This window comes from Streptomyces sp. NBC_01622 (genome assembly GCF_045209635.1).
GTDB lineage: Bacteria > Actinomycetota > Actinomycetes > Streptomycetales > Streptomycetaceae > Streptomyces.
Map to the genome: position 1 here is coordinate 5,482,697 of NZ_CP109293.1, position 57,671 is coordinate 5,540,367.

At 69.6% G+C, this 57,671-nt stretch carries 52 protein-coding genes, 2 tRNA genes and 3 pseudogenes (1 of these 57 cut by a window edge); 35 read left to right on the forward strand and 22 right to left on the reverse strand.

Annotated elements, in window-relative coordinates; translation table 11 throughout:
* From OH768_RS25040 to OH768_RS25070, 7 genes are all read left to right on the forward strand, one after another.
* On the forward strand, nt 1-134 hold the 3' portion of the coding sequence (locus OH768_RS25040) for a hypothetical protein (protein WP_406457128.1). The gene continues 373 nt to the left of window position 1, outside the view; 134 of the gene's 507 nt are visible here — the last part of the coding sequence; its start codon lies off the left edge, out of view; it ends in the stop codon at nt 132-134.
* Nucleotides 131-628: a hypothetical protein gene (locus OH768_RS25045; RefSeq protein ID WP_406457130.1), complete on the forward strand. Its 498-nt coding sequence runs from the start codon at nt 131-133 to the stop codon at nt 626-628. Before OH768_RS25040 ends, OH768_RS25045 begins: the two co-directional genes overlap by 4 nt.
* Nucleotides 629-640: 12 nt before the next feature.
* The gene (locus OH768_RS25050; protein WP_406457132.1) at nt 641-883 is read left to right on the forward strand and encodes a hypothetical protein; all 243 of its coding nucleotides are present in this window, start codon (nt 641-643) and stop codon (nt 881-883) included.
* A gap of 64 nt (nt 884-947) precedes the next feature.
* Nucleotides 948-1,802 carry a peptidoglycan-binding protein gene (locus OH768_RS25055; RefSeq protein ID WP_406457134.1) on the forward strand — a complete coding sequence of 285 codons (855 nt, stop codon included), beginning with the start codon at nt 948-950 and terminating at the stop codon, nt 1,800-1,802.
* A gap of 18 nt (nt 1,803-1,820) precedes the next feature.
* Nucleotides 1,821-2,024 carry a hypothetical protein gene (locus OH768_RS25060; RefSeq protein ID WP_406457136.1) on the forward strand — a complete coding sequence of 68 codons (204 nt, stop codon included), beginning with the start codon at nt 1,821-1,823 and terminating at the stop codon, nt 2,022-2,024.
* Nucleotides 2,025-2,055: 31 nt separating this feature from the next.
* Nucleotides 2,056-2,322, forward strand: a complete 267-nt coding sequence (locus OH768_RS25065; protein ID WP_406457138.1) for a hypothetical protein — start codon at nt 2,056-2,058, stop codon at nt 2,320-2,322.
* Entirely contained in the window at nt 2,319-2,975 is a 657-nt protein-coding gene (locus OH768_RS25070; RefSeq protein ID WP_406457140.1) for a collagen-like protein, read from the forward strand. Before OH768_RS25065 ends, OH768_RS25070 begins: the two co-directional genes overlap by 4 nt.
* Nucleotides 2,976-3,042: 67 nt before the next feature.
* On the opposite strand, the gene OH768_RS25075 is transcribed toward OH768_RS25070, so the two are convergent.
* The gene (locus OH768_RS25075) at nt 3,043-3,807 is read right to left on the reverse strand and encodes a GntR family transcriptional regulator (RefSeq protein ID WP_406457142.1); all 765 of its coding nucleotides are present in this window, start codon (nt 3,805-3,807) and stop codon (nt 3,043-3,045) included.
* 109 nt (nt 3,808-3,916) lie between these two features.
* Between OH768_RS25075 and OH768_RS25080 the strand changes: the two genes are divergently transcribed.
* Genes OH768_RS25080 through OH768_RS25090 form a run of 3 tightly spaced genes read left to right on the forward strand, consistent with a single transcriptional unit; the run spans nt 3,917 to nt 4,544 of the window.
* A complete protein-coding gene (locus OH768_RS25080; RefSeq protein ID WP_406457144.1) occupies nt 3,917-4,165 on the forward strand; it encodes a hypothetical protein in 249 nt (82 codons plus the stop codon).
* The gene (locus OH768_RS25085) at nt 4,162-4,368 is read left to right on the forward strand and encodes a hypothetical protein (protein ID WP_406457146.1); all 207 of its coding nucleotides are present in this window, start codon (nt 4,162-4,164) and stop codon (nt 4,366-4,368) included. Before OH768_RS25080 ends, OH768_RS25085 begins: the two co-directional genes overlap by 4 nt.
* A complete protein-coding gene (locus OH768_RS25090) occupies nt 4,365-4,544 on the forward strand; it encodes a hypothetical protein (protein WP_406457148.1) in 180 nt (59 codons plus the stop codon). Before OH768_RS25085 ends, OH768_RS25090 begins: the two co-directional genes overlap by 4 nt.
* 201 nt (nt 4,545-4,745) lie before the next feature.
* Here OH768_RS25090 and OH768_RS25095 read toward each other — a convergent pair.
* The 4 genes from OH768_RS25095 to OH768_RS25110 all read right to left on the reverse strand — a co-directional run bounded on the left by OH768_RS25095 (nt 4,746) and on the right by OH768_RS25110 (nt 9,544).
* Nucleotides 4,746-4,818: transfer RNA gene (locus OH768_RS25095), tRNA-Lys, on the reverse strand.
* A 109-nt stretch (nt 4,819-4,927) separates the two neighbouring features.
* Nucleotides 4,928-6,487: an amino acid permease gene (locus OH768_RS25100; RefSeq protein WP_406457150.1), complete on the reverse strand. Its 1,560-nt coding sequence runs from the start codon at nt 6,485-6,487 to the stop codon at nt 4,928-4,930.
* A 164-nt stretch (nt 6,488-6,651) separates the two neighbouring features.
* Nucleotides 6,652-8,814, reverse strand: coding sequence for a DEAD/DEAH box helicase (locus OH768_RS25105; RefSeq protein ID WP_406457152.1), 2,163 nt, complete (start codon nt 8,812-8,814; stop codon nt 6,652-6,654).
* Nucleotides 8,815-9,034: 220 nt separating this feature from the next.
* Nucleotides 9,035-9,544 carry a hypothetical protein gene (locus tag OH768_RS25110; protein ID WP_406465429.1) on the reverse strand — a complete coding sequence of 170 codons (510 nt, stop codon included), beginning with the start codon at nt 9,542-9,544 and terminating at the stop codon, nt 9,035-9,037.
* A 176-nt stretch (nt 9,545-9,720) separates the two neighbouring features.
* Here OH768_RS25110 and OH768_RS25115 point away from each other — a divergent pair, with 176 nt between their 5' ends.
* The gene (locus OH768_RS25115; protein ID WP_406457154.1) at nt 9,721-10,146 is read left to right on the forward strand and encodes a hypothetical protein; all 426 of its coding nucleotides are present in this window, start codon (nt 9,721-9,723) and stop codon (nt 10,144-10,146) included.
* Here the strand turns inward: OH768_RS25115 and OH768_RS25120 are convergent.
* A complete protein-coding gene (locus tag OH768_RS25120) occupies nt 10,125-10,883 on the reverse strand; it encodes a helix-turn-helix domain-containing protein (protein ID WP_406457156.1) in 759 nt (252 codons plus the stop codon). The two genes, OH768_RS25115 and OH768_RS25120, sit on opposite strands and share 22 nt — an antisense overlap.
* A gap of 85 nt (nt 10,884-10,968) precedes the next feature.
* Here OH768_RS25120 and OH768_RS25125 point away from each other — a divergent pair, with 85 nt between their 5' ends.
* The 4 genes from OH768_RS25125 (at nt 10,969) to OH768_RS25140 (ending at nt 14,133) form a co-directional block, all read left to right on the forward strand.
* Entirely contained in the window at nt 10,969-11,958 is a 990-nt protein-coding gene (locus OH768_RS25125; RefSeq protein WP_406457158.1) for an LLM class flavin-dependent oxidoreductase, read from the forward strand.
* 4 nt (nt 11,959-11,962) lie between these two features.
* On the forward strand, nt 11,963-12,313 hold the full coding sequence (locus tag OH768_RS25130) for a metallopeptidase family protein (protein ID WP_406457160.1): 351 nt from the start codon (nt 11,963-11,965) through the stop codon (nt 12,311-12,313).
* A 56-nt stretch (nt 12,314-12,369) separates the two neighbouring features.
* Entirely contained in the window at nt 12,370-13,980 is a 1,611-nt protein-coding gene (locus OH768_RS25135) for a metallophosphoesterase (protein ID WP_406457162.1), read from the forward strand.
* Between the two features lie 80 nt (nt 13,981-14,060).
* Nucleotides 14,061-14,133 (forward strand) — tRNA-Glu (locus OH768_RS25140).
* A gap of 423 nt (nt 14,134-14,556) precedes the next feature.
* Here the strand turns inward: OH768_RS25140 and OH768_RS25145 are convergent.
* Complete coding sequence (locus OH768_RS25145) at nt 14,557-15,123, reverse strand: CGNR zinc finger domain-containing protein (protein WP_406457164.1); 567 nt, start codon at nt 15,121-15,123, stop codon at nt 14,557-14,559.
* 229 nt (nt 15,124-15,352) lie between these two features.
* Nucleotides 15,353-16,756 carry a purine-cytosine permease family protein gene (locus OH768_RS25150; protein WP_406457166.1) on the reverse strand — a complete coding sequence of 468 codons (1,404 nt, stop codon included), beginning with the start codon at nt 16,754-16,756 and terminating at the stop codon, nt 15,353-15,355.
* A gap of 518 nt (nt 16,757-17,274) precedes the next feature.
* Here OH768_RS25150 and OH768_RS25155 point away from each other — a divergent pair.
* The 4 genes and pseudogenes from OH768_RS25155 to OH768_RS25170 all read left to right on the forward strand — a co-directional run.
* Nucleotides 17,275-17,739, forward strand: a complete 465-nt coding sequence (locus OH768_RS25155; protein ID WP_406457168.1) for a DinB family protein — start codon at nt 17,275-17,277, stop codon at nt 17,737-17,739.
* On the forward strand, nt 17,736-18,932 hold the full coding sequence (locus OH768_RS25160; protein WP_406457170.1) for a MalY/PatB family protein: 1,197 nt from the start codon (nt 17,736-17,738) through the stop codon (nt 18,930-18,932). Before OH768_RS25155 ends, OH768_RS25160 begins: the two co-directional genes overlap by 4 nt.
* Nucleotides 18,933-19,008: 76 nt before the next feature.
* Nucleotides 19,009-19,416, forward strand: coding sequence for a RidA family protein (locus tag OH768_RS25165; protein ID WP_406457172.1), 408 nt, complete (start codon nt 19,009-19,011; stop codon nt 19,414-19,416).
* Between the two features lie 480 nt (nt 19,417-19,896).
* Nucleotides 19,897-20,250 (forward strand): annotated as a pseudogene (locus tag OH768_RS25170) (ISAs1 family transposase); the annotation flags it as partial.
* Between the two features lie 310 nt (nt 20,251-20,560).
* Here OH768_RS25170 and OH768_RS25175 read toward each other — a convergent pair.
* The 6 genes from OH768_RS25175 to OH768_RS25200 all read right to left on the reverse strand — a co-directional run bounded on the left by OH768_RS25175 (nt 20,561) and on the right by OH768_RS25200 (nt 29,223).
* Complete coding sequence (locus OH768_RS25175) at nt 20,561-21,817, reverse strand: MFS transporter (protein WP_406457174.1); 1,257 nt, start codon at nt 21,815-21,817, stop codon at nt 20,561-20,563.
* Nucleotides 21,814-24,552, reverse strand: a complete 2,739-nt coding sequence (gene lanKC, locus OH768_RS25180; protein ID WP_406457176.1) for a class III lanthionine synthetase LanKC — start codon at nt 24,550-24,552, stop codon at nt 21,814-21,816. Before lanKC ends, OH768_RS25175 begins: the two co-directional genes overlap by 4 nt.
* Before the next feature lie 681 nt (nt 24,553-25,233).
* Nucleotides 25,234-26,115 (reverse strand): BTAD domain-containing putative transcriptional regulator, encoded by an 882-nt coding sequence (locus OH768_RS25185; RefSeq protein WP_406465431.1) that lies wholly within the window; start codon nt 26,113-26,115, stop codon nt 25,234-25,236.
* A gap of 73 nt (nt 26,116-26,188) precedes the next feature.
* Nucleotides 26,189-27,280 (reverse strand): MsnO8 family LLM class oxidoreductase, encoded by a 1,092-nt coding sequence (locus tag OH768_RS25190; RefSeq protein WP_406457178.1) that lies wholly within the window; start codon nt 27,278-27,280, stop codon nt 26,189-26,191.
* A gap of 755 nt (nt 27,281-28,035) precedes the next feature.
* Nucleotides 28,036-28,194: a hypothetical protein gene (locus tag OH768_RS25195; RefSeq protein ID WP_406457180.1), complete on the reverse strand. Its 159-nt coding sequence runs from the start codon at nt 28,192-28,194 to the stop codon at nt 28,036-28,038.
* Between the two features lie 84 nt (nt 28,195-28,278).
* Nucleotides 28,279-29,223 carry a cupin domain-containing protein gene (locus tag OH768_RS25200; RefSeq protein WP_406457182.1) on the reverse strand — a complete coding sequence of 315 codons (945 nt, stop codon included), beginning with the start codon at nt 29,221-29,223 and terminating at the stop codon, nt 28,279-28,281.
* Nucleotides 29,224-29,335: 112 nt separating this feature from the next.
* Here OH768_RS25200 and OH768_RS25205 point away from each other — a divergent pair, with 112 nt between their 5' ends.
* Nucleotides 29,336-30,190 (forward strand): NmrA family NAD(P)-binding protein, encoded by an 855-nt coding sequence (locus OH768_RS25205; protein WP_406457184.1) that lies wholly within the window; start codon nt 29,336-29,338, stop codon nt 30,188-30,190.
* On the forward strand, nt 30,187-30,636 hold the full coding sequence (locus OH768_RS25210) for a nuclear transport factor 2 family protein (RefSeq protein WP_406457186.1): 450 nt from the start codon (nt 30,187-30,189) through the stop codon (nt 30,634-30,636). Before OH768_RS25205 ends, OH768_RS25210 begins: the two co-directional genes overlap by 4 nt.
* Before the next feature lie 277 nt (nt 30,637-30,913).
* On the opposite strand, the gene OH768_RS25215 is transcribed toward OH768_RS25210, so the two are convergent.
* Both OH768_RS25215 and OH768_RS25220 read right to left on the reverse strand, forming a co-directional pair.
* A complete protein-coding gene (locus OH768_RS25215) occupies nt 30,914-31,486 on the reverse strand; it encodes a YceI family protein (RefSeq protein ID WP_406457188.1) in 573 nt (190 codons plus the stop codon).
* A 164-nt stretch (nt 31,487-31,650) separates the two neighbouring features.
* Entirely contained in the window at nt 31,651-31,848 is a 198-nt protein-coding gene (locus OH768_RS25220; protein ID WP_406465833.1) for a hypothetical protein, read from the reverse strand.
* 119 nt (nt 31,849-31,967) lie between these two features.
* Here OH768_RS25220 and OH768_RS25225 point away from each other — a divergent pair.
* The 3 genes and pseudogenes from OH768_RS25225 to OH768_RS25235 form a co-directional block, all read left to right on the forward strand.
* Nucleotides 31,968-32,384: pseudogene (locus OH768_RS25225) on the forward strand (IS5/IS1182 family transposase); the annotation flags it as partial.
* Nucleotides 32,381-32,812 carry a hypothetical protein gene (locus OH768_RS25230; RefSeq protein WP_406457190.1) on the forward strand — a complete coding sequence of 144 codons (432 nt, stop codon included), beginning with the start codon at nt 32,381-32,383 and terminating at the stop codon, nt 32,810-32,812. The pseudogene OH768_RS25225 and the gene OH768_RS25230, both read left to right, overlap by 4 nt.
* 125 nt (nt 32,813-32,937) lie before the next feature.
* Nucleotides 32,938-33,510, forward strand: coding sequence for a GNAT family N-acetyltransferase (locus OH768_RS25235; protein WP_406465433.1), 573 nt, complete (start codon nt 32,938-32,940; stop codon nt 33,508-33,510).
* 321 nt (nt 33,511-33,831) lie between these two features.
* Here OH768_RS25235 and tcmP read toward each other — a convergent pair.
* Together tcmP and OH768_RS25245 are read right to left on the reverse strand one after the other, a co-directional pair.
* A pseudogene (tcmP, locus tag OH768_RS25240) lies at nt 33,832-34,224 on the reverse strand (three-Cys-motif partner protein TcmP); the annotation flags it as partial.
* 342 nt (nt 34,225-34,566) lie between these two features.
* Entirely contained in the window at nt 34,567-35,238 is a 672-nt protein-coding gene (locus tag OH768_RS25245; protein WP_406457192.1) for a dihydroxy-acid dehydratase, read from the reverse strand.
* Nucleotides 35,239-35,310: 72 nt separating this feature from the next.
* Here OH768_RS25245 and OH768_RS25250 point away from each other — a divergent pair, with 72 nt between their 5' ends.
* The 5 genes from OH768_RS25250 to OH768_RS25270 all read left to right on the forward strand — a co-directional run bounded on the left by OH768_RS25250 (nt 35,311) and on the right by OH768_RS25270 (nt 43,316).
* The gene (locus tag OH768_RS25250; RefSeq protein WP_406457194.1) at nt 35,311-36,279 is read left to right on the forward strand and encodes a cyclase family protein; all 969 of its coding nucleotides are present in this window, start codon (nt 35,311-35,313) and stop codon (nt 36,277-36,279) included.
* 129 nt (nt 36,280-36,408) lie between these two features.
* Nucleotides 36,409-39,285: a SpoIIE family protein phosphatase gene (locus OH768_RS25255; RefSeq protein WP_406457196.1), complete on the forward strand. Its 2,877-nt coding sequence runs from the start codon at nt 36,409-36,411 to the stop codon at nt 39,283-39,285.
* A 143-nt stretch (nt 39,286-39,428) separates the two neighbouring features.
* A complete protein-coding gene (locus OH768_RS25260) occupies nt 39,429-40,976 on the forward strand; it encodes a sugar ABC transporter ATP-binding protein (protein WP_406457198.1) in 1,548 nt (515 codons plus the stop codon).
* Entirely contained in the window at nt 40,973-42,082 is a 1,110-nt protein-coding gene (locus OH768_RS25265) for an ABC transporter permease (RefSeq protein ID WP_406457200.1), read from the forward strand. The genes OH768_RS25260 and OH768_RS25265 overlap by 4 nt, the downstream gene beginning before the upstream one ends.
* A 70-nt stretch (nt 42,083-42,152) precedes the next feature.
* Nucleotides 42,153-43,316 (forward strand): substrate-binding domain-containing protein, encoded by a 1,164-nt coding sequence (locus OH768_RS25270; protein WP_406457202.1) that lies wholly within the window; start codon nt 42,153-42,155, stop codon nt 43,314-43,316.
* 46 nt (nt 43,317-43,362) lie between these two features.
* On the opposite strand, the gene OH768_RS25275 is transcribed toward OH768_RS25270, so the two are convergent.
* The 4 genes from OH768_RS25275 to OH768_RS25290 form a co-directional block, all read right to left on the reverse strand.
* A complete protein-coding gene (locus OH768_RS25275; RefSeq protein WP_406457204.1) occupies nt 43,363-45,840 on the reverse strand; it encodes a SpoIIE family protein phosphatase in 2,478 nt (825 codons plus the stop codon).
* 405 nt (nt 45,841-46,245) lie between these two features.
* Nucleotides 46,246-46,665, reverse strand: a complete 420-nt coding sequence (locus OH768_RS25280) for a hypothetical protein (RefSeq protein ID WP_406457206.1) — start codon at nt 46,663-46,665, stop codon at nt 46,246-46,248.
* A 181-nt stretch (nt 46,666-46,846) separates the two neighbouring features.
* Nucleotides 46,847-48,700 carry a protein kinase domain-containing protein gene (locus OH768_RS25285; protein ID WP_406457208.1) on the reverse strand — a complete coding sequence of 618 codons (1,854 nt, stop codon included), beginning with the start codon at nt 48,698-48,700 and terminating at the stop codon, nt 46,847-46,849.
* A gap of 406 nt (nt 48,701-49,106) precedes the next feature.
* The gene (locus OH768_RS25290; protein WP_406457210.1) at nt 49,107-49,853 is read right to left on the reverse strand and encodes a FadR/GntR family transcriptional regulator; all 747 of its coding nucleotides are present in this window, start codon (nt 49,851-49,853) and stop codon (nt 49,107-49,109) included.
* Between the two features lie 208 nt (nt 49,854-50,061).
* Between OH768_RS25290 and OH768_RS25295 the strand changes: the two genes are divergently transcribed.
* The 6 genes from OH768_RS25295 (at nt 50,062) to OH768_RS25320 (ending at nt 57,528) form a co-directional block, all read left to right on the forward strand.
* Entirely contained in the window at nt 50,062-50,994 is a 933-nt protein-coding gene (locus OH768_RS25295; RefSeq protein WP_406457212.1) for an ABC transporter substrate-binding protein, read from the forward strand.
* Nucleotides 50,991-51,929 (forward strand): amino acid ABC transporter permease, encoded by a 939-nt coding sequence (locus OH768_RS25300; protein ID WP_406457214.1) that lies wholly within the window; start codon nt 50,991-50,993, stop codon nt 51,927-51,929. Before OH768_RS25295 ends, OH768_RS25300 begins: the two co-directional genes overlap by 4 nt.
* Entirely contained in the window at nt 51,926-52,708 is a 783-nt protein-coding gene (locus OH768_RS25305) for an amino acid ABC transporter ATP-binding protein (protein ID WP_406457216.1), read from the forward strand. Before OH768_RS25300 ends, OH768_RS25305 begins: the two co-directional genes overlap by 4 nt.
* A complete protein-coding gene (locus tag OH768_RS25310) occupies nt 52,708-53,946 on the forward strand; it encodes an amidohydrolase (protein WP_406457218.1) in 1,239 nt (412 codons plus the stop codon). The genes OH768_RS25305 and OH768_RS25310 overlap by 1 nt, the downstream gene beginning before the upstream one ends.
* Nucleotides 53,947-55,077 (forward strand): trans-sulfuration enzyme family protein, encoded by a 1,131-nt coding sequence (locus OH768_RS25315; RefSeq protein ID WP_406457220.1) that lies wholly within the window; start codon nt 53,947-53,949, stop codon nt 55,075-55,077.
* 159 nt (nt 55,078-55,236) lie between these two features.
* Complete coding sequence (locus OH768_RS25320) at nt 55,237-57,528, forward strand: transketolase-like TK C-terminal-containing protein (RefSeq protein ID WP_406465435.1); 2,292 nt, start codon at nt 55,237-55,239, stop codon at nt 57,526-57,528.
* The last annotated feature ends 143 nt before the right edge of the window (nt 57,529-57,671 follow it).

Genomic DNA, 57,671 nt, shown 5'->3' on the forward strand with positions numbered 1-57,671 from the left:
CATGGGATCAGCCGCCTGCCCCAGCGGAGCCTGTGCCCGAGGGCATGGAACTCGCGAACGCTCTCGCCTCCGCGCTGCTGGCCGGCACCCCGCCGACGTCGCTCACATCCGTAGCCGAGGAGGCATCCCGGTGACATTCGCCCCCCGGACCTGGGTCGTCGGCGAGGTCGTGAGCGCGGCCCTGATGAACCAGGAGATCCGCGACCAGTTCAACTCGATCTTCGCCGCCTGGACGACGTACACCCCGAACTGGACCGCGGCCACCACCGCCCCGGTCCTCGGAAACGGAACCCTCGTCGGCAGGTACATGAAAATCGGCCGAACCGTGATCGTGCACGCCAACCTCACGATGGGGTCGACGACCACCTACGGCGCCGGCGGCTACTCCTTCGACCTGCCCGCCACCGCGTCCAACGCGGGCGCCGCCTACATCGGCAACGCCCACCTCCTGGGCGGCACCCGGTGGGCCGGGCAACTCGTCATCGCCCCCACCGCGACCAACACCTCGCCGTTCTTCCCGACCAACACCACGACGACCAATCTTGCCCAGATGGCCGCGACCGCGCCGGTCACCCTTGCCTCCACCCACCAGGTGCGGATGACGGCGGTCTACGAAGCCGCAGCCTGAGGAGCCCGTCGCATGGACTTCACGACCCCCGTGCCCATCGGCACGGACACAAGCCCGCTCTACCAGGTCACCGTCAACGACAACGGCCAGGACGGCGGCACCACCACCCAGATCATGGCCTCCGGTTTCCCGCCCTCCGTCGACCTCAGCGCCGCCGACACCGCGGTCCACGCGCTGGCCGAGGCCTACACGCAGGCCGCCGGATACCGCATCGTCGGCATCAGCCGCATCACGGTCACCGACACCAGCCTGTAGACCACCCCCCGCACCGCACGCCCCGAGCCAGCCGGCCGGGGCTTTCGTCATTTCTGGAGCACCCATGCCCGACTTGTGGATGCCGGGGGCAACCCGGCTGGACATCGGCGACCACGCCGCGACCGACGGCGGCCCCGCCAAGGCCATCGCCCACATCACGTGGGACAAGAACGCGACGGCCGCCAAGCCCGTCGACCTCGTGCCGTACACCGCGCTGCGCAGCTACTTCGCGGGCGGCGGCGCCGGGGTTGCCCCGCACATCCTGTGGGACCCCTTCGAGGGGCACTTCACCCAGTTCGTGCCCGCCAACTCTCGCAGCAAGTCGCTCGTCGATCAGGCGGGCGGCACCCGCACCAACCGCGCCGGCAGCGTGGTCCTGCAGATCGAGGCCCTGTTCTTCCCCTACTGCCGCATCGGGACGAAGGTGTACCCGCAGCTCGTCGACACCCCGTGCAAGGGATGGGCGGACCTTCAGGCCTGGGTGCACTCGTGGGGTGTGCCCAACTCGTGGCCGATGGGCCGTCCGGTCGACTTCACCTCCCACCGCAGCGAATCCACGTGGGAGAAGACGGCCGGCTGGTACGGGCACTCGCAGATCCCCGAGAACACCCACCAGGACCCGGGCAGTTGGCCCGCGTTCGTCGGCACGACCACGGCCACGCCGCCCGTGTACGAACCGTTCCCGGGCGCCTCGTTCTTCACGGCCGGGAAGAAGTCCCCGGTCATCGCGGCGATGCACAAGCGGCTCGTCGCCGAGGGCTGCGACGCGTACCAGTCCAGCGCCAACTCCAACGTCTGGGGCTCCGGCGACAAGGCCTCCTACGCCAAGTGGCAGCGCAAGCTCGGCTACACCGGCACGGACGCAAACGGCATCCCCGGCGCCACCTCCTGGTCCAAGCTCCACGTTCCCAACGTCTGATCCCGGAAGGACCAGCCCGTGAAGATTTCGAAGATGTGGAAGGCCGTCGTCGGCGGTTTCGCGGCGGGTGCCGCGTCCCTGGTGACTGCGCTCGATGACGGAGTCATCACCACGCAGGAAGGTGTCACCGCCGGGCTCGCGGTCCTGGCCGCGCTCGGCATCACCTGGGCCGTGCCCAACAGGCAGGCCGCACCTGCTGCCGACCCCGCCTCGGGGTCCTGACCCTGCCCCATGAGCGCGTCTTGGAGGTGGCATGGATGGCGCCCTCGTCACGGCCGCAGGCGTGATCGGCAGCGCGGTCGTGGCGGGGGCAGCAGCCATGTACGGCTCCAAGGTCGCGGGGCGAGCCCAGCAGGAGGGCACCGCATTGACCGGCTACGACAACCTGACGGCGCGCCTGGTCGCCGAGCGGGACAAGGCCGAGAAGGACCAGGAGAGAGCAGAGCAACGCGTCGACGTCCTCGAACTGGAAGTCGCACGGCTGCGGCTACTCGTCACCCAGCTCGGGGGGACACCATGACGCGCACTCAGAACGTGCTCGCCAGAAGGTGGAAGCCCATCGCCCTCCTGGCAGTCCTGCTTGCCCTCACCGGCGCCGTACTCCTCGTGTACGTGCGCGTCCAGGCCGAGACCCGCCGCGGCGACCAGCTGGCCGCCGAAGCCGACTTGCGCGGTACGGCTGTGTCCACGCTGGCCGGGGACGTGCGCGTGCTGCGCGCCCAGATCACGGCCAAGGGCGGCACCCCGGCCGCGCCGGATCCGACCAAGGCTGTAAAGGATCTGCCCGACCGCGCTGAGGTCCCTGTGCCCATTCCCGGCCCGCCGGGGCCCAAGGGCGACAAGGGCGATCCGGGGAAACCGGCGCCGACCATCACCCCGTCACCCGGAGCCTCAGGTGCCTCGGGAGAGGCCGGCGCCGTCGGCCCCACGGGGCCCGCAGGTCCCCAGGGCGAGCCAGGTGAATCCATCACTGGACCGCCAGGGCCCCAAGGTGAGCGTGGCGAGCAGGGACCGGCCGGACCTCAATGCCCCAACGGCTACAGCCCGCAAGCCCCGTCCTACGACCCGGACGCCCTCGTCTGCCGGAAGGACGGGGCTCCGGACCCGAGTCCCAGCAGCAACAGTGGGCTGCTCTCCATGGGGCTCGACCCGAGCCGCCGCCAGTACCCGTGACGCAGCGAAAACTTCGAGCGGCCCCGCTCTCCTTCGGGAGGGCGGGGCCGCTTCGTCATGTCCGGGGTCAGTCGTCGGGCTGGTCTATGGGGATCTCGTAGGCGATCTCCCAGCGCACGTCGGCGACGACGACGTCCGCGGTCTCAACCGGGCGGCCGTCGATGTCGTAGTAGGTACGCTCGATCTCCGTGATCAGGTCGCCGACGCTGATGCCCAGCAGGTTCGCCTGCTCCTGGCTGGCCCGGGCGGGACGCGGCACCTCGACAGCCGTCTCGATGACGACGCCGATGGAACGCATTCGCTCGACGACGCCCGCGCCTGCGTGCGGTCCCATCTCCGGGAGCACGATCGGCGTTCCGTCCGTGACGGCCATCGGTTCCCAGGACTCCGACAGCTGCACGGGCAGGCCGTCGGCGAGGAACTCGTAGTTCGTCACCACACAGAGGTCGCCGGGCTGGATCGCGAGGCGCTCGGCGATGTGGTCGGGCGCCGGGGTGCGTGCGGCGGAGCGGGATTCCCACGTGCCGGCGCGGCCCTGTTCCTTCATGTCCGCGCGGAACGGGGATCCTCCGCGGCGCTCGCGGTGGCGGGAGCGCACCATGCGCAGGCGCTCGCGCGGACGGCGCACGTAGGTGCCCGATCCGGCGCGGCCTTCGAGGAGTCCTTCGATGATGAGCCGCTCCATGGCGCGCTGGGCGACGCTCTGCCCGACGCCGTACTCCTCGGCGAAGCGGGCCCGGGACGGCAGCTTGTCGCCCACTGCCCATTCGCCGCCCTTGATGCGGGCGCGCAGGGCGTCGGCGACCTGCAAGTAGGGAGTGTCACGTGGCATTTGGGCCGCTCCGGGGGTCGAGCTTCGACATTGACAAAGCTAACCCATCAGGTCGAAGCTGAGTACTCAGCATCACGAGGCGTGATCAGATGCTCACCAGGGGAGAGCTGTGCGCACTTCGACAGCGCAGGCTGCTGCACTCGCCGGCATGCTCGCCGCGGCCACCGGCAACGAGGCGCGGACCGAGCACACCGCCGCCGGTGCGCTCCGCATCGAGGCCGACCTCCCCGCCGAGCTGACACCCACCGCACGCACGGCGATCCTCGCCGCCCTCGCGATTGCCGACCGGTACGGACACGCCCGCACGGACACCACCGACACCGTCTGGGCCGAGCTCGACGGAGAGGCGCAGCAGTGAGCCAGAACCCGCAGACCCCCGACGCCACCGCCTCGGACACCCCCACCGCCTATGGCTGGTGCCACTGGCATCAGGGCCACGCGCGCGGTGTGCGCCTGGTCCGGGCGGTCGAACAGGGCTCGGGCGTGGGCGCGAACTTCTTCGCCTGCCCCACCTGTCTCACCACCTACGACCTCATCCCGCTCGCCGACCTGCCGCTGTGAGCGCGGACACCGAGGCGGAACTGTCCGCCGAATGCCAGGTCGGCCAGCAGCCCGGGTACGGCGACCTGCACGACATGTGCCGCCAGACCAAGGACATCCCGCTGCCTTACGGCGGCGGCATAGTGCTCCAACCCCGGTGCGGGTGCACCTGCCACACCCCGAAGGCAGACAACTGACTCCCGCCCGCCCCAGTACCCCGCGCTGAACGGGGGCGGGCGGGACCAGGCCCCGGTCGGCATCCCCCGTTGCCGACCGGGGCCGCTCCATGTCTTGATCGTCTGCACTTCGGTTGAGCGTCGGCTGAGCTAACGATCACCGAGGCCCCAGAAAAGGCCTGAGCCCCCGCGTCAAATGCCTCTGACGTGGGGGCTCTTGGGTAGGCCCTGTGGGACTCGAACCCACAACCAATGGATTAAAAGTCCACTGCTCTGCCAATTGAGCTAAGGGCCCAGGCGATGTTGCCTCCCCGAGCATAGCGGGACGTGGCCGTGTCTCCGATCGGGTATCGGGGACACGGCCGTGCCGGATGAGGGGAAGGGTGCCGGGCGGGTCCGGAGTGTTACGGATCTACCGGTTCGGGCGCGCCTGCCCGCGCCACCTCCCGTGCCTTCGTACGCGCGTGTTCCGGGTTCAGGAACCAGTGTCGGGCCGATGCCGCCCACCAGGCCGCCGCGAAGCCCAGTACGACCAGTACCGCGACCGGCGCGTAGTTGAACGACTCCCAGGTGACCGGGGAGACCTGCGGCAGCATGAAGAGGATCGTGATCACGGCCACCCAGATCACCGACACCAACCCGATCGGCCGCGACCAGCGGCCCAGGTGCCACGGTCCGCGCTGGAAGTCGTCGCCCTTCGCGAGCCGCAGCAGCGTCGGGATGACGTACGCGATGTAGAGGCCGATGACGGCGACGGACGTCACCGCCGCGTAGGCCGTGTAGTTGATCAGGTACGGCAGGCCCATGAGCAGTGCGCCCGCCGCCGCGAGCCAGACCGCCGCGACCGGGGTCCGGGTGCGCGGGCTGACCGTGTGCCAGACGCGGGAGAACGGCAGCGCGCCGTCGCGTGAGAAGGCGTAGATCATGCGGCTGTTGGCCGTCACCGACGCCATTCCGCAGAAGAGCTGCGCGCCGATCACCACCAGGAGCAGGAGCTTGCCCGACGTCGCTCCCAGGGCGTCGAGGAGGATCTGGGCCGGGGGCGCCCCCGTCGGCGACTTCCGCTCCGCGTCGTAGGACTGGATCGCGTACGTGAAGCCCAGGAGGAGGACGAAGCCGGCTATCCACGACGTCCAGATGGAGCGGACTATGCCCTTGGGGCCCGCTGTCGACGCGTCGTGCGTCTCCTCCGTCATGTGGGCGGAGGCGTCGTAGCCGGTGAAGGTGTACTGCGCCATCAGGAGACCCAGCAACACCACGTAAACCCCGCTGCCCCAGCCGGTGTTGTTCACGAACTTCGTGAAGACGAAGGTCGTCGACTGGTGGTGGTCGGGGACGAAGGCCAGCGCGCCGACGATCACGCCGACGCCCACCACGTGCCACCACACGCTGATGTCGTTGAGCAGCGCGACGATCTTCACGCCGAATGTGTTCAGCAGGCCGTGCAGGATCAGGATCGCCGCGAACAGGAGCACCGTCCTGCCCGGTGTCACCTTGAAGTCGAACTGGAGGTTCAGGTACGCGCCCAGGAAGGACGCGGCGCCGAAGTCGATGCCCGCGGTCACCGCGACCTGGCCGAGCACGTTGAACCAGCCCGTGAACCACGCCCAGGCGGCCGCACTGCGCGGGGGCGCAAGGCGGTGGGCCCAGAAGTACAGACCCGCCGATGTCGGGTAGGCCGAACAGATCTCGGCCATCGACAGGCCGACGAACAGCGTCATCAGGCCTACGGCCACCCAGCCCCAGGTGATGACCGCCGGGCCGCCCGTGTTCATGCCGAACAGGTACAGCGTCAGGCAGCCCGACAGGACCGAGATGATCGTGAAGGAGACCGCGTAGTTGGAGAACGCCGACATGCGGCGGGCGAGAACCTGCGTATAGCCGAGCTGGGCAAGCCGTTCCTCGTCGGAGAGACCGGGAGCATCTCCCTTTGACAGCCCACTCGCTATGGCGTCATCTGTCATGCCCCCAGCGATTCCCTCACCGGGGGCGTGACATGCGCCACTTAAGGAATCGATAAGGACTCGATGTGGCCAAAAAACGACCCCGCACAGAGTGAAGCGGCCCCCACCCGGTCTCCCGGGCAGGGGCCACTCCACTACGTCAGTTCACGCCAGGTCGCCTGACCTCAGCCGTTGCGCTTCCAGCGCGGCTTGTCGTCGCGGCGGCCGAAGGTGCCGGTGCCGGTACCCGTGCCGGTCGTGCCGCGGTGGCCGGACGGACGGTCGTGGCCGCCGGCGCGGAAGCCGGGGCGGTCGCCCTGGCGGTCACGGTTGAACGGGCGGTCGCTGCCCCGGTGACCGGTCGCGGGACGGTCGTCGCGACGGAAGCCGCCACGGTCGCCGCCCGACGGACGGTCGTCACGCCGGAAACCACCGGACGGACGGTCGTCACGACGCTCGAAGGAACGGCCACCTCGGTCGCCACCGCGGTCGTTGCCGCCACGGTCGTCCCGGCGGAAGCCACCCGAGGGGCGCTCGTCACGACGGTCGAAAGAACGGCCACCACGGTCGCCGCCCGAGGGACGGTCGTCGCGCCGGAAGCCACCCGAGGGACGCTCGTCACGACGGTCGAAAGAACGGCCACCACGGTCACCACCGCGGTCGTTGCCGCCGCGGTCGTCGCGGCGGAAGCCACCGGACGGACGGTCGTCACGACGCTCGAAAGAACGGCCACCACGGTCACCGTCACGACGGTCGTCCCGGCGGAAACCACCCGACGGACGGTCGTCACGACGGTCACGGCGCTCGTAGTTGCCCCGCTCGTCGCGCTGCTGGCGCGGACGGTCGTACGACGACTCCTCGCGCACCGGCGCCTCGGCGACCGGCTCGGCCGCCGCCTCGACAACGGCCGCGGCGGCCTCGGCCACCGCAACCTCCGGGTCCTCGCCCCGCTCGCGCGCGGCACGGGCGACCAACCGGTCGGACTCCTCGCGGAGTTCGGCGGCGCGGCGCGTGGCCCGCTCCAGCTCCTTGGTGAGCTGGACGACCTCGCGCTCGGCCTGCTGCGCGGCGTCGCCCGCCGACTGGGCCTGGACCTCGGTCATCGAACGGGCGCCGGTGATCTCGGCGACCTCGGGCTCGAAGGCCGTACCGGAGTTGATGATGTGACGCCCGGCGTCGACGCCCGCGTCCTCCATCAGCCGGAAGATCTGGCGGCGCTGGTGCGGCAGGGAGAGGGAGACGACGGTTCCGGTACGACCGGCACGGGCCGTACGACCGGCGCGGTGCAGGTAGTCCTTGTGGTCGCCGGCCGGGTCCACGTTCAGGACCAGGTCGATGCCGTCGACGTGGATACCGCGGGCGGCCACGTCGGTCGCGACGAGCGCGTTGACGTAGCCCTCCTTGAAGTCGGCCAGCGTCCGCGTACGGGCGCCCTGCGTCATGCCGCCGTGCAGCGCGTCGGCCTTCACACCGGCGTCGCGCAGCTGCTCGGCGATGCGGTCGGCGCCCAGCTGGGTGCGGACGAAGATGATCGTGCGGCCCTTGCGGGAGGCGATCGCGGCGGTGACCGGCGCCTTGTCCTTGGGCTTCACGATGAGGATGTGGTGGGACATCGTCGTGACGTTGCCCTGCGCGCTGTCGACCTCGTGCGTGACCTCGTCGGTCAGGTAGCGCTTGACCAGCGTGGAGATCTCGTTCTCCATGGTCGCCGAGAACAGCATGCGCTGGCCGCCGACCGGGATCTGGTCGAGCAGCTCGGTGACCTCGGGCAGGAAGCCCAGGTCCGACATCTGGTCGGCCTCGTCGAGGACCGCGATGCTCACGTCCTCCAGGGAACAGGCGCCGCGGTTGATGATGTCGCGCAGGCGACCCGGGGTGGCGACCAACACATCCACACCCCGCTCAAGGGCGTAGATCTGGTTGCCCATGGACGTGCCGCCGCAGACGACCTTCATCTTCAGGCCGAGGACGTCGCCGTAGGGCTGGAGCGCGTCGGCGACCTGCATCGCCAGCTCGCGGGTCGGCGTGAGGATGATGCCGCGCGGGCGCTTCTTCTGGGTGTGACCGCCGGACAGCGTCGCCAGCAGCGGCAGACCGAACGAGAGGGTCTTGCCGGAGCCGGTGCGGCCACGGCCGAGGATGTCCTTGCCGGCCAGGGCGTCCGGGATGGTCGCCGCCTGGATCGGGAAGGGGGTGGTCACGCCGTTCTGCGCGAGCTTGCGCACGACGCCCTCGGGGAGGCCGAGGGACGCGAACGTCACCTCGGGAGCCTCCGCGGCAGCGTCTACGGCCGTCTCGGTGCCCTCGTTCTCGGGCATGACGACGTGATCAGTACTGGAAATGGACATGCGAATGCGAAACCTTCCGGAGTCTCCGTCGGCACGCGCCCGTCAACTCCGTGATTCGCTATCGACCGCCTCAATGCGGTCCGCCACGGCAAGGGAGAGTACGCGCCACACGGCGCGCTCTACAGTGGCGCCGGGCAATGGGATCAAACGATCTACCACCTTACGCACCTACCACCCCCCAACGCAAACCAGCTCTCCTTGACGTGCGTCACACCCGCCCCTACGCCGGTGACCCGGCCGTCGGCGCCGGCTCACGGTCCACCAGCTGCGGGGCCGGGTCCTCGTGCGCCGAGGACGAGGGTTCCGCGACGGTCGGGTCCGGGGACGGCTGCTGCTGGCTCGGCGTCGGGTCCGGGGGCGGCGGCGTCCGCGACGGGCTCGGCTGCGGCGCGGCCGTCGTGGGCGCGCCCGGCTTCGCGCTCGTCCCCGGTCTCGGCGGGGCGGACGCGGACGGCCTCGCCGCCCCCGGCGCCGACGGCGAGGCCGAACCCGACGCGGACTCACCGGGCTTGGGCTTTCCGTGCCCGTGCTTCCCGTCCCCCGCCGACCCGCCGTACCCGAGCCCGCCCCCCGGCGCCCCCGAACCGCCGTCGGGCACCTCACCGGCGTGCCGCCCCGCCGAGTGCGAGGGCTTGGCACCGCCGCCCGCGTCGTCACCCACGCTCATACAGCCGGCGGCAGCGACGACGACGGCGGCGACCGCTGCGGCCAGACGGACGGGTACGTACATGGAGCGCACGGGGCCACCTCCGAGGGCGGAAAAAGGAGTCGCCCTCTCAACTCCCGCCGCCCACCGGAAGACACGCGCCCCACCGCCGTCGCCCATTCCTGGCCGGGAATTGCCCCCCGCCCGCGCCCACAGCACGATCGGCCCCGAAGCGACCGCAGCGCCCGAAGGAGCCACGGATGACCGGGACGACCGACCCCCAGGACCTCTCCGTCCGCTACATCGCCCAGTGGACGGAACCGGACCCCGCCCGACGCAGGGAAGCGATCGAGAGCCTCTGGGCCGAGGACGGCACCCACGTCCTCCAGCCGCCCGCCGAGATCCGCGAGCTCGCCGCCGACCTCGGCTTCGACCACCCCACCCTGCGGGCCCAGGGCCACAACGCCATCGAGACCCGCGTCACGCGCAGCTACCAACGCTTCGTCGAGAACGGCGAGTTCACCTTCCGAGCCCGCACCGACGCCGTACTCCTCGACGACCTGATCCGCTTCCACTGGGACACGATCTCCGTCGCCGACGGCGAAGTGGTCGGCGGCGGCCTGGAGTTGCTCGCACTCGACACCGACGGCCGCATCCGCACCGACTACATGTTCCCCGGAGCCTGATCCCCCGCGGCAGCCGCCAACGCCTCCGCCGTCGCCGCGTCCGCCGGCAGGAACGCCTCCAACTTCAGCTCCGCCAGGGTCACATCCACCGCCGTCGCGAACGTCGTCACCGTCGTCATCAGCCGCAACTCCCCGTACGACGACCGCAGCCGCAACGGCACCGCGAACCCCAACTGCCCCTCCGACGACCCCAGTTCCGGCACATACCCGGCCAACTCGGCCCGCAACTCCGGCAACCCACCGAGCCGGGCCTCGATGTGCCTTGCCCACTCGGCCAGGTTGAGGATCCGCGGCGCCACCCCGTCCGGATGCAGCGCCAGCCGGTACACATTCGCCCCCGGCCCCGACAACTCCGCCGCCGCACCCTCCGTGATCACCCCGAACGCGCTGTTGGCGTCGACCAGTCGACCCTCCCGGTCCACCACCACTGCGGGATACGGCAGATGCCCGCGCAGGATGTGCCCGATCGCCGTCCGCACCGGAGCCAGCACCGGCCCCGCCAACGAACTCTCCGCGTACACCGGCGCGAACCCGGCCGCCAGCAACAGCTCGTTCCGCTCCCGCAACGGCAGTTCGAGCGACTCGGCGAGCCGCACGACCATGTTCCGCCCCGGCACCGACCGCCCCGACTCGATGAAACTGAGATGCCGCTGAGTGGTCCCGGCCCGCGAGGCCAGCTCCAGCTGACTCAGCCGACGACTCGTACGACGCTCACGCAGCACCTGGGAAAAGTCCACACCCCAGTTCTACGACGCCCCGCCCCAACCGGCCATTCCGCGCGGGGAATTGAGGCCATACCCGCCCCCGACCACCATCGAGCCCATGAACAAGCCCGTCGACATCGGCGTACTGCTCCCCACCGGAACCGCCCAATGGGCCAAGGACGACGACCCGCGCGAGCTCATCACCCTCGGCCGCACCGCCGAACACCTCGGCTTCACCTCCCTCTTCGTCAACGACTCCCTCATCACCCCCCGCATCGAAGCCCTCACCCTGCTCGCCGCCCTCGCCCCCACCACCGAAACGGCCACCCTCGGGACCGGCGCCCTGCTCCCCTTCCTGCGCCGCCCCGTCCAGACCGCCCAGACCCTCGCCTCCGTCGACCTCCTCTCCCACGGCCGCCTCACCCTCGCCGTCGGCGCCGGCTTCCCCGGCCGCTTCGGACGCCCCTTCTACGACCTCTCCGAAGTCCCCTGGCCGCGCCGCTTCGCCCGCCTCGACGAGACGGTCCGCCTCTGGCGAGCCCTCTGGCAGGGCGCCGACACCTTCCACGGCGAGTTCCACCACTTCACCGACCTCCCGCCCGCCCTGCGCCCCACCCGCCCCACCGGCCCACCCGTCTGGCTCGCCGGCGCCACCCCCACCGCCCTGGCCCGCACCGGCCGCCTCTACGACGGCTGGCTCCCCTACCCGCCCGACCCCGCCGACTACACGACCGGCCTGCACGACATCCACGAGGCGGCGACAGCGGCGGACCGCAGCCCCGCGGCCATCACCCCGGCCCTCTTCATCACCGTACGAATCGACAACGACCCCCGGACCGCCCGAGCCGCACTCGACGACTACGCCCGGGCCACCTACGGCATGCCCCTCCCCGAACTGGAGAAGATCCAGGCCGTCGCCGCAGGCACCGCGGAGCAGGTGGCCCAACGCCTCAGCCAGTACGTCACCGCGGGCGCCCGCCACCTGATCACCCGCCCCGCCGCCCTGAACCTCCGCGCCCAGCGCGAGCAGCTGGAACGCCTCGCCGCACTGATCCCCGACCTGTCGACCCCGTCACCGCCCCGAACCCGCGTTCGTCCCGGACAATAGGCGTGTGCTGGAAATGACACGCGAGGCGTTCGAAGAGCTGGTGAGCGAGGCCCTGGACCGGATCCCGCCCGAACTGACGCGGGTCATGGACAACGTGGCCGTCTTCGTCGAGGACGAACCCGACGCGTCCGACCCCGAACTCCTCGGCCTCTACGAAGGCACCCCCCTCACCGAACGGGGCGAGTGGTACGCCGGGGTCCTCCCCGACCGGATCTCCATCTACATGGGCCCGACCCTGCGCTACTGCGCGACCACCCAGGACGTCGTCCACGAGGTCGCCGTCACCGTCGTACACGAAGTCGCCCACCACTTCGGCATCGACGACGAACGCCTCCACGAACTCGGCTGGGGATGACCCACTCCCACGGCCCGCCCCGCATACCCGACCCCACTCCTGGGCATACGGGACCAATGGCCAGCGTCCCCGTCGCAGCCCTGAACCACCTCCGCCGGGCCCAGCGCGCCCTGACCCACCACTACCGCGCCCGCCGCCCCCGCCCCACCCTCGAACTCGTCCCCCAGCCACACCCCTGGCCCCGCGCCCTCGGCCTCATCACGGTCGTCCTCGTCGGAGCCTGGCTCGGCCTGCTCATCGTCGGCAACGTCCGCGCCCAGGTCGGCCCCATGAACACCACCATGACCCTGCGCCCCTCCCTCACCGGCGGCACCAAGATCAACATCTCCCCGCTCGGCGCCCTCTCCCTCGACAGCCACCACGCCCCCGTCCGCCTCGACGTCAACGTCGACCAGCTCGACCCCGAACGCTCCCAGTCCCTCGTCGACCACCCCGAACGCATCTCCGGCCTCCAGAACGAAGTCGCCCACGACGTCGAACACGGCACCCTCGACCTCGCCGTACGCTCCTGCACCGCCGTCGTCCTCGGCGCCACCACCCTCGGCCTCGCCGTCTACCGCCGCCCCCGCCGCGCCCTCACCGCCGGCGGCCTCGCCCTCACCCTCCTCGCCGCGTCCGGAGCCACCGCCTACGCGACCTGGAACCCCAAATCCATCCTGGAACCCAAGTTCTCCGGGCTGCTCTCCTCCGCCCCCTCCGTGGTCGGCAACGCCCGCAGCATCGTCACCGAATTCGACGTATACCAGCAGGAGTTGGCCCGCCTGGTGACCAATGTGACCAAGCTCTACGACGTCACCTCCACCCTCCCCGCCTACCAGCCGGACCCCACCACCATCCGCGTCCTCCACGTCTCCGACATCCACCTCAACCCCGCCAGCTGGAAGATCATCGCGTCGCTGGTGCAGCAGTACGAGGTGAACGTCATCGTCGACACCGGCGACACCATGGACCACGGCACGGCGGCGGAGAACGGCTTCCTGGACCCCATCGCCGACCTCGGCGTCCCCTACGTCTGGGTCAGGGGCAACCACGACTCCCTGGTCACCCAGCGCTACCTGCAACACACGAAGAACGTGCACGTCCTGGACGAGGGCCGGGCGGAAACGGTCGCGGGCGTGCGCTTCGCGGGCATCGGCGACCCCCAGTTCACCCCCGACCGCTCCGTCGCCCCCGGCGGCAACGCGGCCGAGGAACTCGCCGGCGACCAGCTCGCCTCCTCCCTCCGCGACCAGCGGGCCGCCGGCACCCCCGTCGACATCGCCCTCGTCCACGAACCGTCGGCGGCACGCCAGACCGACGGCGAGGTCCCCCTCGTCCTCGCCGGCCACCTCCACCATGAGGGCACCGAGGTCATGAAGCACGGCACCCGCCTCCGCATCGAGGGCTCGACCGGCGGCAGCGGCCTGCGCGCGGTGGAGGGCAAGTACCCCGACCCCATCGAGGCGTCGATCCTCTACATCGACCGCGGCACCCACCGCCTCCAGGCCTGGGACGAGATCAAACTCGGCGGCCTGGGCCTGACGACGGCCGAGGTCAGCCGCCACCTCCCGAAGGAGAACCTGCCGGGCGCACCCCAGTCCCCGGGCCAATCCCCCAGCCCGTCCCCGAGCCCCTCACCGAGTCCGGCGTCGGGGACGCCCTCAGAGGCTCCATCGGGGACCCCGTAAACCGTTTTGGCGATACCTCCCGCCATCCCCTATGCTTCTCACGTCCCCGACGCGCTGAGAAGCGCCCAGGCGGGCCGATAGCCCTCATCGTCTAGCGGCCTAGGACGCCGCCCTTTCAAGGCGGTAGCACGGGTTCGAATCCCGTTGGGGGCACTTCACAGATAGTTGCTTGATCGCGATGTATGTTCATCCCGTCCTGCACCCTTCTGTCGTTTTCTGTGCGATCGGCGGCATCCTGCGGTGGTGGGGTGACCGCCGTTTCGTGTGTAGTCCTTGATACTGCATCGATCGTGTCCCCCGTGAGCGTGATGCGGCACACGGTCAAGACCTACGGACGTCACCGGCAAACGACCGAGGAGGTCGGGGTTCGGCGTCTGGTGCACCTGCTCTTCCGCCGCCTAATGGCAGCGCCTGCGGCTCACACCCTTGCTGCTGCCCGGTGACGAGGCCGGGCACTGTCGGCCCTGCGATCGACAAGCGGTTACGGCTGTCCTTCACCAGTGCGGCTGCCAGCATCGGCCGCTGAGCAGCGCGGCGGCGAACTGTTTGGTGGCCGGGGCCGCCTGCCGCGTGTGGTTACGCGGTGCTTGGCACTGTGGTCTTGCGACGCTCGCGGTAGCTGGCGGCCTTGTGGCGGTTTCCGCATTCCGCCATGCCGCACCACCGGCGGGCTGCGGAGCGGGAGAGGTCGACGAACAGGCGTGTGCATTCGGGGTTCGCGCATTCCTTGACGCGGGCTGCGTGCGGTGATCCCAGCAGTTCGATGGCGTCGCGGGCGACGTAGCCGAGTACCTCGTCCACGCCGCCGAGCCGGCTCAGTGTTCCGGTGCAGTCCAGCTGTACGCGCGGGACGGGAAGGCGCGCGGCGTCGTTGACGAGCGCGAGTTCGTCCTCGCGGCTCAGGTCGGGTCCGTCGGCGGTGATGGTGAGGGTGAGGTCGTAGAGGGCTTCCCGCAGGGTTTTCACGCGGGCCAGGTCGTGCGGGGTCATCTCGCCTGCCTCGTCCAGGATCGCGGCCTGGGCGATCCACAGGGCCAGGGCCTCGGGCGAGTCCAACAGCTCCGTGCGTCGGGTCCGGCGCCAGAGCATGGTGCCTGCGAGGTCGAGGCACAGACGGCCGCTTACGAACACAAAATCAGCCACGTAACCATATTGACAGGTGACGGTCTCGGTGTCCACGAACGGGCCTCCGGGGAGGGGATCCGTGGCGATGGATGCTGCCACGCGGGAGGAACTGGGCCGGCGGTCTTGGCCGGGGCTCTGCCGCGAGCGTGGTCGTGCGGGCCCCGCCGTGGCCAGTCAGAGCTGGATGGTCACGGCGGGGAGCTGGTGGCCGCCGTGACCGGGTCTGGGGCGTTGCCTCGCTGCGCTGTTACCGAGCGAGGGAGCGGGGCACGGTGGCATGGGGGCTGGGCAGCCGTCGGCGGGCGGCGCCGAGGACGGTCCAGTAGACGGCGGCCGCGACGAGGAAGGAGGCGCCGTAGCTGACGTCGATACCTCCGAGTGCTCGTCCGAGGGGTCCGGTGTAGGCGTCGGTGGCCATGAACGGTGCGGACGCGAGGAGGCCGGCGGCGAAGGCGGTCAGGGCGGCGGTGCGGATTCCACGGAAGGGCCCCTTGGCGTCGTAGAAGGCGGCGATGGAGGCGTAGGTGCGTCCCGCGCTGTGCCGCCAGTAGAAGTCGATGAACAGCACCGCGAGCCATGGCATCACGAAGTAGGAGACCAGGAGCAGGAAGGTGTTGAAGTGGGCTTGGAAGTCCGGTCCGCCGAAGACGACGGCCAGGAGGCAACCGATGGTGCCACCAGCGACGACGACGCTGGAGCGTGAGGCGGGCAGGTCGCAGGTGAGGGCGGCCATGGCGCCGCTGTAGAGGTTGACCGCATTGTGGGCCAGGGCGCCGATGACGAAGGTGGCGAGGGTGATCTTCAGGACCGGGGTGGGCAGGACGACTGCGAAGCCTGCCAGGGGGCTGCCGTCGGGGACGAGCATGGCGAGCCCGGCACCCATGATCATCATCCAGCTGGTGGCGGTGAAGATACCGCCGAAGGCGAACCCGAACATTCGGCGGTAGCTGCTGGAGGCGGGCAGGTAGCGGGAGTAGTCGGAGGCGTAGATGCTCCAGCTGACGGTGTAGGAGAACACGATCGTGCACACGATCAACCAGGCGTGAAGGCCGCCTCCACCCGAGGCGGCGGGCAGGGCGTAGCCGGTGCGGTGCGTCAGGAGCATGACGGTGATGGTGAGGAAGACCGCCAGGCTGAGGTAGGTCAGCCACCGGCCTAGGACCTGCAGGAGGTTGTAGCCGAAGATGGCGATCACGATGCTGAGCGCGGCGACGAGTATGGCGGCCGGCGTGTAGGGCAGTCCGACGAGGCCGTCCATGGAGCGAGCTCCGAGGACCACGCCGATGCTGTAGTAGCCGACGAACAGCATGATGCCGAGCGCCGCCGGGATGTAGTTGCCGTGGTAGCCGAACGCCGAGCGGCTCATGGTGATCTGAGGCATGCCCAGGCGTGGGCCCATGATCGCGCACAGGGCGGTGGCGAGGGCACCGAGGGCATTGCCGGCCAGGATGGCGCTGATGCTGCCGGTCAGGCCGAGGCCCAGGGGGGCGCCGACACCTCCCAGAACGACGGGGGCGAGGTAGACGACCGGGGAGAACCGCATCGAGAACTGGTCCCTGGCGCGGCCGTGGCGCCTGCTGTCGGGGATGTGGTTGATGCCGTCGGGTTCCGGCCTCGTGGTGCCTGCCGGCGTGGCGGAGCTCTTGCGCATCGCACTCTCATTTCGTTGCGTCCGGTGGCGAGTACCGGGGGATGCTCGCCGCGCACCGGTACATGGGGATGCTGTGAGCCTGGACCGCTCCCGGTGGAGGTCGCCCGCGGGTGCCGCTTCTCTGCTCGGGGTCCCTGTGGCGGGGTGTCGCGCAGGTGCCGAGCAGGTAGCTGCAGGTCTCGTGCGATGGACGACGTCGTTGTCATCGGCATCTCCATCTGAGGCTCAGATTGCGCCCTCGTTAGTCACCTGTCAATGAGGTGTTTCCCTGGGAAAATTCTCCGTCAATCCTCATTGGTTTCGGCAGACACAACGCAAAAATGTTGGGTCTGTGCAGATTTGCTAGGACTCTACTTCGGATTTAGAACGCAATCCGTTACCACCTTGACAGGTGATGACGGCGGAGTCAGTCTGAAGGAGTCACCGCATCAGCCGGTTAGGCGATCCCAGCCCCGGGACTGCGAAGCGCACAGCCGCCCGCCTTCTCAGGCCCCCGAACACGCACTTTGAGGCATCCGATGGATCACGACGAATACCTGTACTTCCTGCGCCGCGCCCTCGACGGCATGGTCGGCGCGCTGGAGGACCTGGGCGATGACCTGGCCAACACCCCGCCGCCGCTGCCCGGCGCCAACAGCGCCTACGCGATCGCGTTCCACTGCACCGCCGTCGCCGAGTACTGGATCGGCCACATCGCCGCCGGACGCCCCGTCGACCGCGAACGCGCCTCGGAGTTCACCGCCCGTGGTACCGCCAACGACCTCAAGTCCGGCCTCGACGCTCTCTTCGAGCGGCTGCGCGAGGACCTTGCCGCCGTGGGGACATGCACCGTTCCCGCCAACACCCCACCCGCCTCCTTTGAAGGCCCAGACCGCGAACTGACAAGCTCCGGAGTGCTGTTGCACGTGCTGGAGGAACTGGCCCAGCATCACGGCCAGGTCGAGATCGGCCGGGACCTCCTCCTGAACGGAACCTCACGATGAACAGCGCGGGAGCACCGCCGCCCGCGGAACACGTGGCAGGCTTCGACGACCTGGACCGCGACTGGCTCCGCGCCCGCTCAGGCGTCAAATGGCACCGGGTGGACCCCACGGTCCTGCCCGCCTGGGTCGCCGACATGGACTTCCCCATCCCGCCCGCCGTCGCCCACGCCCTCCACGCCAGGATCGAGCAGGCCGAGCTCGGATACCCGGACTGGCCGGACGGCAGCCCGTTGCGGCGCTTCTTCGCCGAGCGGATGGCCTCACGCTACGGCTGGCAGGCAGAGGCCTCACGCGTACGCGAGCAGACCGACCTCATCCAGTGCCTCCAACTGATCCTGCACCTGGCGACCTCCGAGGGCGAAGCCGTCGCCGTGCAGACCCCGAACTACCCCCCGTTCCTCGCAACACTGCGAACGATGAACCGGCGTACCGTCCCCATCCCTGTGCTCGACACCGACGCCGGCTGGCAGATGGACATGAGGGCCCTCGCGGACGCCGCTCGCCAGGGATGCAAGGTGTTCCTCCTGGTCAACCCCCACAACCCGACCGGTCGGGTCTTCACCCGCGAGGAGCTGGACGAGATCGCCGCCATCGCCCGGCGCCACGACATGCTCGTGATCAGCGACGAGATCCACTCGGAGCTGGTCTACGCCCCCCACCGGCACATCCCCTTCGCCTCCCTGTCACCGGACGCCGCAGCCCGCACGGTCACCGTGACGTCCGCGACGAAGGCATTCAACCTCGCCGGACTGCGCTGCACCGTCACGCACTTCGGCCCCGACCGGCTGCTGGCGGTGCGCGACGCCCAGCCACCAGACCTCTACGGCGCCGTCTCCACGCTCAGCGTCGCCGGCACCCAGGCCGCCTGGCTGCACGGCGACACCTGGCAGAAGGACCTGCTGCGCGTACTGGACCGCAACCGCCGCCACGTCCACCGCGTCCTCACTGAATGCCTGCCCGCCGTGCACCACCACCTCCCCGAGGCGACCTACCTCGCCTGGATCGACGCCTCCCCGCTGCACCTGTCCGATGAGCCCGTCCGCCACGTTCTGAACAAGGGCAAGGTCCTGCTCGACGGAGGGCTGCCCTTCGGGTCGGACAGCGCCCAGTACCTGCGGCTCAACTTCGCCACCTCAGCCGACATCCTCGACGACGTCCTGGACGGCGTCGTCACCGCCCTCACCCCCCAGTAGCGGAATCCCGCTGCGACCCCTGCTGCCTTGCCCGCAACCGCACCGACGTGCGCCGCACACCCCGGAAGAACACTCCATGAGCGCTGCCACGAAGTCTGCCGTCCTCCCCTGCACCTACGCACCGGCAGCCGGCCCCTACTCGCCCGGCGTCCGCAAGGGCAGCTTCCTCCAGACCTCCGGCCAGCTCGGCCTGCCACCCAACAGCCAGCCCCCCGTTGCCGGCGACGCACCCGGTCTGCGTGACCAGGTGCGCCAGGCACTCGCCAACGTCGGCGCCGTCCTCGCCGAAGCCGGAGCGAACTGGGAGGACGTCCTGATGGTGCGGGCCTACCTCAGCGACCCCGCCGACTTCGCCGAGTTCAATGCCATCTACACCGACCACTTGAAGACGGTTACCGGACCGCCCCCGGCACGCACCACCGTCTACGTCGGCCTGCCGCACGGCCTCCTCGTCGAGATCGACGCCCTGGCCATCCTTGGCTGACCCTGGTGCCTGACCCGTAACGGCCCCCGCACCAATGGCTGTGCGAAGAAGCCGTTGCCCGCTGGCTGAGATCGTTACTGCCCGGATCACCCGACATCTTCCCGGCCGTCGGCGGCCGATAAGCCAAGCACAGAGCATCTGCCTGCCCGCCGACGGCTCCGGTCCGTCTTCAGCAGCCGACCTCACCCCTCGCTCAACGCGAAAATCCACCGAGCACGCCCCAGCAGGCATCTCTGCGTTCGGACGCCGCCTTGAACAAGCCCAGCGAAAGCAAAGTTCCCACCCGATCAACAGATCGGACGGGATCTCGTCAACTGCCCCGAGCTAACTCAAGAACAGCCGAATGGGTGTAGCCGGATCACTGGCTGATCACCGCCCTGGTCCGGGGCCTGGCGGGGAGATCACCGCGCCGGAGTTGCTGGCAACTCTTCCCTGGACCCAGTGGCTGACCCCCTCCTGGGCCGCGAAGCCCACCACATCGTGATCGTCAAAGGCAACCAGAAGAAGCTCCGCAAGCAGCTCAGTTCCCTTCCGTGGACAGAGATCCCGCTGCAGAGCCGCGTGAAGGGCATCGGCCACGGACGCTCGGAGATCCGACGGATCAAGGCGGTCACGGTCAACAGCCTGCTTTTCCCCGGAGCCCGGCAGGCCGTCCAGATCAAGCGCCGCCGCACCGACCGCAAGACCGGAAAGACCACCATCAAGACCGTCTACGCCGTCACCAGCCTCACCGCGGAGCAAGTCAACCCCGCCCAGTCGGCGACCCTGATCCGTGATCACTGGCAGATCGAAGCCCTGCACCACGTCAGAGACACCACGTTCACCGAAGACGCCTCACAGCTGCGAACCGGCAACGCGCCCCGGGCGATGGCCACCTGGCGCAACCTCGCCATCGGCGCCCTGCGGCTGGCCGGCGCGACCAACATCGCCGCAGCTCTGCGACACAACGCCCGCAACCCGGACCGCCCGCTCGCCCTGCCCGGCCTCAAGAGCCAAGATCTTCAAGCCTTCACAGGACCACCAACTACACCATGCCAGGCGAAAGGGTCTGGTGCGGGTCACCCGATCAGACCCCCTCGTGCTTGAGGTGGTGGGTGACCTGGTGGCGCAGCGCGGCGACGGACAGGCTGTCACTGGAGGCGCTTCAGGATGGTCGCGCACGAGCGGTCGGCAGTTCCGACATCGTGCGCCGGCTGAACCCCGGCATGACTGCCGCGACGACAGCAACCGCGACAAACGCGCCGACGAGTACGAACTGTGCAGCCGTCCGGTCCAGGTACTGCACGAGAAAGCCCGCAGCCAGGGGCGCAAGCGGCTGCAGGGCGCTGGAGAGAAAGCCTGACGCCCCCCTGACCCGGCCGAGGACATCGCCGGGTACCAAGAGCATCTGGGCGCTGGTCAGTGCCGCGCCCACCATCGGGCCGAGCAGCAGGACACCTGCCAGTACCGCCACGAGCGCCGTTCCGCTGCCGAGGGTGGCGGCCAGCACCATGCTGCCGGCCCGCAAAAGCGCGGCCGTCACAAGCAACGGTCGCATCGGCACCCGGCGGGACACCTGTGGTGCCAAAAGCGACCCGAGCAGGCCTGCAGCCGCTGCCACGCTGATACCCGCGCCGACGAGGACTCCACCAGCACTGCCCAGGATGAGTACGAACAGCAGCATGGACACCGCGAAGTTGGTCACCATCGCGTAGACCGTCATGGCCCGGAGGAACGGATGCCGCCACAGCACCGACCAGCCGCGGCCCACGTCTGGCAGCAGCCGACGCATGGTCGGCCGGCTCTCAGCCTTGAGCGCGGTCCGCAGAAGCCACACGCACACAAGCGAGACCACGAAGGTCACCGCGTCGACAACAAGTGGCGCCGCGTGGTCGATGGTGAACAGCCACCCTGCCAGCAAAGGCCCGACCATGTCGACCGCATAGCCGCGGGCCTGGTTGACACCGACCGCCTCGGGAATCTGCTCGGCGGGCACGATCATGCGTATCGCCTGCGTCTGCGCCGCCGCGAACGCCATCCACAGGAACATGGACACGCCGACCACGACCAGTAGTACCGTCGCGGGCGCGGTCGATGTCACCACCGCCACCACGGCCAGTCCGGTCAGGACGGCTCGCCCGAGGTCACAAAGCAGCATCACCCTGCGCCGGTCGAACATGTCGGCGATGTAACCGCCGGGCAGCTGTCCCAGCCACGCCGCCAGGAAGGCCACGGTGCCCAGCAGCCCGGCCAGCGCTGCGGACCCGGACAGGACCAGTACGAGCATGGGCAGCGCCAGCATGGAGATCGACGAGCCCAGTTCCGAGGTGGCCTGTCCGATCCACAGCAGACGGAAGTCACGGTTGTGGCCGAGCGCGCGGGCGGCCGACACCTGGGCCGTGGTCTCGGCGGCGGCTGTCACTTCCTCTCCCCGCCACTCGGCAGCAACTCATCGACAACAAAGTTGAAATTGGTACGGCGCCCCGGCCCGGCTCGCAGGACCCGGTCGAGAAACAGGGCGACACCAGAGGAACCGGTGGCGAAGTCGCATGTCTCCCGCATCGCCTGTTCCCCGGGGAAGGCCACGCCCTCGTCCCGCTCCACGGCGAACAGCAGCACGCCCTCAGCGAGACGTGAGGCCTCCGCGAACAGTTCGTCGCGGCCGCTGAACTCAGCGGCGTCGAGCATCGCGTTCCCAATGCCGGACAGGCCGTGGAACATCTGCGGCATGACCGCGTACTTGCGGGTGAGGTCGGGGATCAGGCGGTCCGTCCACGCAGCCAGGCCCTCGTCTCCGGTGGTGGCGACGTAGCGCACCAGGGTGGTCATGACCCCCGCGGTGCCATGGTCCCAGTACGTACGAAGCACCTCCGCCGTGTCGTCCACGTACGAGGGGAAGGACGTCAGGCCCAGCCCGACGGTCCGCGCCTGCGAGAGGTCGAAGTCAAGCGCCCGGCGGCCCAGCCGCAACGCGTCCGGATCTCCGGTGGCATGGTGCAGGTAGAGCAGGAACAGCGCGACGCCGCTCGCGCCGTAGGCGTATCCGATAGGAGTCCGGCCGTCCGGCTCCGGCCAGGAAACCCCTGCGTCGTGGCGCCGCGCGGTGGTGGCGAGATGAGCGCCGACGCGGGCCGCCACGTCAAGGAACCGCTGCTCGCCGGTGGTCTGCCAGAACCGGAGTGCGGCCAACCCGTACCCGGCGCAGCCGTGCATCACATCGGCGCGCTCCCACAGCAGCGGATGCTCGGCGGCGCGGTGCAGCATCGCCGCGCCCGCCTCCTGATGGCCCAGTTCTTCGAGTGACCAGGCGATGCCGGCTGTGCCGAGGTACAGGCCGGGCGTCAGGTCTCCGGCCGCGGCGCCGCCGCGCAGCAGCCACGCCACCAGTTCCTGCGGCACCTCGCCGGACAGCCGATGCATGGCGCGCAGCACCCCGGCGGCGCCGAAGGCGACCCCGTAGGGGTTGGTCTCGTACGCGCTCAGGTCCGCAGGGAACAGCCGGTCCTCGCGCTGCGGTGACGCGGTGCGGCGGAAGTACCCGGTCACGCCGGTGACGGTGTCCGCGATCCGGGCGTGCAACCGGTCGGCCCGTTCCCCGACGAGCTGTTCGGACGCCGGCCTGCCCAACGGCAGTACCTGCGGCCAGGCGGCCGGGTCGGCCACCGACAGTTCGGCGATGCGCTTGCCGATCGTGTCCGGCTCCGGCGGCGTTCCGGAGGTCAGGTCGCTGATCAGCGCGATCAGGTCATCGGGAAGTGCGAGGTCACGCTTGAACTCGGCGAGGAAGCGTGGCAGCGCCGGCGGGTGGAAGCCGACCATGGAGTTGTTGAGCATCACCGAACCGAACATCATCGCACCGAGCGCCGCGTAGTCGTCGGCTGCAGCCGGCGCCGACTCGTTCGCCCGGCGGCTGGAGTAGCCGGGCGTGTAGAGGCCCGGTGACGGGTCAATGCCCTCCTGCACAGCGCCTTCGAGGTCGATGACCCGGACGCGGTCATGGTCGTCGACCATCACGTTCATGAAGGACAGGTCCGCGAGCACGATCCCCCGGCTGTGCGCCGCGGCGATCGCGGTGGCCACCTGCCCGAACAGCTCACGCATCCGGCTGTGGTACGCGGCGAACGCCTCGCCCGTCAGCACACCGGTGTACAACGGGTTCGCACTGATCGAGACCTGGCCGAGGTGCCTGCCCTCGACGTACTCCTCGACCAGGAAGAGGTGTTCCCACGCGCGGAACAGCGTGACCACGTTGACGAACTGCTCGACGTCGGAGAGCGCTGCCAGCAGGCGGTGCTCCTTTTCCAGCAGATCGGTGACGTCGATATGCCCGCCCCGCCCGATGCCGAGGCCGACGTGCGGCCGGGCCTCCTTGATCACGACGGTCCGGCCGGTCCTGGTGTCCAGCGCCCGGTAGACCCCGCCGCGGTTGGTGAAGGTCATCGCCGACTCGATCTCGAACCGGCCCCCGGCGAGCCCTCCTTCGGCGCCGCTGTCGTCCGGCAGATCCCGCTGCGCGTCAAGACCGAACGGATCGACGGCGATCCAAGGCGCCGCCGACCAGTACGGGTTTCGGACGTCGGGATGCGGACTGCCGTCCGGAGCCGTGATCATCAGGTCCGGCACGCCGTCGGCACGCAGCTTCGGTTGTCCGGTGAACCCGCCGTACCGGTAGTGGACCGACGTCGAACCGGGGCAGCGCCGGTCGCTGAGGATGTACGGTCCGGTCAGGTCGGCCAGCGCCGTGGTCAGCTCCCGGGCGACCGCGAGGAACTCCTCGTTGTCCGCCGGATAGACGGTGATGAACTTGCCGCTGGACCCCCGCGGCCACAGCTTGCCGTTGGTGAGTGCCAGCGACCACGGATCGACCAGGAACTTGAAGTGGGCATCGCGGTCACGCAGCACCGGCAGTGCGGCGCGCAACGCCGCGGCGCCGTCACCGGCGCGTGCGGACACGTGCAGCTTCCACCCCTGGCCGGGCAGCCTCGACCCCGGCGGCTCCGCGATGAACCACAGACCACGTCGTCGCAGCGTCCAGGTATCGGGCATCAAGGCCCGGTAGAGGCTCAGATGCCCGGCTCCCGGCGTGTGCCGGCCGACCGGTTCGAACCAGCGGTCATCCTGCTGGCAGTAGATGTTCATCGTTTCCCGTGCGTACATCTCGGCGTCCTTTCCGGCCTGGCCCGCGCACACCGCACGGCCGACGACAACGTGCGTGGCCGGCAGACGACGGTCCTCGCCGCCGGGTCGGCCACGGTGGTGGGCCGCCGTCGTCCAGGACGACGGCGGCCCGACGGAGGCGCGCTGATCTGTCAGGCGCAGCTGTTGCTGTCGCAGGAACTGATGCTCCAGCTGATGAGGCGCTCCGTCGGCTCCGACTCCGCCGGGATTCGCTGCAGGTTGAGGATCGCGGACATGGCGTTCTCCCTTCGCAGGCGCCGACCCCTCCGGCCGGCACGTACTCACGACCGTGGGGCCCACGGGTTCATGGCGGGTACATCCGAGGTACATCGGGGCGGGACCGTGTGCCGCCGGCCGGCCGGACCGTTGCCGATGTACCGGCGATGTACCCGCACTGAACCGGCGGGCGGGATCGTGCGATGACCCGCCGGCACCGAGCCGGCGCCCGCGAAAGGAGAACACCATGTCTGCCGTCCTCAACCTGCAGCGAATCCCGGCGGAGTCGGAGCCGACGGAGCGGCTCATCAGCTTGAGCATCAGTTCCTGCGAAATGGACAGCTGCGACTTTTAGCACGAAGCAGGACACAGCCGGGCAACCAGCACGGATCAGCGCTGGTTGCCCGGCCGCGCGTGCCCACCGCAGAAGGCAGGACCCCTGGTTCAGGGGCGGGACCGGCCCATGAGGCGCGGCTGCGATCGGCGGCCTCGTCGCTGTGACGGCCGGATTGCATCTCGTGGTCGTTCGGTTCGCGGCGAGAGCCGTGACGCGAGTGCGGCGGCGTCGTCGGCCAGTACGGCCGACAGCAACTCGCCCAGCGCCGGACCGGGACCGATGCCCAGATCCCGTGCGAGGGCCAGACGGCAGTCCTGGTAGACGGCCAGCGCGTCGGCTTTCCGCCCCGACGCGTAGAGCGCGAGCATCTGGAACTCGCGCAACCGTTCCCGCAGCGGATGCGCCGCCGCCAGCGTCGCGAGTTCGGGCACCAGCGCGGCGTACCGACCCAGTCGCAGATCGACGGCTATCCGTTCCTCGACCACGGACAGGCGCTGCTCCGCCAGTGCCTGCGCGGCCTCGTCGAGCACCAGTGAGGAGCGCACATCGGCCAGCGCGTCGTCACGCCACACCGCCAGCGCCTCGGCCAACGACCTGGCCGCGAACGGGAGATCACCCTGGTCACGGGCGTGTCGGCCGACGGCGGTCAGTGATTCGAAGCGGTCCAGGTCCAGTTCGCCTGGCTGCATCCGCAGGAGGTACCCCGCCGGCCGCCGGACCAGCCGGTCCCCCAGTCCGTGGTCGGCCAGCAGACCGCGCAACCGGTGCACGTACTGGTGCAGATTCTTCTGCGCGCTGACCGGCGGGTCGTTGTTCCACAGCGCCTCGGTGAGCCGGGCGGCCGACAGTACCCGTCCGTGGCACAACGCCAGAGCCGCCGTCAGACATCGCATCTTCGCCGCCGGTAACGGCAACGGGTGACCTGCGACGCTGATGCCGACCGGACCGAGGACGCCGAATTTCACAGACCCGTGCAGTGCCATGTCCATCGCGTTCACGGGCGGTCCCATCGCCTGCCCGGCCAGGCGGCTGCACTTGCCGACCCTGCCGATCTGCAGCGTTTCACCGTGGGGCCGGGGCGGCTTGCAGGGGGCGGGCCGCTCGGCGGTATCCCTCGGCGAGCATACGCACCGTACGGATTCGCCCCTGGCCGTCCTGTTCGAGCGGGACCACCATGAGCTCGTCCACGCCGGTCCGGTCCGCCAGCTCGATCAGCCGATCCGCCACAGTCGACGGACTGCCTGTCACCATCGAGGATGTGGCCAGCAACATCCGTACGAGATCCCTCTCACGTGAGGTCACCGGTTGATCCGGTCGCCGTTGCCCAGAAGGCGCTGCGCCGTGATCCAGGGCCTGTCGGCGACGCACCTCCGTCAGGGCGAGATCAAACACGATGTCATCGGCCCCGGTGTCGGTCGACGCGCACACCACAGCGACGGACAGCATGGCGTACGGCTCGGCGCGGGCCGCCGACGGCACGAACGACGCCCGGTACCGACGCAGCACCGGCTCAGGAGCCGCCAGACCGAGATGATGGGCGAACGCAAAGGGCAGGCCGCGTTCGGCCGCGAGCGTGGCGCCCTTCTCACCGCTTCCGAGGACGAAGATCGGCACAGCGCCGACCCGCGGCGAGACGGCAATGTCCGCGTAGCGGTGTCCCGCAGGGAAGGTCCCCGACACAAAGCCGACCAGGTCATCGATGTGCCGCGGATAGTCGCTCACAGAACGGGGCGTGCGGCCCAGCGCCTCTTCGTACACGGTGACTGAACCAGCCGCGCCTGAGGCGCCGCCGATGCCGAGGTCGATCCGGCCCGGGTAGAGCGCTTCCAGGGTGCTGAACTGTTCGGCCACCACGAGCGGCGGATGATTGGACAACATCACACCGCCCGAACCCACGCGCACATTCGTCGTGTGAGCGGCGACAGCGGCGATGAGAACAGCCGGCGCGCTGCTGGCGGTCGTCCGGCTGCCATGATGTTCGGTCACCCATAACCGGTAGTAGCCGGACTCGTCTGCCGCCATCGCGACCTCGATGGTCTGCTGGATGGCGGCGTAAGCGGACAGGTCGGCCTGGATGGGCGTGCCTTCGAGGATCGACAGGCGAGGACAGCCATCGACCACCGCGGTGTCGGATCGCTGGGATGATATTTCCATCGTGAGCCTCCGGCTCGAGTCATGTTGTTTGGCCGATGGATCTGTATGCCACAGGCTCAATGGACGCCCGGAGCGCGAGATCACGCACTCAATGCCCGAACGGACATCCCCTTGCACCGGGGCATGCCGCAGTGAGCACCGAGGACGCGCGAAAAACGTCACCGCGCATTTCAGGCAGCAGGAACAAGCGTCATGTCATGGCCGAGGGCCCTAAGCCGGCGACAGCCAGCATCTACCGCTGCGACGGGTGATCAGCTCGTAACAGCCGCCGCCCACCGGTTGGTTCCACCCCGATGTTTGTACTGGCTGTTCTGCGCCATCAACGTCACGTCGGCCACGCCCGCGACCCAACCGCAGCAGAGCTGGTGCCGATGTGCGCGCCCCGGCGGAGGCCAGTCGGTCACAGCGAAGGTGCCAGGTGGCAAGGATCGCTTGGTTGCCCATCGGATCCCCCCGCTGCTCCCAGGAGTACGGTGAATCGGCCCGTCCGGCGGAATGACAGCAGGCCAAGGCGATGCGAGGGCGATTGGCATATGAGCAGCGTGGTGTGCCAGAAGCTGCCTGTCACGCCATGTTCCGCTCAGCGGACCCTGCAAGTCGGCAAGCCACCGGAGCAGCTTCGAACCGGACCGCGTGTCTTTTACTCTCCGTGACGTGGCGCAGCTCTTTGCCCGTGACATCGGGAGCGAGGACGATCCCGCACGTGGCCTCGCCGGTCCTGCCGTCGTATCGGATCGTCAGGCACAGCGCGTCGATCAGCGCACGGGACAGGTCATCCGGGACAGGTCATCCGGGGCGGGACAGGCGGTCAGGAGCAGGCCGGCGTCGTAGGCGTGCAACGGCGTCCCGGGCTCATCGGCGCGGGTGTTGAAGGAGCCGGAGCGCTCCAGCGTGTTGCTGGGCGAGGCGGACATGGGTGAACTCATTTGGGTGCGGCTCTTCTGAAGTGAGCTCGCCCGTCAGGCCAGGAGTTCGTAGTTCTGTTGGGCGTGCGGGCGTTAGCGGGGGTGGATGCGGTCGTCGGCTGCTGGACTGCTGGTGCGGGTCAACTCCCGTTGCCGCCATGCTCCGGGTGGGTCTCCGTGATGGCGGCGGAAGGCTGCGGCGAACGCGTAGGGAGAGCCGTAGCCGGTCACGTCGGCGATTTTCGCCAGGCCCAGCTCGCCGTTGCGCAGGCAGTCGCGGGCCAGGGTCATTCGCCAGTCCGTCAGGTATTGCATCGGGGTCTGGCCGAGCGCGTCTTTGAAGGTTCGTGCGAAGGCCGCCCGGGACAGTCCGCTGATCTCGGCGAGCTCGGGGACCGACCATGGGTGCCCGGCATCCTCGTGTATGGCTTGCAACGCCGCGTTGAGCCGGGGATCCGCCGACGCCCGGTACCAGCGAGGTGCGGTGGTGCTCTGACGGAAACTGGTACGGATGGCAAGAACCAGAAGGATGTCGAGGAGCCGGTCCAGCACCGTGGGCTGACCTGGCTCAGGGGAAGCCAGCTCGCGGGACAGCAGGCCGATCACATCGCGCAGCGGATCGCCGACCGCCGCCGAGAGGGGCAGCACCTGGGGCAGCGCATCGAGCAGGCCGCTGCCGATGTCCCCCGAAAACCGGTAGGCGCCACACAGGAACACCGTGGCCTGTGGGTCGTCCGAGAGGCCGTCGCGCCCGTGATGCGCCCGGAACTCCTCCGGTTCGAGGCAGTCGGCGCCGGGCTCATGGCCGATGTAGTGATCGGGGCCCCCGCGGACAAGCGTCACGTCGCCCGGCGAGAGCTCCATCGGGCTCTGGGAGACGTCGTCGAACCACAGCCACCCCCGCCCCCGTACGACAGCGTGCACCGCGAGCTGGATAGAGCCCCCCAGCCGCAACCCCCAGGGAGGCGTGGCCACCGTTCGAGCGAAAACAGCGCCCGAGGCGCGCGCTCTCGCGAGGTGGTCCTCCAGCAGATCCATGCGCCAAGTATTAAGCAAAACAATCATGTTGGTCAATTGTGCGAGCGTTTGAAACAAAGAAATGAGCGGATCACGCATTGATTCGCTCGACAAGTGGTCTCACCGTGGAGTCATGACCGATTCACAGCAGACGACACTTGTCCTCGGCGGTACCGGACGAACCGGATCGCTGGTGGCGCGCAAACTCATCGAGCGGGGTCTGCATGCGCGTACCGCCTCGCGTCGCGGCGCCGACGTGCGGTTCGACTGGGACGACCCGACTACCCATGCCCGTGCCCTGGAGGGCGTCGACCGCGTCTACCTCGTCACGCCCGTCATGCGGGTCACGTACGCCGGCCCGGTGTCCGACTTCCTCGATCGTGCCGCGGGAGCCGGGGTGCGGCACGTCACGTACCTCAGCGCCCACGGCAGCGACCAGGCACCACCGGAGGTCGACATCCGGGCCGTCGAACTCGACCTCGCGCGCCGAGGAGCCTTCACGCACTCCGTCCTGCGTCCCGCATGGGTCATGCAGAACTTCATTGACGACCACACGCCGGTCATCGAAGGCGCCACCACCGTACCGACCGGCGGCGGCGCGGAAGCCTTCGTCGATGCCGCGGACATCGCGGCGGTCGCGGTCGAGACGCTGGTAGCCCCTGACGCCCATGCCGGCGCGCAGTACGCGCCGACCGGCCCTCAGGCGCTCACGGTCGGCGAGGTCGCCGGCATCATCGCCGACGTGATCGGCCGACCCGTCACCCACCACGACATCGACCCCGAGGCATGGATCGGCGGTGCGATCGCGGCCGGCGCCGTACCCGCCGATTACGCCGTGATGCTCCGCTGGCTGACGGGGACCATCATCTCCGGCAACGGTTCCCGGCCCAATGACGACATCGAGAAGGTCACCGGCAGGCCGCCGGTCACCTTCCGGGACTTCGCCCGGCGGAATGCTGCCGCATGGACCCTCCAGGCGTCCAAGTGACCACGCCCATCGCAGACTTCGGCAACTTCGACGACTTCACGGCGCTGGACCCCTTCTTCCGCATCATCGAGGAAGGACTGGCAGGCTTCGTTGACGGACGGCACTTCTTCGATCTCCTGGCCGAAGACGTCGTCTTCGACTACGTGATCTCCGTTCCCGGATACCCGCGACGGGTCGAGGGACGCCGGGCCGTGGCCGAGCTCTACCGCGGCTACGGCAGCACCATGGTCCTGCGGAGCGCGGACGAACTGGCCGTTCACCGGGATCATGAGGCGTCGGTGATCGTGCTGGAGTACGCGGTGCACGGGCAGGCGGTCCGGACCAGGCGCGCCTACGACAACCACTTCGTCTCAGTGATCACCATCAAGGACCGCAAAGTCACGCACTGGCGGGACTACCTGGACCCCGTCGCCATCTTCAACGCGATCGGATGGCCTGCACCGTAACGGTCGACTCGCGGCGACTCCGATCTCGACGCTCTCGCCGAGGAACCCTGGTGGCCGAGCATGAGAGCCCCGGCGGGATCAGCGGCATCTTGAGGAGACACGGGCCGCCGCCTACCGGCCCGAGAAGAGACGGTGGCCCATGGTCCGCCCGGTGGTCCTGGCCGCGCCACCAAGGGCTCCCCCTCTTTCTCGGCGCACAGGCGGGCAACACGGTCGCCACCGCCAGCGGCCGACCAAGGGGCCTGGCGGAGTGATCTCTGCCCAACCCCGGGGCTGTTCAGGCGTCTGCTTCGCCGGCCTCCAGGACAGCCTCGACGTCGACCACGACATCGACCATGGCACTGACGACCACGCCGCCCCGGTTGACCACGTCGTTCCAACTCACCCCGAAGTCATGGCGGTTGATGCGCGTCGTGGCGGCGAAACCGGCGCGTCGCCTGGGGCCGAGGTCCCGACCGTCCTCCCACCAGGGTGTATCCCACTGTCCCAAATATGTGACCTCGAAAGTCACGGGACGCGTTACGCCGCGTACTGTGAGGTCTCCGGTGATCTCGAACTCGGTTGCGCTCAGCTGATGAACGCGCGACCCAACGAACGTCCACGTCGGGTGGTGCTCGATATCGAAGAAATCGGCACTGCGCAGGTGGGCGTCGCGCTGGGGCTGACCGGTGTACACCTGGGTCGCGTCGACCGTCGCCTCGACGCGGGCCTTCTCCGGTTCGTCGGGATCGACCTCCAGCAAGCCGTGCACGTTCTTGAACTGCCCGCGCACGTAGGTGACCATCATGTGCCTGGCACGGAACTCCGCGCCCGTATGGCCGGGCTCGAAGAACCATCTGGTCATGGCCATGAAGGCTCCCGGGCGTACTGCCCCCTTCAGTCAGCATAGGACGACAGAGGGCCACGGGGCTGCGGTGGGCGACGAGCGCTGCGTGACGCGGGGTCACGGCTTCTCTCAGGCCGGGACGACCGGCCAAGTTGCCGGAGCGCGCAGTGCCAAGCAGTGGACGCAGGTCACCGGTGCTCGGTCACGCCCTCGATGATGAGGGAGATGCCGATGCCCAGCATCCAGACATCCTTGGCCAGCGGGATGCCCTGCTCGGTGGGCCGGAGGCTGCCTTCTCGGCGCATGCCCGGCGTGCGCAGGTACAGACCGAGCGTGCCGGCGGAGAATGCGGTCAGCGCAGCCCCGGCGACAGCGGCAGGGACCACCGGCAGGAGCAACGCGGCGGCAATGGCGATCTCCCCAGTGGAGAGCAGCCGGGCGAACTGCTGGGCGTCGAGCTTTCCCAGGAAGGGGTAGGTGGTGGTGGCGAACTGCTGCAGTCCCTCAGCGGGGGCTGGCCGTTGACGTGCTGGGCCTGGTGATCGCCGTGGTGGTGCTGGCCGCTTCCGTGCACGACAACGCCTTCGGTACCGCGTTGCTGGACAAGGTCGCCGCGGGGACCTCCACGGTGACCAAGGCGCTGGTGGACCAGGGGTTCTAGAAGACCGTGGTCGACCACGGCGCCGGCCTGGGCATCGCGGTGGAGGTCGTCGAGCGCAACCCGGCCGACCACGACTTCGTCCCGCGGCCGATCCGCTGGAGGGTCGAGCAGACCAACGGGATCTTGATGCTGCACCGCAGGCTGGTCCGCGACTACGAATACCGCCCGGCCAGTTCCGAGTCCCGGGTGTACTGGGCGACAAGCGATGTGATGACCCGTCGACTGACCGGCACCTCCACCCCGTCCTGGCGCGGCGCGTGAGCGGCGACCCACAGCAGACCCTCGGTGCCCTGCCGGCACGTCTGGAGGTCCGCGAGCGGCAGATCGCTGTGGAAGCGGAGGCCGCTCACGAGCAGATCGCGCAGCTGACCGCGCTGCTGGACGGACTCGCCCAGGCCGCCGAGCACATCACGATCACCCGCAAGACGCTCCTGGAACTGCCCGCCGAAACGCCCTCGGCACCGGCCACACCGACTCCGGCCCTGCCGGACGGCCCCGCCTACCAGCAGATCATGGTCGTGTTCGCCGAAGCCGACGCTCCGCTACGGGCGAGGAACGTGTGCGAGGCGATGGACCTGGACCTCCTGCCGAACAACATCGACAACGTCCGCATCAAACTGAAGCGCCTGACCGGGCGCGGAATCCTCGATGAGACCGAGCAGGGACTGTTCACCAGGCCGCGACCGTAACCGCCCGGCAAACCCACCACCGGCCCACTCACGTCGTTCCGCCGGCCCGCCGAGGAAACCCGTTGCGAGTGACCCGCATCGGTTGTCTGATTGATCGGCCACCGATCACGGGATGAAACATGAGTATGTCGCTGCCCACCCCCTCGTTGCAGACCTCTCGCCTTCGACTGCGTGCCTTCGAAGACGCGGACGCGAACGACCTGTTCGCGCTGCAGAGCAACGCCTACGTGCTGCGCTACTGGGACGGTCCACCGTGGACCGAACGCGCGCGCGCCGAGAAGTTCATCACCCGTTGCCGAGAGATGGAAAAGGAAGGCACCGGGACGCGGCTGGCCGTGGATCGTGTCTCCGACGGGGCGTTCATCGGCTGGTGCACCCTGAACAGGTGGAATCCAGACTTCCGCAGCGCGTCGCTGGGCTACTGCTTCGACGATGCAGCGTGGGGCCACGGTTATGCGACCGAGGCCGCGCGCGCTTTGCTGCGGTGGGCATTCGACACACTGAACCTGAATCGCGTCCAGGCTGAGGCCGATACGCGCAACGTGGCATCTGCCCGCGTGCTGGAGAAGCTCGGCTTCCTGCGTGAAGGGACCTTGCGAGAAGACTGCGTCGTCAACGGCGAGGTCTCCGACTCGTGGGTCTACGGGCTGATCAGGCGGGAGTGGCGGCCGTCGTCCGAGCCGGCTTCCGCCCGCTGAGTCCCATCGCCCGGCACCTGGTATCGACCACGCCCCGAACCACTGATCACTGCGCCTCATCCAAACTGAACGGCGAACCGGACAAAGGCTCACATCCCGCCCTCTGACGGCTCCGCCGGATCCTGCCCGCCCACGGAGAGGCAGGATCCTGATCATGGATCCGCATCGAGGGCGAAGTCCGATGGGTGCAGTTCGCGGCTCACACGAGATTTTCGTAGCCGGTGATCGCTCGGGCAGGGAGCGTGACCTGATGCCTGCACGGCAAGATGCTGGGGCATGTCGAATGAGGTCCTGTATCTCCTGCTTCCGCAACTCGTGCCGCAGCAGGCGGTCGAGTATGAACACCGGGGATCCAGGCTCGCCGTCCTGGTAGCGACCGGGGCCCGCGAAGGCGTCCAGGAGAGTGACCCGGGGCCGGGAGTAGCCGGTGCGCTGGGATGTCTGGAGCAGGATCGGCCACCAGGCGTCCAAGTAGCGCTGGTACAGCCGATGCTTGACCGCAGTCGCCGGCTCCAGCTTCCACAGCACGCCCATGCGCCTCCCCCCGGGTAGCCAGCTCTGGCCAATGCTGTGATTGTCCGATGACTCAGCGTGCGTCCACCAAAGTGCCTCAGGCATGGATCCAGCCGTTATGCCTCCGGCATCGCTCGCCCAGCCCGGCATGGGCCTTCGCCCCCACGGTGCGGCCGCCGCACCCCTGGGCGTCGATCGCATGGGTCAACAGGGTTGTGTCGCCAAAGTCCTCATAGGGATCGACTCCATGCACCGGCACGGGGCCGGCAGCTCGGCGTCCCCGTGCTCGACATCGCGATGGGCGAGCGTCCAACAGCTATCCACCCGAGCGTTCAACCGCCCCGACACGCCCTTCCCCAGCGGCTTTGGGATCGGCCGTAACCAGTCACAACGACCGCTCAGGGCCCCGGTTCAGGATCGCCCGGACTCGCATCCCGACAGCCGGTCCGGGTAGCCGAACTCCGTGTCCGAACACCGTGGGCAAGGCCCCACGATGAGAGAGAACTCTGACGCGGGTGCTGCATGGAGGCTGCCAACGGCCGTTCACAAAGGCCAGTCGTAGCCGAGGTCCGCCATACGCGCTCTGAGCCCGGACTCCGCAGCTTCGTATTGGCGCCCGAGGTCTGCCATCGAGGTCGCATACCGCTCACCCCATGACCGTCCCATGGCCGGCGCGGTCAAAGTCTCAGTGATCGACTTGCCGTCGCGTGTGCCCCGGCCGCGGTCTCTCCCGCTGGTCGCTTCCCCCGCCTCTGCCAGAGCAGCTTCGACCCGGACCGCGCGACCCTTACTCTCCGTGGCTACATGCGGCTCTTTGCTCGTGAGACCGGGGGCGAGGACGTTCCCGCACGTCGCCTCGCCGGTCCTGCCGTCGTAGGAGACGTCGCGCACCGCCCAGACCCCGCCGAGGGCCTCCGGGCGGGTGGACAGCTCGGCCTGCGGCGCCAGCAGCTCGATGCCGCGGCTGGGGATGTCGATGCGGATTTGGTCGCCGTACTGGACCAGGGCGATCACTCCGCCCGACGTCGCGTAAGGCGAGACGTGGCCGTCGCTGAGGCCGGAGCACCTGCACGACGACCAGGCGGTGGGTAGCTGGTCGCCAGGGCACGCGGAGGCCGTGGATCGACCGTTGACGGTTGCCGCGCTCACACGGCCGTGCGGCGCATGCGTAGGGCAGACCGCCCAGTGAATGTGCAAAGCTGGAGTTCCGATCACGAGGACGGCACTTCCTGGCGCCCGGCGACGTCCTGACGCCGGGGCCGTTCCGAAGCGGGCCGGTGAGTACAGATGACCTCGAGTTCCGCCGACGCCCCGAATCCCAGGCCACCCGGTACCGGGAACGGGCCTGCCGTCTCCCGTCGGGAGTTCGACGCGCTCTTCGAGGCGGTTCGCACGTGGGGGCGCTGGGCCCCGGCCGATCGTGGTGCCTGGAACCGTGTGACCGCGGACCATGTGCGGCGGGCCGCGGCCGCAGTGCGGTCCGGGACGGTCGTCCCGATGGCGCTGCCCTGGAACACCCGGCCGGGCCCCGACAACCGCAAGCCAGCCCTGCACCACATGACCGATCTCGGTGATGTGGAGGCCCCGGAGCCCTCCACTCACAAGGACTTCATCGCCGCCGACTACCACGGCAAGGGCGTCACCCATCTCGACGCGCTGTGCCACATCGCCTACCGGGGGCAGCTCTACGACGGCCGTACGGCACACGAGGTCGTCGACGCCGCAGGAGCCCGCTTCGGCGCGGTGTCGACGCTCGGACCGCTCGTCACGAGGGGTGTGCTCCTCGACCTCCCCGTCGTCCTCGGGATCCGCTGGCTGGAGCCGGGACAGGCGGTGCACGCGAAGGACATCGTCGCCGCGGAGAAGGCGCTCGATGTCAGGATCGGCGAGGGCGACGCGGTGCTGTTGCGCTCCGGACACGTCGCCCGCCGCGCGGAACTCGGTGCCTGGGACCCCGACACGGCGAGTGCGGGGTTTCACGTGGACGCCGTACCGCTGCTGGCCGAGCGCGGCATCGCGCTGCTCGGCGGTGACGGCGACAGTGACGTACGGCCCTCGCCGGTGGACGGTGTGCACTCGCCGGTCCACGCCCTGGCCGTCGCCGCGATGGGGGTGCCACTACTGGACAACCTCGACCTGGAAGCACTCTCCGCCGCGACCGCCGAGGCGGGGCGGTGTGAGTTCCTGCTCGTCGTGGCGCCGCTGAACGTCCCGGGCGGGACGGGCTCGCCCGTCAACCCGGTCGCGGTCCTGTGACAGCCGGCCCGGCCCGGTCGCTGCGTGAGGAAGCTTACGAACCGTGACTCGTGTACTTAATCCCCGTATCCTCGTCAATGACAGGTATTTCCTGAATGTGGATTATCGACGGCGCGAGTGAGGCGAAGCGTGGTTCGGTCCGGCTGGGAACCGATACCGACGGGGCGTGCGACAGGCGGCACGGGGCCCGCCCGTTTCCGTGAGCGGTTTCTGCAGGGGGAGCCGGTCGAGACGGGCGTGCGAACGTCGATCCTGGATTCCTGGCAGCGCTGCCGCTCCATGGGGCTGTCGCCGGACCAGTCCGACCTTCCCTTTCGGGAGGACTTCGATCCGGACGACCGGCTTGTCCACGCGGCCGTGCCGGTGCTCGACCGGCTGCAGTCCAGGTTCGCCGGCAGCGCGATCAACATCTCCGTCGCCGATGAGAGCGGGACGGTTCTCCTGCGCCGCTTCGGACAGACCTCGCTGGCCCGAAGTCTCCCGGAGATCCAGAGCGTCCCAGGGTTCGTGTTCGCCGAGCAGGTCGCCGGTACCAACGGCATCGGTCTCGCCCTGGCGGAGCGGCAACCCATCCGGGTCTACGGTGCCGAGCACTTCGCCGAACGCTCCCAGGGCAGCGCCTGCCGCGCGCTTCCCGTCCGCGACCCGCTCAGCGGCCGCATAGAGGGCGTTCTGTGCTTCGGCTATCCGCGCAGCTTCGAGGACCCGGCGCTGGCCACCGTGATACGCAAGGCGGCCGAGGCCATCGAGCGGCGGCTGCTGGGGCAGAGTTCCGCGCGTGAGCATGCGCTGCTGAGGGCGTACCTGGACACCGGAGCCGAAGCCGCCGCGGGCTCTCACCACCGCGCCGGAGTGGACGAACTGGCCCTCGAGCTGCACTCCCGCGACCGGGCGATCCTCATGGACAAGGCCGCCGAGCTGATCTCCCGTGCGCAACGGGCCGCCGTCGACGTGTCCCTGCCCGACGGCCGACGGGTCACGCTCGTGAGCCGTCCGATGACAAGTGCCTCCGGAGTGGAAGGCATCGCCATCGAGGCCGTCCTCCCCGGTCCCTCACCGCGAGAGCACCTCGCCATCCCGCACCAGGTCGACGAGTTGCCGGGCTTCCCCGTCGAGGCTGCCGTCGTTCCTGCCGTCCCGCCGTCCGGGGCCGTTCCCGTCGTCGTGGTGCCCGGGCATCTCTCTGTCCTCCCACCGTCCGGGCGCGTTCCCGACGCCGCACCCGGCCAGGTCGTCACGGGTGCCACGACCGCAGGCGCCGACGGTGTAGCGGACGGTCACCCCCACTCGCAGCCCCCGGCGAGGGGGCTCGTGCTGGTGGGGGAGCCGCATGTGGGGACATATGCCCTGGCCGCGCGGCGCCGCCTGGAGCTGCTGTCCGAGGCCAGCGGCCGCATAGGCACCACCCTGGACGTGCGCCGCACCGCCGAAGAGCTCGCCGAGACGGCGGTCCCGCGACTGGCCGACTTCGTCACGATCGACCTGCCCGAGGCCGTACTGCGTGGCGAGGAGCCCGCCGATCCCCTCGACGACCTGCGCCGTGCGGTGGTCCACGGCATCCGCGACGACTGTCCGTTCAGCCCGGTCGGCAAGCAGGTCCACTTCGGCCCGGCCACGGCGCAGCTGCGGTGCCTGACCAGCGGGCAGACGGTGCTGGAACCGAACCTGAAGGCCGCCGCGGGCTGGCTCGCCCAGGACCCCGAGCACAGCGAACGGCTGCCGACCTACGTCCACTCCCTCATCGCGGTCCCTCTGGTCGCCCGCGGAGTCGTCCTGGGCGTCGCCAGCTTCTATCGCGCCCAGGACCCCGCCCCCTTCGGTGACGACGACCGCTCGCTGGCCCAGGAACTCGCCACCCGCGCTGCCCTGTCCATCGACAACGCCCGGCGCTACACGTACGAACGCACTATGGTCCTGGCCCTGCAGCGCAGGCTGCTCCCGCACGCTCTGCCCGATCAGGATGCTGTCGAGGTCGCCCATCGCTACCTGCCCGCGGAATCCGACGTGGGCGGAGACTGGTACGACGTCATCCCCCTTTCCGGCACCCGCGTCGGCCTCATGGTCGGCGACGTCGTCGGCCACGGCATGCTCTCCGCCGCCACCATGGGCCGACTGCGCACCGCCGCACGCAGCTTCGCCGAACTCGACTTCCCCCCGGACGAAGTCCTCACCCACCTCGACAACCTCGTGGGGCGCCTGGACCGGGAGGATCCCGACGGCAAGGGCGCCGACATCATCGGCGCGACCTGCCTGTACGCCATCTACGACCCGACTACGCAGCGGTGCGTGATGGCCAGGGCAGGCCACCCGCCGCCCGCGCTGGTCCACCCCGACGGCGCCGTGTCGTATCCCGACCTGCCGGCCGGGCCTCCGCTCGGCCTGGGGGGGCTGCCCTTCGACGCCGTCGAGATCGACCTCCCCGAGAACAGTCAGCTGGTCCTCTACACCGACGGACTCATCGAGGACCGGCACCGCGATGTCGACATGGTCCTCGACGAGCTGCGCGCAGCCCTGGCACACGCGGGCCGCAACGCCGAGGAGACCTGCCAGGCGATCCTGGACACCGTGGCGCCCGCCCACCCGTGCGACGACATCGCCCTGCTCGTCGCCCGCACCCACGCCCTGGACCCCAGTCGGATCGCCACCTGGGAGCTGCCCGCCGATCCGGCCCTCGTCGGTGAAGTCCGTGCGGCCGCCATCCGGCGACTGGCCGACTGGGGACTCGACGAGGTCGCGTTCGCCGCGGAGCTGATACTGAGCGAGCTGGTCACCAATGCCATCCGCCACGGTTCCGGGCCCATCCGGGTACGGCTCCTGCACGACCGCACCCTGATCTGCGAGGTCTCCGACAGCAGCAACACCGCCCCGCACCTGCGTCGCGCGGCCACCACCGACGAGGGCGGGCGTGGCCTGTTCCTCGTCGCGCAGCTGTCACAGACCTGGGGTACGCGCCACCTCTCGGAAGGCAAGGCCATCTGGGCCGAATGCGGGCTCGACGGCGCGTGAGGACGAAGCCCGGCGCTCCGGGAGCGGCCCACTGACCCGTTGGGGTCACGACAATCAGAATCGTATGAAATGGCATGACTTGCCCGGCTAGTATCCCCTACAAAGTCGGGAAGAAATCGCCAGGCCGACCCCCGGAGATGTCCGTGTACGACGCTCCCGACACGTCTGCGAAGGCGGCTGCTCCGTTCGAGGCGGAACCCCTGGTCCGTATCCGCGGGCTCGGCAAGCGGTTCGGCGGGACCCTTGCGCTGGCTGAGGTCGACCTCGACGTCCACGCCGGCAGCATCCTCGCCCTCCTCGGGCCCAACGGTGCCGGAAAGTCCACGCTCATCAAGGTGCTCGCCGGCGTCCACCACGCGGACGCGGGGCAGATCACGGTGGACGGCCACCCGCTCGGGAGTCAGGCCGCCTCCCGCAGCATGTCCTTCATCCATCAGGACCTCGGCCTCGTGGAGTGGATGACGGTCGCCGAGAACATCGCCCTGAGCACCGGGTATCCGCGCCGCGCCGGACTGATCTCCTGGCGGCGGACCCGCGAGCGCTCCGCCGACGCCCTACGCATCGTCGCCGGACACCTCGACCCCGATGCGCCGATCGCCCGACTCGCCCCGGCCGAGCGTTCGCTGGTCGCGATCGCCAGGGCCCTGGCAGCACGCGCGAAGCTCATCGTCCTCGACGAGCCGACCGCCCGCCTCCCCGCCGCAGACTGCGCCCGGCTGTTCCGCGTCCTGCACGCCCTGCGTGACCGGGGCCACGGCATCCTCTACGTCAGCCACCGCCTGGACGAGGTGTACGAAGTCGCGGACACCTTCGCCGTACTGCGTGACGGCCGCCTCGTCAGCCACGGCCCGCTGGCAGGCCACAGCCCCGCCCGTCTGGTGCACGACATCGTGGGCGAGGCACTGACGGACCACCGTCGCTCCAAAGCCCCGGCCGACGGGCCGGTCGTCCTGACCCTCGACGGTGCAGGAACGGCCGGTACGGGGCCGGTCAGCCTGGAACTCAGGGCCGGGGAAGTCCTGGGCCTGGTCGGCCTCTCGGGTGCCGGACACATGGACCTGGGCCGGGCCGTCGCCGGCTCCCGGCCCCTCCTCGACGGTCGGGCCCTCCTCGGCGGCCGGCCGTACCACCCCCGCGCGGTCGCCGATGCCGTCGGACTCGGGGTCGGCTTCGTGCCCGGCGACAGACTGCGGGAGAGCTGCCTGGCCGAGCTGACCGTACGGGAGAATCTCCTGGCCAATCCCCGCGCGGGAGGCCTGCCGGCGCTGCGCTGGATCAACCCTCGGCGCGAACGTGCCGAGGCCGTCACCCTGATCGAACGGCTCTCGGTGCGCCCCCGTGACAGCGAGGCTCCCCTCGCCACCCTGTCCGGCGGAAACCAGCAGAAAGTCATGATCGGCCGGTGGCTCCGGGTGAGCCTGCGCCTGCTGGTGCTCGAAGAGCCGACCGCGAGCGTGGACGTCGGCGCCAAGGCCGCGATCCACCGCCTGCTCGACGAGGCGCTGGCCGCAGGCCTCGCGGTCCTGCTCATCTCCACCGACTTCGAGGAGGTCGCGGGCGTGTGTGGGCGCACCCTGGTCTTCGTCCGCGGGTCCGTGACGGCCGAGCTGAGCGGTGCGGCCCTCACGGTCACCGGGCTCACCCGGGCGGCTTCGGCCATGCCACCTTCCGGAACCGGGACGAACCCATGACCGCCCCGCCCTCCCCCTCCTCGCCCCGGCCGCGATCGCGTCGACCGGGGCGACTGCACGGCCCCGGGCACCTCATCGGCGCTTACGGCCTCCTGGTCCTCACCGCCCTGCTCGTCCTGATCTTCTCCCTCGCCCTGCCGCGCACCTTCCCCACGCTGGACACCGTCGACTCGATCCTGTCCAACCAGTCAATCCCGGCCGTCCTCGCGCTCGCCGCCATGATCCCCATCGTGACGGGATCCTTCGACCTCTCCATCGGCTACGGCCTCGGCCTGGCCCACGTCATGGTGCTGCAACTCGTCGTCAACGACGGATGGCCCTGGCCGCTCGCCTGCCTCGTGGTGATCGTCGGAGGGGCGGTCGTGGGCGTCCTCAACGGTGTCGTCGTCGAGTTCGGCCGCATCGACTCCTTCATCGCCACTCTCGGGACCGGCAGCATGCTGTACGCCGTGACCGGCTGGATCACCGGCGGCAGCCGGATCGTCCCCGGCCCGGAGGGCCTTCCGGCCGCCTTCACCGACCTCTACGACTCCACGTTCCTCGGCCTTCCGGTCCCCGCCTTCTACGTGCTCGCCCTCGCGCTCGCCCTCTGGCTGGTGCTGGAACGGCTGCCGCTCGGTCGGTACCTGTACGTCGTCGGGTCGAACCCGCGCGCAGCCGATCTCGTCGGCATCCCGACCCGCAAGTACACCGTCTACGCGTTCGCCGCATCGGGACTGATCGTCGGCCTGGCCGGTGTGCTGCTCGCGGCCCAGCAGCAGATCGGCAATCCGAGCGTCGGCCTCGACTACCTGCTGCCCGCCTTCGTCGGCGCCCTCCTCGGCTCCACGGCGATCAAACCCGGCCGGCCCAACGCCATCGGCACCGTCGTGGCCGTCGCCGTTCTCGCCGTCGGCCTCACCGGCATCGACCAGCTGGGCGCCGACTTCTGGGCGGTCCCGCTGTTCTACGGCGGCACCCTGCTCATCGCCGTCGGCCTGGCCGGATATGCCGCACGCCGCAGACTGCGCAGCGGCGTGGTCGCGGCCCGCGATTCGCCCGCCGTGCCGCCTGTGCCACCGTCCTCCCCGACGCAGGACGGTGGCACAGCAGGCACCACGCCTTGACCCACGCCACGGGCACCACCTCCGTGCCCCCGGCCGCAGCCTCCCGCTCATTCCTGCACGAGGAGCTCGCGTGTACGGCAACCGCAAAGCCACCCCCGGCAACTTCAGGGTTCGGCTCGCCTCCTGTGCCCTGCTGGCAACGGCAACCGTCCTTGTCGGCTGCGAGCGCGGGACGCCGGGCGGACCGGGTGAGTCCACCACGGGCCCGAGCGGCTGCCCTGCTGTCCACGCCAGGGCCGAGACCGCCGTCACAGATGCGGAGGAAACCGACATCCCCTGGCACGGGCCGACCAGCGGCCCTGCGGCGGTGTCCGGCAAGACCATCGTCTACGTCGCCCAGACCATGACCAATCCCGGAGTCGCAGGCGCCGCGAACGGAGTGAAGGATGCCGCGCGGGTCATCGGATGGAACGTCCGGGTGATCGACGGCGGGGGCACCCCCACCGGCATCCAGGCGGCAATGAGCGAGGCCGTGGCCCTCAAGCCCTCGGGCATCGTCATCGGCGGGTTCGACCCCAACTCGACGTCGCAGCAGGTCTCGCGCGCCAACGCGGCAGGCATCCCGCTCATCGGCTGGCACGCGGTCGCCGCACCCGGCCCCAGCCGACGGCCGGAGCTCTTCACCAACGTCACCACCCACGTCGAGGACGTGGCCGCAATCAGCGCGCAGTGGATCATCGCGCACTCCAACGGCCGTGCCGGAGTCGTGCTCTTCACCGATGCCTCAATCCCCTTCGCCAGGGACAAGTCCGAGCTGATCAGGAAGGAGCTCGCCACCTGCCCGGGCGTGAAACTGCTCGCATACGAGAACATCCCGATCCCGGACGCGGGCGGCCGCACCCCGCGGGAGATCTCCTCCCTCCTCTCCCGCTTCCAGAGCAGGTGGACCCACTCCGTCGCCATCAACGACCTGTACTTCGCCGACGCCGCCCCCGCCTTCCGCGCGGCCGGCAAGAAAGGCTCCGGCCCGCCCTTCAACATCGGCGCCGGCGATGGCGACCCCTCCGCCTTCCAGCGCATCAACAGCGGGCAGTACCAGGCCGCCACCGTCCCCGAGCCACTGTCACTGCAGGGCTGGCAGATCGTCGACGAGTTCAACCGCGCCTTCTCCGGCCGTCCCGCCAGCGGGTATGCGGCCCCCGTCCACATCACCACGGCCGACAACAGCGACGGTGCCACGACCTGGGACCCGTCGGGCTACCGGGAGGCGTACCGGAAGATCTGGGGCAGGTAGCGGTGGCGTCGACGACTTGGCCGGTGTGATCCGCCCGGAGGTCGGCCTACCCGGCCGTCTGCGGTGGCGGAGCGTACTCGGTGAGCAGGAGCGCGATGTCGTCCAGCCGGTCGGGGGACGTGTAGGCATCCTGCAGCAGCCCGTCGGCCAGATCCTCCAGACGGTCCCCACCCCTGCGGGCCAGAGAGACCCGGAGCCGGTCGATGCCGGAACCGATGTCCGAGCCGCGCCTCTCCACCAGCCCGTCCGTGTACAGGGCCAGGACGGATCCGGGCCGCAGGCGCAGCTCCGACTCCGGATAGTCGGCCGTGGCCTCGACGCCGAGCAGAGGGCCGCCGGGCACATCCAGGACTTCGGCGTGTCCGTCGGGCAGCCGGAGCAGGGGCGGGCAGTGGCCCGCGCGGACCATGCGCACGACCCCCGATCGGGGATGGAAACGGGCGTAGCAGCAGCTGGCGAGCAACGCGGGGCCGAGGTCGATGAGGAGCCGGTTGGTGCTGGCGACGACGTCGCCCGGTTCTTGGCCGGCGGTGACGAAGGCCCGTACCGCGCTGCGCAGCTGGCCCATGGCGGCCGCGGCCGCGACGTTGTGCCCCTCGACGTCCCCGACGATCAGCGCGACCTCGTCACCGGTGGGGATGACGTCGTACCAGTCCCCGCCGATGTCCATCCCTCTGGTGCCCGGAAGGTAGCGCCCAGTGACGCGGAGGCCCGGCAGCGTGGGCAGCTCGTGCGGCAACAGTGCGTTCTGCAGGCCGCGGGCGAGGGCGAATTCGGCGTCGTAGAGCCTGGCGCGTTCGAGGGCCTGGGCGACCAGGCCGCCCAGCGCGGTGAGGAGTCCGCGCTCCTCGTCGGGGAACCGGTGGACGTCGTCGAAGGCAAGCATGCAGGCGCCGACCGGCCGGTTGGAGGCGATCAACGGCAGGAACGCCCAGGAGTTGGAGTCGCCGGCCGGGATCCCGGGGTACGCCTCGAGGAGCTTCTGCCGCGACTCGACGAAGAGCGGGGCCCCCGAGGTCAGCGCGTCCGTCACGGGCAGCCGGGCATGCAGCGGGGTGCCTTCGAACCGGGCGAGAAAACCCTCCCGGTAGCCGCGCTGAGCAAGCTGGTGCAGGCGCCCCTCCTCCACCACGGCGATCGCCAGCTTCTGGCCGCCGAAAGCGGGTAGCAGCTGCTCGGCGACGACATCGAAGACCTCGTGCGCGGTGACCGCCCCGGTGAGGGCGCTGCCCAGCTGGAGCACGCGGTAGAGGGCACCGAGGCGTGGGGCCGCGGGTGGGGGCGACAAGGAGACGGGCGGCCCCTCCTCCGTGACGGGCGTCCCGGGGCCGATGCCGGCCGGCACCCGTTGCCTCACTGGCGCCGCCCAGCCCGTCATGCCCTGCGCGCCCGGGTGGAGCGAGAAGACGAGCCACTCGTCGGGCGGTCGGCGGACCAGGAAGGAGACCGGTTGCTGGGAGACCACTGCGGCCCGGTAACGGTCCTCGTACACGGGATCGGCCAGCCAGGGCAGGACATCCCAGGGGCGCCTGCCGAGCAGTTCGTCCTGGCGGGCCCGCAGCAGATTCTCCATGCTGTGGTTGGCGTAGGCGAAACGTCCGTCCACAGACAGCGCGAAGAAGCCGTCCGTGAGCCGCTCGATCGCCGCCACGGCGGCCATTCCGCTCCCGGAGTCGAGTACGGCGCCGACCAGATGGGACGACGCCTGTCGATCGCCCGGGTGCTCGGGAACCCGGCCCCACAGCTCGACAGTGCGGTGCCCACCGGTGCCGTGCCGGATACGTAGGCAGTGCGCGAGCACATGGCCTTCCTCGACTGCGGCACCGGCGGCGGACCGGAAGCCCGGCAGATCCGCCGACTCGATCCTGGCCGTCAGGGTGGCTGCCCGTCCGTCGAACTCGCGGGGCGGGATCTCGAAGATCGCGCACAGCTCGTCGTCAGCGGTGAGAGCTCCGGTGTCGAGGTTCCAGTCGAACAGGCCCACCCGTGTCACGGGAGCGGACGGGAGCGGGACCATGACCGGAGCCGTCCGCTCGTCGTACGGTGCGAGCGCCCGGCGGGCGTTCAGCCCGGCGAGGGCGGTGCCCAGACGGTCGGCCGCGGAGCGAAGCTGTCGGCGCTGCGCCCTCGACAGCCCTGCCTCGTCGGGCCCGGGAGCCCACAGCACGGCCATCGCTCCGTAGGTCCGCTCGCCCGCTCTCACCGGCACCGAGGCAGAGCCGAACGGGTAGGGCACGGAGACCGAGAGCTGCGGGAAGCGCCGCATCGTCTCCTCCGGGCCGCCCAGGTGGACGATGTGCCCGAGGCGGTACGCCTCCGCCACGGGGATACGACTGCTCACCGGAATGCGACGCCACCCGCCGAGCAAGGAGGGCGGCGACCCGCACACCGCGGCCAGGACGAGCGAGCGCTGGTCGCCGGAGAGCAGGAACACACTTCCGGCATGCGCCCCGGTCACCTCCACGGCACCGGTGACGGCACTGACCAGCGCGTCGTCGCGCTCGGGTGCTTCGTCGGCACTCACAGCGCCGAACGGGTACGCGCTCGATGCCACACCTTTGGCCGACACGTTGCCCTCGATCACTCATGAGGAATTTGTTCCATTTTAGGGTCCTTCATGGATCCCCGTCGGTGTGTGGCGGGCCGCAAGATGACGCTGGGGCGGCGATCAACGGTGCGGGGCCCGGCCGACGCGGCGCTGTCGCTCACCCGGGCCTCGGCGTCGGCGAGGGCCGACCGGCACAGGCTGCCTTGAACGCCTCCGCGGGCCTGGGACTGACCAGCGCGGATGCGCGGGAACTGTTCGTCAAAGCGCCCACCCCGCAGGCAGCGCCTGCCTGCCTGGTGTTTCCGCCTTCGGGGCGGCTACCGCGGCCGGTGCGTGCACCGGGTGACCCGCCGTTCGGCGGTCGGTCATGTCCTCAATGTTTCAGTGGCCGAAGATATGGATCCGCCTGCCGCGGCGTCGGCGCGGTGCGGGCGCCGCCGCGGGCTCTGAAGCCGGCATCGTGGGCGCCGCAGGCCCCGCCTGGCCAGTGGTGGCCGACGCCTGCGGCTCCGCGGCCGCCTCATGCTCCGACAGCCGGGCGGCCAGTTGGTCGCGCTCGTCGCGCATCCGTATCCTCCGGTTGCGTTGGCGCATGGCGCCCCCGGTGGCCATCCACAGGCCCAGCGAGAAGATCAGCGCCAAGGCGAGCCCGGCGCAGAAAATCGCCAGGGTGCTCATGGTGGCGATGTCGTTGCCGAGCACGGACACCGTGTAGTGCGGTCCGCCACCGAGGTTGTCGGAGATCGCCAGTCCCGTGAAGGCTGCGGTCGCGGCGAGCAGAAGAAGTCCGAGAAACAGCATGTCGGGTCACCTCCGGTCCTACCGAGCGGATACCCGCGGTAGGCCGCACCTAACGCTCGCCGGTCCTCGCAGGGACTGTGGTCTGGACCCGTTGTCGAACGATGGCCCGATCGTGGCGAGCGAGTTGGCGATGGCCACCGCCTCGTCCTCGTCCGGGAAGCGCAGAACGGCGAGTACCGGCTCATCTCCACGTCCAGTCCTGGGGGCTGGTGCCGGCGCAGCCCCAGCCCTGGACCCTCTGGCCGTCCTGCCCGTTCGTCCCGGCATCGGCGTCCAGGCAGAAGCCGTTCGGCACGCTGATCAGCGCCTGGGCGCCGGATGCCTTCCGGTCGCCGAGTCTCCACCGCTGGGCGGTCAGGCCCGTGCAGGGCGGGCCCTGGATCAGCTGGCCGTTCGTCCCGGCCGTGCCTTGGTCGGCGTCCAGGCAGCCGTGGCCGGCCTGCGCGACGAGGATGTACTGGCCGTCCTGGCCAGGTACCCGGTGCAGTGCCCACTGCTGGCCGAGGGTGCCGTCGCATGCCCATACCTGGACGTTTCGGCCTACGCGCGCGGAGCCCGATTCGAGGCAGCGGGCCTGGTCGACGCCGTTGATCTGCTCGGTCACGGTCAGCGTGCCGGTTTGGACCGGACCGCGGTCCGCGCTGTACAGCAACGTCTTGGTCTGCGCGTCCACGTTGCCGTCCGCGAGGATGCCGGCCCCGGTCTGGAAGACCTTGACCGCACTCAGCGACTGCTGTCCGAGGCGGCCGTCGACTGCCGTGTAGATGCCCCAGCCGCCGAGGAGGATCTGCAGAGCCCTGACGCAGTCGCCGCTCGCTCCGAAGGTGAGCGTGGCGGGGCAGGCGGCCGAGCGGATGTCGAGCGTGGCCGGATCCACCCGGGGCGTCGCGCGGGCCGACGCCGACGCCGGCTTCTTGGATGCCTTCTTCAGAGGTGCCGGTGTCGCGGCCGGTGTGGACGCGGCGGCCAACAGGGGCCGGGCCGTCGTCGGGCTGACCTGCGCGGTCGGGTATGCCGCCGGGCCGGAGCCGGCCGACGGCCGGCCCTCGTCCGTGCCCAACAGTGTCACCACGCCCCCGGCGACCGTGAGCGCCGTCACGATGGCGGCGCCCATCAGCAGGAGCCGACGCTTCCTTGTGGCAGACGGTGCGGCCGGTCCGGACGCCGGATCCGTTGCTGCGGGCGTGGGCTCGGGCGGACCGACCGGTGTGCGGTCCCGGGGGCCGGTTCCGGTGCCGGGAATCTGGTGTGCGACGGCCGTCGCGAACAGCGCATCGGGACTCGGACGCTTCTCCGGCTCCTTTGCCAGGCAGCCCATGATGAGTGTGGCCAGGTCCGGGTCGACCGCGCCCACGGCGGCGAGGACGTCGTCGCCCGGCGGCTCGTACGCGACCCGGTGCATGACATCGACGCCGGTGCCGTCGCCGAAGGGAGCTCGCGCCGCCACCGCGTACGCGAGCGTGCAGCCCACTGAGAAGACGTCGGACGCCGTGGTCACCGGCTTGCCGCGGGCCTGCTCCGGCGACATGTACGCGGCGGTGCCCACGAAGTGGCCGGTCGTGGTGATGGAGCTGGTCTCGGCCGCCTGAGCGACGCCGAAGTCGATCACGCGGGCGCCGTCGGTGGCCAGGAGCACGTTGGACGGTTTGAGGTCCCGGTGCACGATCCCGGCCCGGGCCATCGCCTGGATCGCCTGGACCAGGTCGGCCGTCAGTCGCCAGGCCGCCGCCGCGTCCAGCGGTCCATGCTCGTCGACCGCCTCGGCGAGGCTGGGCGCGGGGATGTATTCAGTGGCCATCCACACCTGGTGCTCGTCGAGGCCGCTGCCCATCAGCCGCGCCAGGTACGGTCCCTGGACCCGTTCCAGAGCGGCGACCTCCCGCTCGAACCGCTTCCGGAACTGCGCGTCCTCGGCGTACTCCGGCCGGATCACCTTGACCGCGACCAGCCTCCCCGCCCCGCTCACCTCCCGCCCCAGGAAGACCCGGCCCATCCCGCCACTGCCGAGCCATTTCACGAGCGTGTACGGTCCCACTCGCCCGAGGTTGCCCTCCTGCGACAGTTCTGGAACAGACGGATCGACTTGCAGGGCATCCAACCCTGCGCGGCCGTGGTCTGACATGGAGATTCCCCGTTGTGTCGGGTGGGGGGTGTTTGATCGCGAGCGACGATAGCGCAACTGCCTTACGCGGTGATGAACTGGTACGCGCTCGAGATCGGGGCGCGCCGGCTTGTCCGGCTGTCCCTCAGCCCGCGCACGGTGCAGTAGCGGCCGCTCCAGCAACGCCAGCGGATTGCCGCGGGCCCTTCTGCGGCCTCCTTCGGGAAACCGGGCGGCGGTTGGACAAGCCGTGGGCCCCTCAAGTTCCAGTACGGCAACGGCCGTTTGGCGATGAGGCATCCTGTCGGACGCCTCATCGCCACCGTTCGTACGCGGCTTGTCAGGAGGACAGTTCGTGGCCCGACTCGGCGCGCTCCTCCAGCGCGGACCTGGCGTCGCGGAAGAGCGTCTTTCCGTAGTCGAGGTACGGGAGCGAGTGCGCGTACCGGAAGTGTTCACGCACCGCGGTTCGCGCGGCCTCGGGGTCCCTGGCCTCCAGTGCCTCGACGATCTGGTCGTGCGATCCGATACCCCACTGCTCTCCGCTCTCCGGGTCCGGGGGGATGGAGCTGACGATGATGAGCTCCTGCAGCGGTTCGATCAGCAGCTCCAGCGCGGGCAGTCGCAGCGCTTTGATGATCGACAGGTGGAACTGCAGGTGCTGGTCGTGCGCTGTCGGCCAGTCCTTGGCTCGGACCCCGTCCTCAAAGCGCCGCAAGTGTCCGCGCATCATGCGCAAGGCCTCATCGTCACAGACGCGCGCGGCCTCGGCAGCGAGGGTGGACTCAAGGGTGATGCGGGCGGCGAGCACCTCCCCGATGGTGACGCCTGATCGCTGCATTCGGAGGGTCAGGGCGGTGGTGACGATGTCGTCCCGGGGGACCGAGACGAAGATCCCGTGTCCCTGCCGGACCTCGACGAGCCCCATGGAGGACAGGGTTCGCAAGGCGTCGCGCACGACGCTGAGGGAAACCCCGAGCGAATCCGACAGGGCTTCCGCAGTGGGCATCCGGCTGCCCGGCGCGTATTCCTCGTGCACGATCGCCCGCCGCAGCCGTGCCACGACCTGGTCGCTGAGCCTGCCCACTTGATCTCCTCGTTGTGTCCCTCGTGCCCGACACTGCCCTCCGGAACGCCACTTGCTGTGGCGGCGGCACTGCTCCGAGTGTTCGTGACGACGAGGCCTTGTCAGGGAAATGCATCATACCTATGCTCCACATACATCATAAGTATGATCCTTCCGCAGCTCCTTGGTGGGTGCTTTCGCCTGTCAGGGATCGACACAGGAGTGGCAGATGAGAGTTCTGCACGGGATCGCCGCGACAGGTGTCGCGCTGGCGGTGCTCGGGATGAGTGCATGCAGTAACAACGACAGCACCGGTGCCGGCGCGCGGCCGAAGAAGGCTGGTCTGCCCTCCACGCCGCTCAAGGTGAAGAGCGCGGTCGACTCCGCAATGCTGGCGAAGTTCCCGGAGAACGTACGCAAGAGCGGGGTGCTGCGGCTCGCGGCCGACCCCAACTATCCGCCGAGCGCCTTCAAAAGCTCCTCGGGGGAGATCATCGGCGTCGGCGCCGACTTCGCCGCGGCCCTCACGGCTCGGACCGGACTGCGGGTCAAGTGGGTGGAGGTGCCCTTCGACGGCATGCTCGCGGGTCTCAAGGCACGCCGTTTCGACGCCAGTTGGTCCGCGTGGACCGTTACCCAGGAGCGCACCGAAGTCCTGAACCTGGTCAGCTACCTCAATGGCGGTACGTCCGCGATGGTGAAGGCCGGCAACCCCAAAGGGATCAAGAAGCCGCTCGACCTGTGCGGGCGTACGGTGGCCGCGCAGACCGGCACGGCACAGGCTCAGGGGAACATGGACAGCCTCCAGGAGCAGTGCGCGAAGGCGGGCAAGTCCAAGATCAAGCCGATGATCGTGCCGCAGCAGAGCAACGTCAACCAAGCGGTCGCCACCGGGCGTGCCGACGCGATGCTCGCCGACAACACGGCAGTCGCCTACCAGGCGAAGCTCCAGCCGAATCTGTTCCAGTCCGTGGACACCATCCTGCTCAGTCCTGCGGCGGCCGGGGTGGCCGTGCCCAAGGACGAGGAGAAGCTCGCAGCGGCGCTGCAAGCGTTCTACAACGGGCTGATCGCCGACGGGACGTACACGAAGATCCTCAAGCGCTGGGACATAGCGAATGCGGCGGTGGCGAAGTCGCAGGTCAATGTGGTGGCGTCGTGAGCGGGAACGCCTCGGCGAGCGCCGGCGAGAAGGGGCGTACCCGCACCGATACACGTTCGGGTGACGACGGCATGGACGTTGCAGCTCTTGTCGCGGCAGCCGAGCACGAACTGGTCCGACGCCGCTCCGTCGGGCAGGTGGTCGCCGGTGGAACGATCCTGGTGCTCGCCGGGTTCACCATCGCGATCCTGTTCACCAACCCCGGCTTCGACTGGCCGACGGTCGGGCGCTATCTCTTCGACGTCGGTGTACTCGAAGGCATCGCCGTGACACTGGAGTTGACCGTCGCCGCGATGCTCGTCGGCATCGTCGGCGGGGTCGTGCTCGCCGTGATGCGGCGTTCGGAGAGCGCCCTGCCCCGCAACGCCGCCGCCCTGTACATCTGGTTCTTCCGCGGCACACCGGTGCTCGTCCAGGTGCTGTTCTGGGGGTTCGCGGCTTCGTTGTTCCCCCGGATCGGAATCGGCATCCCGGGCGGTGCGTTCCTCGTCAGCTGGGACACGAACACGGTGATCCCGATCTTCGCGGCAGCGATCCTCGCGCTCGGGCTCAACGAGGCCGCGTACGTCGCGGAGATCGTCCGAGGCGGACTGCTCAGCGTGGAGCACGGTCAGTCGGAGGCCGCGGACGCACTGGGCCTGGGACGCCTCGCGACGCTGCGGTTCGTCGTACTGCCGCAGGCGATGCGGGCGATCATCCCGCCGATCGGGAACCAGTTCATCTCGATGCTGAAGATGACCTCGGTCGTGCTGGTCATCGGCGTCGGAGACCTGCTCGAGTCGGTCACACAGATCTACTCGCGCAACTACCTGCAGATCCCCATGCTGATCGTCGCGAGTATCTGGTACCTGGTCCTGACCACGCTGCTCACCCTTCTCCAGGCGCGCCTGGAGAAGCGGTTCGGACGCAGCCTGACCCGAGTGGGGGAAGCGTGACGAGCTCAGGCACCGAGACCCGGCCGGTCGTCCAGGCGCACGGCGTGCACAAGAGCTTCGGAGCACTGGAGGTGCTGAAGGGGATCGACCTGACGGTCGAACGCGGTGAGGTGGTCTGCCTGCTGGGGGCCTCCGGCTCGGGCAAGTCCACGTTCCTGCGCTGTATCAATCACCTGGAGACCGTGGACCGCGGGTACATCCTCGTCGGCGGCCGGCTGGTCGGTTCCGATCTCGTGCGGGGACGTCTGCAGGAGGCTCGCCCGTCGGCCGTCGCGGAACGCAAGTCCCGGATCGGCATGGTGTTCCAGCAGTTCAACCTGTTCCCGCACATGACGGTCCTGGAGAACGTGACCCTGGCTCCGATGCGGGTGAAGAAGGAGAGCCGGGATGTCGCGGTCGAGCGCGGCGGCGGGCTGCTCCAGCGGGTCGGTCTGGGAAACAAGCAGGACGCCTACCCGAGCCACCTCTCCGGCGGTCAGCAGCAGCGCGTCGCCATCGCCCGGGCGCTGGCGATGGAGCCGGAGCTGATGCTCTTCGACGAGCCCACGTCCGCGCTCGATCCCGAACTCGTCGGTGAGGTGCTCGACGTGATGCGAGATCTGGCCGCTTCGGGGATGACGATGATCGTGGTGACGCACGAGATGGGGTTCGCCCGTCAAGTGGCCGACACCGCGGTCTTCTTGAGCGAGGGACGCATCATCGAACAGGGGCCGCCCGACCAGGTCATCGGCGCGCCGACCCACGAACGCACCCGCTCCTTCCTGGGAAAGGTGTTGTGATGGCGCGGGACAAGCCGGCGCGGCAGGTCACCGACCGCATCGAGACGCTCGCTCCCCAGCTGGTGGCGCTGAGCAGGAAGATCCACAGCCTGTCCGAAATCGGGTTCGCGGAGCACCGATCGGTCGCCGCCCTGGCCGAGTTGGTGAGGGCGCACGGTATCGAAGCGAGCGTCGGCGTCCACGGCATGGAGACGTCGCTCCAGGCGTCGGCCGGGAATCCACAAGGGCCGCGCATCGCGCTCCTGGCCGAGTACGACGCGCTTCCCGGCGTCGGCCACGGCTGTGGGCACAACGTCATCGGTGCGGCGGCGGCCGGGGCGTTTCTCGGGTTGGCCGACGCGATCGGTGACACGGATGGCTCGGTCGTTCTCCTCGGCACTCCCGCCGAGGAGAACGGTTCCGGCAAGGAGATCATGGCCCGTGCCGGTGCCTTCGACGGGATCGACGCCGCGATCATGCTCCACCCCGCCCAGCACGACAGCATCGACTTCGCCGCCCTCGGGCTGCGTTCGGTGGAGGTGACCTACCACGGGATTCCGGCTCATGCCTCGGCCCGGCCCGAGGCAGGGCGCAACGCGCTCGACGCCGTCGTCGCCGCGTACCAGGGGATCGCGGCCCTGCGTCAGCACATCCCGCAGACCGACCGCGTCCACGGAGTCATCACCGACGGCGGCGGGGTCGCGAACGTCGTGCCCGCGAGAGCCTCGCTGCGACTGCTGATCCGGTCGCCTCAGCTCGGCTCACTGCTTGCGCTGGGCGAGCGGGTGCAGCGCATTTTCGAGGGTGCCGCGCTGATCACGGAGACCGAACTCGAAACGGTGTGGGACCGGATCCAGCCGTGTCTGCCGGTGCGTGGCAACGACGCGCTCGCAGCCCGCTTCGGAGCGCATCTTGCCGGCCGTGGGCGCACCCTCGGGCCGACGGGGGGAGCTCAGGGCTCGACCGACCTCGGCAACATCAGCCTGCGTGTCCCGGCGATCCACCCCACCCTTGGTATCGCCCCGCCGGAGGTCGCCATGCACACCGCCGGCTTCGCCGAGTACGCCGGCTCGGAGCAGGGCGACCGGGCGGTCGTCGACGGGGCAGTGGCCCTGGCCCTGACCGCGCTCGACTACCTCACCGATCCCGGGCTCCGGGAGCGCAGCCGCGCCGAGTTCGAGGCCGCCGGCGGCGTCGTGGACGTACCCGCATTGCTCGCGCCCCCTGGTGGGCAGCCCATAGCAGCGGAAAGGGCCTGAATGGACCACGACGAACGTGGGCTCGCGACAAGGTTGGTGCACGGCCGGGGAGCGAACCCGCTGGCAGCGGTCGCGACCCCGGTCTTCGACACCGCGTCCTTCGCCATGGCGGACATGGCCACCCACGAGCGGACCGTGCGGGACCCCATGGTGTACGGCTACTACTCCCGGGTGCAGAACCCGACCGTCGCCGCTCTCGAAGAGACGCTGGCGTCGATCGACTCGGCGCCACGCGCCCTGGCCTTCTCCTCGGGGATGGCGGCGATCACCACGGCGCTGCTGGCGCTGGGTCGCAGGGGAGGCCACTTCATCGCGTCCGACCAGCTGTTCGTCAACAGCCGGGAGTGGCTGACACACGACCTGCCGGACTTCGGATGCGAGGTGACGTTCGTCGACCTGACAGATCTGACGGCGCTTGAGGCGGCATTCCGGCCCGCCACCCGCGCGGTGTTCTTCGAGGAGTTCACCAACCCGCGGCTCGACGTCCTCGACATCGAGTCGATCGTCGCGATCACGCACGATCACGATGCCCTGGTGGTGGTGGACAACACCTTCGCCACCCCGGTGCTGCTCCGGCCGTTGGAGCTCGGCGCCGACCTCGTCATCCACAGCGCGACCAAGTACCTGGCCGGGCACGGCCGGGTACTGGCCGGTGCGCTGGCGGGCAGTGGGCCGGCCATGGATGCGATTGCCACCCTGCGCCGCAGACTCGGAACGATCATCACCCCGCACAACGCCGCTGCTGTCATCGAGGGGATCAGCACCCTCGAACTGCGAGTGGCCCGGGCGAGTGACACCGCACTGCAACTCGCCGAACTCGCCGAAGCCCATGAAGCGACGAGCGTGGTCCATTACCCGGGCCTCCCGAGCGCACCGGCGCACGGGCTGGCCTGCCGGCTCACGGGCGGGCGCCACTTCGGCGGGATGCTCTCCTTCGCGCTGCACGAGCCGGAGCGGAAGGCCGCGGTGTACGACACGTTCACGCAGTTCGTCAGGGCCACCAGTCTCGGTGATGTCGTGAGCCTCGTGGACTCGGTCGACGACCCCGACGTCCTGCGCCTCTCCGCCGGTATCGAGAGCCCCGACGACCTGCTCTCCGACCTGTCGAAGGCGCTCGACGCCGCATCGTGAAACGGGCTCCGACGCCGCGGGCGCCGATGACCGCGGCGTCGGAGGAGGGCATCAACCGCCCGGCGCCGACCGGGAGTTCGAGGGCGACAGCAGATTCATGACCAGCTACAGAGGATGGTGCACCAAGTGAGCAGTCCGACGATCAGTCCGCCCGGAGTCATGGACGAGAACCACCTGCTGTACGAGGTGCGGAACAGGGTGCTCTGGCTGTCGACGGCCATGATCCACCATGCGAACCGGGTCCGCCCGAACGAGTCCGGCGTGAAGGTGGGCGGGCACCAGGCGTCATCGGCATCGATGGTGTCGATCATGACGACGCTGTGGTTCCGGCATCTGCGTCCGGAGGACCGGGTGTCGGTCAAGCCGCATGCCTCGCCGGTGTTGCACGCGATCAACCACCTGTTGGGTGAGCTCGACTCCGCCTACCTGACCAGGCTGCGCGACTTCGGGGGACTGCAGAGCTACCCGAGCAGAACGAAGGACCCGGATCCCGTCGACTACTCGACCGGTTCGGTCGGCATCGGGGCCACGGCCCCGATCTGGGGCGCGCTGTCCCGCCGGTACGTGGACGGCCTGACCGGAGGGGCAGGTACCGGGCGTCAGTACTCGCTGCTCGGTGACGCGGAACTGGACGAGGGCGCGGTGTGGGAGGCCGTGCTCGATCCGGCGGTCGCCGGGCTCGGCGAACTCGTATGGGTCGTCGACCTGAACCGCCAGTCGCTGGACCGGGTCGTGCCGGACATCGCGGCCGACAAGCTGCGGGGCATGTTCACCGCGGCCGGCTGGCAGGTGATCACCCTCAAGTACGGTCGGCTGCTCCAGGAACTCTTCAGCCGTCCGGGGGGCGACGAGCTGCGGCACCGCATCGACACGATGCCGAACCCCGAGTACCAGCGACTTCTGCGCTGCGGAGCATCCGAGCTGCGGCAGCGGCTGCCCGGCACCGGGCCGGGCGCCGGGCGGATCGCTGACCTGGCAGCCCAGTTGGACGACGAGGGGCTGCTCGCCGCGATCGCCGATCTGGCAGGTCACGACCTGGACGCGTTGGACGAGGCGTTCTCCACGATCGACGACTCCCGCCCGACGGTGATCTTCGCCTACACGATCAAGGGACATGGCCTGGCGACCAAGGGGCATCCGCAGAACCACTCAGCCCTGCTCACCGACGAGCAGATGCGCGACATGGCCGCACGTGTCGGTGCCGATCCGGCCGATCCCTGGCGGCCCTTCCCCGACGGCAGCCCCGCACAAGCGCTGTGCCTGCGCACCGCGCAGCGCCTGCACCGGCAGAAAAGCCCTCGGCTTGCCCCGCCGGACCTGCCGGTGGACATGGGCCGGACCCCGTCCGGGGTGGCGACGACACAGGCCGCGATCGGGCGGGCCCTGCTCGACCTGGCCCGGGAAGCACCCGAAGCGGCCGGGCGAGTCGTGACGGTCAGCCCGGACGTCTCGTCGTCCACGAACCTGGGCGGCTGGGTGAACAAGGTCGGCGTGTGGTCGGCGACCGAACGCCCCAACTGGTTCGCCGACGACCGCGAGACCATCCTCCACTGGCGTGAAAGGCCCACAGGGCAACACATCGAGCTGGGCATCGCCGAGGTCAACCTGGTCGGTCTGCTCGGGGAACTGGGCGCCACCTGGAGCCGGTGGGGTCAGCCCCTCCTGCCGATCGGGGTGCTCTACGACCCGTTCGTGGAACGCGCCCTGGAACCCTGGTCGTACGGCATCTACGCGGGCGGGCAGTCGATCCTGATCGGCACCCCGTCCGGGGTCTCGCTCGCCCCCGAAGGAGGGGCGCACCAATCGATCAAGACGCCGTCCATCGGCCTCGAACAACCCGGCTGTGTCAGCTACGAGCCGGCCTTCGTCCTCGACACGGAGTGGACCCTGCTGGCCGCCCTGGCGGAACTCGGCAAGCCCGACGGCTGCTCGGCCTATCTACGGACCTCCACCCGGCCGGTCGACCAGTCACTCGCCGCCATGCCCGCGGATCCCGCGGCCCGCGAGCGACGGCGCCGCCAGGTGGTGGCCGGCGCCTACCTGCTGCGCCGGACCGAGGTGCCTGCCCTGAGCATCGCGGCCATGGGCGCCCTCGTGCCGGAAGCCCTCGCCGCCGCCGAGCGGTTGGAGCAGGCCGGCATCGCCGCGGACGTGATCTGTGTGACCAGTCCCGATCTGCTGTACCGGGCGGTCCGGGCGCGGCAGGGGCATGAGGCGGCAGAGTCATGGATCCTCGACCAGGTCTTCCCGGCGGATCGTGCCACACCGCTGGTCACCGTCCTGGACGGGCACCCGCACACCCTCACGTTCCTGGCCACCGTCAACCGGGTGCCGACCACAGCGCTCGGCGTGACCCGGTTCGGGCAGTCCGGATCCCTTGAGGACGTCTACCGCCACCATGGCGTCGACGCCGACAGCATCGTCCGCGCGGCGCTCGACCTCACTCGCTGAGACGGCTGACTGCGGGTTCCGCCTGGAACGTCCGCGAGTCACGGGGCTCCTGCGAGAGTTGGCCGTGTCTCGACGGATCTCTGGGCCCGGCCTCCGCCAGGTGCGGAGTCGTCGGTATGCCGCCTTCAACGATGCCCACACAG

Excerpts from the sequence above, each read along its gene's own strand:
- OH768_RS25065 (WP_406457138.1), top strand. The coding sequence starts at position 2,056 with ATGGATGGCGCCCTCGTCACGGCCGCAGGCGTGATCGGCAGCGCGGTC.
- OH768_RS25055 (WP_406457134.1), top strand. The coding sequence starts at position 948 with ATGCCCGACTTGTGGATGCCGGGGGCAACCCGGCTGGACATCGGCGAC.
- OH768_RS25115 (WP_406457154.1), top strand. The coding sequence starts at position 9,721 with ATGACCGGGACGACCGACCCCCAGGACCTCTCCGTCCGCTACATCGCC.
- OH768_RS25160 (WP_406457170.1), top strand. The coding sequence starts at position 17,736 with ATGAACAGCGCGGGAGCACCGCCGCCCGCGGAACACGTGGCAGGCTTC.
- OH768_RS25235 (WP_406465433.1), top strand. The coding sequence starts at position 32,938 with ATGTCGCTGCCCACCCCCTCGTTGCAGACCTCTCGCCTTCGACTGCGT.
- OH768_RS25205 (WP_406457184.1), top strand. The coding sequence starts at position 29,336 with ATGACCGATTCACAGCAGACGACACTTGTCCTCGGCGGTACCGGACGA.
- lanKC (WP_406457176.1), bottom strand. The coding sequence starts at position 24,552 with ATGTACGCACGGGAAACGATGAACATCTACTGCCAGCAGGATGACCGC.
- OH768_RS25125 (WP_406457158.1), top strand. The coding sequence starts at position 10,969 with ATGAACAAGCCCGTCGACATCGGCGTACTGCTCCCCACCGGAACCGCC.
- OH768_RS25195 (WP_406457180.1), bottom strand. The coding sequence starts at position 28,194 with ATGTCCGCCTCGCCCAGCAACACGCTGGAGCGCTCCGGCTCCTTCAAC.
- OH768_RS25185 (WP_406465431.1), bottom strand. The coding sequence starts at position 26,115 with ATGGACATGGCACTGCACGGGTCTGTGAAATTCGGCGTCCTCGGTCCG.
- OH768_RS25265 (WP_406457200.1), top strand. The coding sequence starts at position 40,973 with ATGACCGCCCCGCCCTCCCCCTCCTCGCCCCGGCCGCGATCGCGTCGA.
- OH768_RS25100 (WP_406457150.1), bottom strand. The coding sequence starts at position 6,487 with ATGACAGATGACGCCATAGCGAGTGGGCTGTCAAAGGGAGATGCTCCC.
- OH768_RS25215 (WP_406457188.1), bottom strand. The coding sequence starts at position 31,486 with ATGGCCATGACCAGATGGTTCTTCGAGCCCGGCCATACGGGCGCGGAG.
- OH768_RS25105 (WP_406457152.1), bottom strand. The coding sequence starts at position 8,814 with ATGTCCATTTCCAGTACTGATCACGTCGTCATGCCCGAGAACGAGGGC.
- OH768_RS25295 (WP_406457212.1), top strand. The coding sequence starts at position 50,062 with ATGAGAGTTCTGCACGGGATCGCCGCGACAGGTGTCGCGCTGGCGGTG.
- OH768_RS25200 (WP_406457182.1), bottom strand. The coding sequence starts at position 29,223 with ATGGATCTGCTGGAGGACCACCTCGCGAGAGCGCGCGCCTCGGGCGCT.
- OH768_RS25070 (WP_406457140.1), top strand. The coding sequence starts at position 2,319 with ATGACGCGCACTCAGAACGTGCTCGCCAGAAGGTGGAAGCCCATCGCC.
- OH768_RS25190 (WP_406457178.1), bottom strand. The coding sequence starts at position 27,280 with ATGGAAATATCATCCCAGCGATCCGACACCGCGGTGGTCGATGGCTGT.
- OH768_RS25310 (WP_406457218.1), top strand. The coding sequence starts at position 52,708 with ATGGCGCGGGACAAGCCGGCGCGGCAGGTCACCGACCGCATCGAGACG.
- OH768_RS25165 (WP_406457172.1), top strand. The coding sequence starts at position 19,009 with ATGAGCGCTGCCACGAAGTCTGCCGTCCTCCCCTGCACCTACGCACCG.
- OH768_RS25135 (WP_406457162.1), top strand. The coding sequence starts at position 12,370 with ATGGCCAGCGTCCCCGTCGCAGCCCTGAACCACCTCCGCCGGGCCCAG.
- OH768_RS25075 (WP_406457142.1), bottom strand. The coding sequence starts at position 3,807 with ATGCCACGTGACACTCCCTACTTGCAGGTCGCCGACGCCCTGCGCGCC.
- OH768_RS25280 (WP_406457206.1), bottom strand. The coding sequence starts at position 46,665 with ATGCTGTTTCTCGGACTTCTTCTGCTCGCCGCGACCGCAGCCTTCACG.
- OH768_RS25155 (WP_406457168.1), top strand. The coding sequence starts at position 17,275 with ATGGATCACGACGAATACCTGTACTTCCTGCGCCGCGCCCTCGACGGC.
- OH768_RS25150 (WP_406457166.1), bottom strand. The coding sequence starts at position 16,756 with ATGCGCAAGAGCTCCGCCACGCCGGCAGGCACCACGAGGCCGGAACCC.
- OH768_RS25050 (WP_406457132.1), top strand. The coding sequence starts at position 641 with ATGGACTTCACGACCCCCGTGCCCATCGGCACGGACACAAGCCCGCTC.
- OH768_RS25250 (WP_406457194.1), top strand. The coding sequence starts at position 35,311 with ATGACCTCGAGTTCCGCCGACGCCCCGAATCCCAGGCCACCCGGTACC.
- OH768_RS25110 (WP_406465429.1), bottom strand. The coding sequence starts at position 9,544 with ATGTACGTACCCGTCCGTCTGGCCGCAGCGGTCGCCGCCGTCGTCGTC.
- OH768_RS25320 (WP_406465435.1), top strand. The coding sequence starts at position 55,237 with ATGGACGAGAACCACCTGCTGTACGAGGTGCGGAACAGGGTGCTCTGG.
- OH768_RS25315 (WP_406457220.1), top strand. The coding sequence starts at position 53,947 with ATGGACCACGACGAACGTGGGCTCGCGACAAGGTTGGTGCACGGCCGG.